Below are 56451 nucleotides of genomic sequence, written 5' to 3' on the forward strand. Positions count from 1 at the left end.
GGCCACCACCGATTCGCTGACCTATTTCTCCGACACGCTGGGCCCGTATCCGTACAGGACGATCACCGCCGTGGTGCCGCCGTACAACGCGGGCGAGGCGGGCGGCATGGAATACCCGACCTTCTTCACCGCCGAGGGTTACGACAAGGTCACGCCCGACACGCTGACCCAGTACGCGATCGACTTCGTCACCATCCACGAGTTCGGCCATGGCTATTTCATGGGCCTGCTCGGCTCGAACGAATTCGAGGAGCCGATGCTCGACGAGGGCATGAACCAGTACTGGGACGATCGCATGCTGGTCGATCGCAAGCAGGACATCTGGGTCACCACGCCGCTGCTGAGCAAGCTGGGTTTTGCACCGCAGCTGACCCCGTTCGAAGCCGAGCGGCTGTCCGGTGTCGTCGGCATCGGCGTGCCGGCCGATTCGCTCGACTCCAACTCGTGGGACCGCATGTCCAGCAACAGCTACGGGTCGGTGTACGCGCGTACCGCGGCGACCATGCGCACGCTGGAAAACCTGCTCGGTCACGAGGTGATGGGCAAGGCAATGAAGCTGTACTACGAGCGCTGGAAGTTCCGCCACCCCGACGCCGCCGACCTGCGCGATGCGCTGGCCGAGGGTTCGGGCCAGCCCGAGCTGGTGCATGCGATCTTCGCCTCGCAGGTCTACGGCACCGACAAGGTCGACGCCAGCGTGGTCTCGATCGACAACGAGGAGCAGGTGCCGCGCACCGGTACCGTGATCCGCGACGGCAAGCGCGTCACCCTCTCCGCGAAGGACGTCGACAAGCAGATCGACGACGCCCGCGCGGCCTGGGACAAGGCCCACAAGGACGCCAGGCATGGCGGGCCGTATCCGTGGCTGTCGACGATCACGGTGCGCCGCACCGGTGCGGCGGTGCCGCGCACGGTGCTGGTGAAGTTCGCCGACGACAGCAGCGAGACGGTGAAGTGGGACGACGCCAGTCGCTGGAAGCGGATCAGCTTCACCAGGCCGGCCAAGGCGGTGTCGGCCACGGTGGACCCCGACCGGAAGATCGTGCTGGATGCCAATTCGCTCAATGACAGTCGGACGATCAAGGCCGATGGCGCAGCCTCGCGCCGCTGGAGTGCGGATGTCGCCTCCTTCTTTCAGACTTTCTACGCCTTGATGGGGACGCTGTGATGAAGACCGGACGCATTTCACGCCGCGTGGATTCGGCTGCGCTGATGCGCGCGCCGTTCGCCGCCATGCAGTGGCGCTTGCTGCTGCTGTGGGTATTGCTGCTGCTGTTGCCGACGGCGGTGGTCAGCCTGCCGATCTGGCGCGCGCTCAGCAGCGTGCTGGATCATTCGATCCATGCGCAGGAGTGGGCGGCGCGCTTCAACGGCAGCATGTTCAGTGATGTCATGACGGCACTCAACATGTCCAACTGGTTCGGCGGCATCGCCTTGCTGGGCATGGTGCTGACAGCCCTGCTGTCGCCATTCCTCACCGGCATGGTGGTGGGTACCGGCCGCGCGGGTCGCACGCTGGGCTTCAGTCATCTGCTCCAGTGCGGCATCGTCGAATACGGTCGCATGTTCCGCCTGATGCTGTGGTCGATCCTGCCCTACGTGGTGATGGGCGCCCTGATCGGCGTGGCGATGCACATGGCCGACGACGTCGGCGACAAGGCCGTCCTGCAGTCGCAGGCTGATCGGGCCTCGCACCTGGCGCTGTTCGTCGCCGGCGTGCTGTTCGTGCTGGCCCAGTCGATTGTCGAGTCCAGCCGCGCCGCGTTCATCGCGGACGCCGGGCTGCGTTCGGCCACCCGCGCCCTGGGTCGCGGCTTCATGCAGTTGCTGCGTCGTCCGCTCAGCACCTTGCTCAGCTATCTGCTGATCAGCGTGATCGGCTACGTGATCGCCATGGCGATCGGGATCGGGCGGGTGAACACCCCCGCAGTGGGCGTGGCCGGACTGGTCATCGCCGTGCTGCTGGCCCAGTTGGTAGTGCTGGTGATCGGCTGGATGCGGGTGGCACGCCTGTTCGCGCTGGCCGAGGTGGCCCGCTCGCTGGTCTCGTCGCGCTCAGCCAGCGGGTTGCCGCCGGCGCTTTGACGAGGGGGCGGAGGGCGCTCACGCCCTCCGCCATCCGATGGCGCGGGTTTTCCGGCGCGCCCGCGAAGAGAAATCGTGGAGCTCAGCCGTAGGCGCGGCGCGGCTCGCGATGCGGCGGGTAGTAGGCAAACACGTGGCTGTGGCTGCCGTAGAAGTCCATGTCTTCGATGTGCTCGCCGCCCAGTCGCTCGGCGACCCGGTCCGAAGCTTCGTTGCCGATGCGCACCAGGCTGATCACCCGCTGCGCGTGCAACTGGTTCCAGGCGAATTCCAGCACCGCCGTACCCGCCTCGGTGGCGTAGCCGTGGTGGCGGTGTTCGGGCTTGAGCATCCAGCCCATTTCCAGGTCGGGCCAACCGTCGGGATACATCAGGCCGGCGCGGCCGATGAACTCGCCGGTGGCTTTCAGTTCCAGCGCCCACATGCCGCAGCCGCGAAGTTGCCAGTGGCCCAGCAGCATGGCCAGCGAGCGCCAGGCATTGGTGCGGTCCAGTGGCTGGCCGTCGCCGATCCAGCGCGTGCTGGCAGGGTCGGCCAGCATCGAGGCGTAGTCGTCGAAATGACGTTCGGTCAGCGCAGTCAGGCGCAAGCGCGCCGTTTCAATGGTTGGAATATCAAACATCACGATCAGCGGTGGGCGGCAACCAGCAGTTCGGCCAGTGCATGAGTGCTGCTGGCGAGACTTTCTTGCCAGGACAATCCGGTGATTGTCTCACCTGTGACCGAATCGACAAAATCCTCGGCCTGGCCCGGCGGCAGCAGGTGCCGGTAATCCACCGTGATCTCGGTCCCCGGCGGGAGCTCGGCCAGGGCAAACACGAAGCCCAGGTGCCACAGCCCGTTGGGTGCGAAGCTGTGGTTGATGTAGCACTCGTCGGGCCAGTCCGGCGACAGCGTGTAGCGATCCTCGAACCAGCGGGCGCTGGCGTGGAACTGCGCACGCAGCTCCGCCGAGGCCATGATGTCGGCGTAGCGGAAGGTCTGCGTGATGGCGTCCGGTGCGGTGATGATGCTGCCCGCGGCCACCGTTTCGTCGAGGAACAGCCCCTTGCCGGCGCCGTGGATGGCCGAGGCGGCGATGTGATAGCGCGGCAGGATCATGACCGGGGTGGCGATGGGCTGGGCGCGCGAGTGTAACGCAAGCGGCGCGGCCCGCCATGGACCGCGCCGCCGCCGCCGATCTGCCCCGGCCGCTTATTTCTCGCTCGCTGCCTTCCTGCCCTTGTGGGCGGGTTTGGCGGGCGCGTCGGCCTGGGCGACCGCCTCGGGCGTGTCTCCCGCCTCCAGCTGGATCGCGCTGCGATTGCGCTCGATCGTGGCCTTGCCGATGCCCTTGACGTGCTTGAGGTCGTCGGCCTTCTTGAACGGGCCGTGCGCCTCGCGCCAGGCCACGATGGCCTCGGCCTTGGCCTGGCCGATGCCGTCCAGCGACTTGGCGATGGTGGCCGCATCCGCCTGGTTGATGTTGACCGGGGTGGCCGCCAGCAGCAGGCCGGGCAGGGCGAGCGTCAGCGCGAGTGCAACAGCGACGAGTTTGTTGAACATGGGCTTTCTCCTTGGGCGGTGGTCACGGCATCCGTGTGCCGTCGGCGAACTATCCCGCCGCCGCCCGCCCTGCACAGTCGGAAGCACGACAGGCCGTGCGTGCGTGATCGTCGTGCCCCCGTGTGGGGCGCAGCCCGTCGGTTGTCGGTGCGACGGAAGCGCGCTGGTACAATGGCGCACTTGTCTGCCTGCTGGAGTGATACCGATGGATACTGCCCGCCTCTCGCGTTTTGTCAGTGGCCTCTGGGACGACGAGATCGTGCCGCAGCTGGTGGAATACATCCGCATTCCCAACAAGTCGCCGATGTTCGACAAGGACTGGGTGGCGCACGGCTACATGGATGCAGCGGTGAAGCTGATGGAAACCTGGGCGCGCTCCAAGCTGAGCCAGCTGCCCGGTGCCACGCTGGAAGTGGTGCGGCTGGAAGGGCGCACGCCGCTGATCTACATCGACGTGCCGGGCCAGGGCGACGACACCGTGATGCTGTACGGCCATCTGGACAAGCAGCCGGAGATGACCGGCTGGGCCGAGGGCCTCGGCCCGTGGACGCCGGTGATCAAGGGCGACAAGCTGTACGGCCGCGGTGGCGCCGACGACGGCTACGCGATCTTCGGCTCGCTGGCCGCCTTGCTGGCGCTGCACGAGCAGGGCATCCCCCACGCGCGCTGCGTGGTGATGATCGAGGCCTGCGAGGAATCGGGCAGCTACGACCTGCCGTTCTACGTCGACCACCTGGCCGAGCGCATCGGCAGCCCGTCGCTGGTGGTCTGCCTGGATTCGGGCTGCGGCAATTACGACCAGCTGTGGCTGACCACCTCGCTGCGCGGCATGACCGGCGGCAACCTCAGCGTGCAGGTGCTGGAAGAAGGCGTGCACTCGGGCGATGCCTCCGGCGTGGTGCCGTCGAGCTTCCGCATCCTGCGCGAGTTGCTGTCGCGGCTGGAGGACCCGGCCACCGGCGCGATCAAGCCGAAGGAGTTGTACGTCGACATCCCGCAGCAGCGCATCGACCAGGCCAAGCTGTCCGCCGAGGTGCTGGGCGACGACATCTACGACAAGTTCCCCTGGGTCGACGGCATGCAGCCGGTCACCAAGGACCTGGCCGAGCTGGTGCTCAACCGCACCTGGCGTCCGCAACTGGCGGTCACCGGCATCGGCGGCATCCCGCCGCTGGAAAGCGCCGGCAACGTGCTGCGTCCGTTCACCTCGGTGAAACTGAGCCTGCGCGTGCCGCCCACGCTGAGCGGCGCCAAGGCCGGCGAGTTCGTCAAGCAGCTGCTGGAGAAGGACCCGCCGTACGGCGCCAAGGTCACCTTCACCCTGGAGAAGGACGGCTCGGGCTGGAACGCGCCGGCGCTGTCGCCGTGGCTGGAACAGGCGGTCAGCGACGCCTCGCAGAACCACTTCGGCGCACCGGCCACCTACATGGGCGAGGGCGGCAGCATCCCGTTCATGGGCATGCTGGGCGAGAAATTCCCCCAGGCGCAGTTCCTGATCACCGGCGTGCTGGGGCCGCATTCCAACGCCCACGGTCCGAACGAGTTCCTGCACATCCCCACCGGCAAGAAGGTCAGCATGGTGGTGGCCGAGGTGGTGGCCAAGCACTTCGCGCAGGGCGCCAGGGGCTGAGCGACGTTCTCCTTCTTCCCTCCAAAGGGGAGAGGGGACGACCGCCACGGGCTTGTCCATGGATCACCCCCACCTCGCCGCCAACTGGTCCGACGTCCGCCGCCGGGTGGATGAGGCCTGCCGAGCCGCCGGGCGCGACCCGGCCGAGGTCGACATCCTGCCGGTCAGCAAGACCTTCGGCCCGGAGCTGATCCGGGCCGGGGTGGCGCTGGGCATGCGCCGCTTCGGCGAGAACAAGGTGCAGGAGATCCGCGACAAGTCGGCGCCGCTGGCCGACTGCGGCATCGACTGGGTGATGATCGGCCACCTGCAGACCAACAAGGCGAAGGACGTGGCGCGGCTGGCCAGCGAAGTGCAATCGCTGGACCGGCTGGATCTGGCCGAGGCGCTGGATCGACGGCTGCAGCACGAGGGCCGCGGCATCGACGTGCTGGTGCAGGTGAAAACCTCCATCGAGCCCAGCAAATACGGTCTCCCGCCTGAACAGCTGGCCGACTTCCTGAACGCCTTGCGCGGCTATCACGGCTTGCGCGTCCGTGGGCTGATGACCCTGGCCATCCACTCCGTCGACGCTGACGAGGTACGGGCCTGCTTCCGGCTGCTGCGCGAGCTGCGCGACCGATCCATGCTGCAAGGCCATGATATCCCACGGTTATCCATGGGGATGAGCGGTGATTTCGGGCTGGCCATCGCCGAAGGGGCGACTGAGGTGCGGATCGGCACGGCGATCTTCGGCCAGCGTTCCTACCCGGACTCACACTACTGGCCCGAGGCTGGCGCCTGAGCCATTATTTCAATAGAAATCATTGGCTTGTATAAAGTGTGCGCGCTATCCCGGTTTTCCGGAACGGCAGAGTTCAGTTAACCTCAATCCAACATCTGCACGCCATCTTCTTGTTAAGTTCACTCCCTCGTCACGTCGTCGGCACCTGCTGCGCGGCCAATCCTGTGAACAACAAGGGATTTTTCCCAGCATGTCCTTCAAGCACCTGACTGCCGCCACCGCGCTCCTTTCCGTGCTGCTGGTTTCCGCTCCGCTTCAAGCGAAGTCCCTTGTTCCCCTCGCCGTTGTTGCCGGCCAGACCGCCACGGCGGCTCCCGTCCTGCTCGATGATGCCGCGATCGCGCGCGTCAGCGCACCGCTGCTGGGGCAGTTGCCGGTCTTCAACCCGGTGGCCGGGCTGGCCCAGGCCGTGGTTCCCGACGCCGGCGCCATGATCGTCGAGAAGGCTTCCGTTGCCGCCGACACCAGCGAGCAGAGCGCCGCCGCTGCCAAGGTCAGCGCCAACATCACCGACCTGCGCAAGTCGTTGCTGGTCGTGGCGATGGGCCTGCGCGACACCCGTTACGTCCGCGGCGGTCGCGACCCGTCCACCGGCTTCGACTGCAGCGGTTTCGTGCGTTATGTGTTCGCTCATGCGGTGGGCATGCAGCTGCCGCGCAACTCGGCCTCTCAGTTCCTGGCCGGCCTCAAGGTCAAGCGGGCCGACATGCAGCCGGGCGACCTGGTGTTTTTCCGTACGCATGGCAAGCGTGCCATTTCGCACGTGGGCATCTACATCTCGAACGGCCGCTTCATCCACTCGCCGGCCACCGGCAAGTCGGTGGAGATCTCCAGCCTGAAGGAAGGCTACTGGGCCAAGCGCTTCGCCGGCGCCAAGCGTCCGGAAGCGATGGCGCAGGTAGCCGACAAGGGCTGAGCGCGGCCGCACACGTTTTCCGTGGAGCCGCCGTGAGGCGGCTTTTTTCTGCCTGCCGTGCTGAACGAAAGCGGCGCGGCGCGGTCATCAAGCGAAGCCACCCACGCCTTGCCAAGGCACTCTCCGGAACCTGTTGATGCCTTTTGACCTGCCGCCCGTGACTCGCAACCTGCTGATCGCCAACGTCGCGGTGTTCCTGCTGCAGCAGGTGATGGGGCAGGTGCTGCTGCTGAACTTCGCGCTGTGGCCGCTGGGCTCGGGCCTGTTCGGGGTGTGGCAGATCGTCACCAGCGCGTTCATGCATGGCAGCCTCACCCACATCGCGTTCAACATGATCGCGCTGTACATGTTCGGCGGCACCATCGAGCGCACCTTCGGCGCACGCAATTTCACCCTCTATTACTTCGTCTGCGCGATCTCCGCCTCGCTGCTGCAGCTGGCCGTGCTGTGGTTCTTTCCGGGCCAGGTCGGCCCCACGCTGGGCGCGTCGGGCGCCATCTTCGGCCTGCTGCTGGCGTTCGGCGTGCTGTATCCGCAGGAGAAGGTGATGCTGATCTTCCTGCCGATCCCGATGCCGGCGTGGCTGTTCGTGAGCCTGTACGCCGCCGCGGAACTGACCATGGGCGTGACTGGCATCGAGCCGGGCGTCGCCCACTTCGCCCACCTCGGCGGCATGCTGGGCGGCATCGTGCTGATTCAATACTGGCGCGGGCGGCTGCCGTGGAAGCCGCGGCGACGCTTGCTGCGCTGAGCGTTGAAGCCGCTGCCTGGGCCGGGCCGGCGTCAGCGCAGGGCGAGGAAGTCCGCGCTGACCACGAAGCGTACGGCGTCCAGGCGCAGCCGTGATTGCGGCAGGGCACCCAGCAGTTCGGAACGCTCGGCGACGACCGCGGCGATCTCCGCTTCGCTGACCGACGGATTGACCGCACGCAGCGCCAGCAGCCGCGACAGCTCGGCATCCAGCATCGTGGTGGCCAGGTCGGTGGCTTCCTCGATTCGCGTCTTCGCCTGTACGCCGGCCAGTGCCTCGGCGCGCTCCAGCATCGGCGGCACCAGCTTGCCCAGGAACTTGCGGTAGCGCACCACCTCGATGTTGCGGTCGCCCGCCTTGCGCAGCGCGATGTCGCTGGGCTCGAAATCGGCGCGTTCGGCGAGTCGGGTATCCACCGTGATCACGATCGGCAGGATCGGCAGGAAGCGCTCGGCGTCGAGCCGGCGATCGGCGACGCACTCGAGCAGGAACACCGCCTGCAGCAACGCGCTGCGCGGCGGCAGCGCGTCGTCGACCATGAACGCGGCGTTGCCCTGCTCGCCGGACAGCGCCAGGTCCATCGCACCGGCCACCAGCGGGTGGTCGAGCCGCAGCAGCGGCAGTTCCTCGCGGGCCAGCGCCACGTCACGCACGAAGGTGACCGATTGCGGACCGTCGGCGAAACCGGGCAGGGCATCGGTGGACAGGTATTGCGGATCGAGCAGCAGGACCTGGCCGCCCAGCTCCTCCGGATGGATGCCGAACGCTTCCAGCAGGCGTTGCACGAAGGCGTTGCGGCCGGGGTCGTGGTCTTCGCGGGCGAACACCTGCTGCAGTTCGTCGGCGTGCAGGTCGCGGGTGGCGGCCAGTTCCAGCAGGTGGTCGCGGCCGCCGCGGATCAGCTCGGCCATCTGCTCATGGCTGGCATGGGTTTCGGCCAGCAAGGCGTCCAGTTCCTGGTCGCGGTTGTCGTCGCCGCGGGCGTGCTCGTCCGCCAGCCGGGTCAGCAGCTCGCCGTAGCGGCGCAGCAGTTCGCGGCCGTCGGCCGGGCTCATGCGGAACGCGTCGACGCCTTCGTCATACCAGCGGGCCAGCACGTGCTGGGCGCTGTCGGCCACGGCCAGGATGTGGATGTTGATGTCGTGTTTCTGGCCGATGCGGTCGAGCCGGCCGATGCGCTGTTCGAGCAGGTCGGGGTCCAGCGGCAGGTCCCACAGGATCAGTCGATGCGCGAACTGGAAGTTGCGCCCCTCCGAACCGATCTCCGAACACAGCAGCAATCGCGCGCCGTCAGGCTGGGCGAAGTAGGCGGCGTTGCGGTCGCGCTGGATGATGCCGAGGCCTTCGTGGAAACGCGCCACGCCGACGCCGCTGCGGGTGCGCAGCACTTCCTCCAGCGCCAGCACCTTGGCCTGGCTGCGGCAGATCAGCAGGAACTTGTCCTGCGGGTGCTGCTCCAGCAGGCCGATCAGCGCATCCACCCGCGGGTCGGCGCTGTAGTCGATCTCGATCAGCGCCGGCGGCTGCAGGATGTCGGCATGGAACTCGGCCAGCAGCGACTGGCGCGTGCTTTCGTCCACCGTGTCCGCGTCCAGCAGGTGCCATTCGGGCAAGCGCCTGGGGAAACCACCCACGCCGGCGCGGTTGTTGCGGAACATCGCGCGGCCGGTGCCGTGGCGGTCGATCAGCGCGGCCAGCAGTTCGCGGGCGTTGGCCGGTTTGGTCGAATCGGCGAGTTGTGCGGTGAGTGCGGCGTCACCGTGGAAGGCGTCGGCGAGGGTGGCGCGCTGCAGTTCGTCCAGCGGCTCGCCGTCGAGCAGCCGGTCGGCGATCTTCGACAGCGCCTGGTAGGTATCGGCCTCGGCCAGATAGCCGTCCAGATCGTGGTAACGCTGGGGGTCGAGCAGGCGCAGGCGGGCGAAGTGGCCGCTGCGGCCGAGCTGTTCGGGGGTGGCGGTGAGCAGGATCACGCCGGGAATCGCCGCAGCCAGCTGCTCCACCATCGTGTAGCGCGGGCTGGCCATGTCCGGTGACCACGCCAGGTGATGGGCTTCGTCCACCACCAGCAGATCCCATGGCGCTTCCAGCAATTGCTTCGCGTATTTCGGCGAGCTTTCCAGGAAGCCGAAGTCGGCGATCACCAGTTGCTCGTCCTCGAACGGATTGCCGGCGTCGCCAGCCTGTTCGAGGGCCTCGCAGCGCTCCTCGTCGTAGATCGCGAAGCTGAGGTTGAAGCGGCGCAGCATCTCGACGAACCACTGGTAGACCAGGGTGTCGGGCAACAGCAGCAGCACCCGCGAGGCGCGGCCGGTGGCGAGCTGGCGCGCGATGATCATGCCCGCCTCGATGGTCTTGCCCAGGCCCACCTCGTCGGCCAGCAGCACGCGGGGCGGGCGGCGGGCCGAGGCGATGCCGGCCACGCGCAGCTGATGCGGCACCAGTCCGATCCGTGCCGCGCCCAGCCCCCACATCGGCGAACGGCGCGCCTCGGCGCGTCGCTTCAGGCCTTCCAGGCGCAGCTCGAAGTGCGCCACGGTGTCGGTGCGACCGCCGATCAGGCGATCGTCGGCCTGGCTCACGCTCTGCTCGTCGTCGAGCTGGCCTTCTTCCAGTTCGCGGCCTTCGCCCCGATAAATCAGCAGTTCATCGCGGATTTCCACCCGTTCGACCAGGAACGCGATGCCCTTGCCGGCCACGCGCTGGCCGGCGCGGAACTCGGCGCGCAGCAGCGGCGCCGAGTCGATCGCGTAGGGGCGCAGTACGCCGGCCTTGGCGAACAGCACCTGCACCCCGCGTCCTTCGACGCGCAACACGGTGCCGAGGCCCAGCTCGGGTTCGGCGGAGGAGATCCAGCGTTGACCAGGGACAAACATGTTTCAGCCGCGTTTTGCAGGGGGTCGACAATTATCCGCTCCGCGGCGCGCGGTGGGAACCGTTGTCTGCCGTCGGCCCGGCTCAGCGCCGGTGAAGAACATCACTTCCTGTGGTTTTCTTCCATCGCATGTCCGGTACATGCCCGGACCTGCTCACGCGAATCAGTCACTTGCGTGACTGCTCCGCGACCGGCCATCGGGCAACTGCTCCTGCGTTGCCTCAATTCGGGCATCGGGCAACTGCTCCCTGCGTTGCCTCAACTCGGGCATCCATGTCCTCGCCATGCCCTCGCCATGGCCGGGCTTCGAGGTTGAAAAACTCACAACCTCTCAGGTCTCTGACCACTGTCGCAGCAGGTTGTGGTAGACGCCGGTCAGTTGCAGCACCGCCGCCGGGTCGGCCGCCGTCTGCGTCAGGCGCTGGATCGAGCTGTCCAGTTCGAACAGCAGGCGACGGCGGCTGTCGTCGCGAACCAGGCTTTGCACCCAGAAGAACGAGGCCACCCGCGCGCCGCGGGTCACCGGGGTGACCCGGTGCAGGCTGCTCGACGGGTAGACGATCAGGTCACCGGCCGGCAGCTTCACTTCGTGCTCGCCGTAGGTGTCGTTGACGATCAGCTCGCCGCCGTCGTACTCGTCCGGCCCGCTGAGGAACAGCGTGCAGGACACGTCGCTGCGCAGCTGCGCGTCGGCGGACAGCGCCATCACCGCGCCGTCGACGTGGTAGCCGTATTCGCCGCCGCCTTCGTAACGGTTGAAGCGCGGCGGCAGGGTGCGCAGCGGCAGGGCTGCCGCGTGATAGAGCGGGTTCTTCGCCAGCGCCGCCAGCACCAGCTGGCCCAGTTGCAGGCGCAGTGGCGAGGCGTCGGGCAGCTGCAGGTTGCGCTTGACCTTCGCTCCCTGCACGCCGACGGTCTCGCGGCCGTCGGTCCACGCGGCCGCATCCAGCTCGGCGCGAATCCGGGCGACCTGCGCGGGATCGAGTACCTCAGGGATGTGCAGCAGCATGAAGCACCTTGGACCTGGGCGGGAGGCCGAGGATCAGAAACGGATGTTGGCAGTGAGCATCGCCGCGCGCGGCGTGCCCGGGGTGTAACGGTAGCCGCTCTTGTTGATCGCCGCGACGTAGTCCTTGTCGAACAGGTTGTACAGGTTCAACTGCAGGTCGAAATGCCGGTTGACCGGATAGCTGGCCATCGCGTCGAACACCCAGTACGCCTCGGTGAAGGCGGGCGTGCCGATCGCGCCGTCGGTGCCGCGCTTCATTTTGCCGGCATAACGGGCACCGCCGCCGATGGTGAGGTTGAACGGCAGGTGCCAGGTGGTCCAGGCGGTGAACGCGCTCTTCGGCGTATAGGCCAGGTCGCTGGAACCGTCGTTGGCGACGGCCGTGCCGCTGATCACCCTGGCGTCCATGGTGGTGTAGCCGGCGCTGACCGCCCAGTTGTCGCTGAGCTTGCCGACCATGCTCAGCTCGATGCCCTGCACGCGTTTCTCGCCGACCTGGTAATACTGCAGGTCGACCGGGTCCTGCACCAAGTCGTTGGTGACGGTGGTGCGGTACAGCGCGCCGGTCAGCAGCAGTCTTTCGTCGAGCAGGTCCCACTTGCTGCCAAGCTCGACGGTGCGGGCCTTCTGCGGATCGAAGTCGGGGTTGTCGGCGCTGTTGGCCGAACCGCTCAGGGTCAGCGTGTTGCCGCCCGGCGGCTCCTGCGACACGGCGAAGTTCGCATAGATGCTGCCATTGGCGGCCGGCTTGTACAGCACGCCGAGCTTGTAGCTGGGCAGGTTGCCGGACTTGTCGGCGTCCACGCCCGGCAGCACGCTGCCGGCGGGCAGGGTGCCGCAGGCCGGGGCGTTGCGCGAGCCGCAGACCACCATGCTGTCAAAGTCGGTCTGGTAGTGATCCAGGCGCAGGCCGGCATTGACCTGCCACTGCTCGTTGAACTTCAGCGTGTCGAACAGGTAGGCCGCTTCGGTGTCGGTCTGGCCATGGGTGTCGGCGCCATTGCCGCCGTAGAGCAGCCCGCTGACGTCGGCCTCCGGGTGGTAGAGATTGGCGGCGGGCCAGGCGCTGCCGGCCAGCGTGGCCATGCCGATGGTGTCGGCCTTTTCGCGGCTCAGCTCGATGCCGGCGCTGAGGTCGTGCGTGACGCTGCCGGTGTCGAAGCTGGCGGTGAGGTTGGTCTGGTTGGTGACGATGCGGTTGGTCTGGTTCTTGTACGTCGGCAGGCTGCGCGCGATGGACCAGGTCGAGGGATCGGCGGCGTCCGGGGTCAGCAGGTTAGCGGCGTCGCCCCGGAACGAGGTCAGCAGGTAATCCTGGTGGGTGCGGCCCCAGCGCGTGGTGTTGTGCAACGCCACGTCGGTCGAGAAGTCGTGCTCGACGATGATGGTGAACATGTCCGCCTTGACGTCGTCATGGTCGGAGGTGGTGCCGTAGAAGTTCGACGGATCGACCATCGGCGCGTCGGCGAGGAACGGCCGGGTGGCATCCGGGCTGCTGTAACCGGGCAGGCCCAGGGTCGGCACGCCGCCGTCGGGCAGGTTGTTCTGCTGCACGTGCAGGAAGTCGATGTAGACGCGGGTCGGCGTCTTCAGGCCGAACGCCAGCGACGGCGCGACGCCCCAGCGGTTCGCTTCGACCTTGTCGCGCCCCGGCGAGCCGCTGTCCTGGCCCATCAGGTTGAGGCGGAACGCGGAGGTGGCGCCCAAGGTCTGGTTCCAGTCGGCGGTGGCACGGCGGTGCTGGCCGCTGCCGTAGCCGATCGATCCGGAAATGCCGTCGCCCAGTTGCGGCTGCTTGCTGGCCAGGTTCACCGAGCCGGTGGGCGCGGTGCGGCCGTAGTCGGTGCCGGCCGGACCCTTGGCCACTTCCACCTGTTCGATGTTGAACACGTCGCGCGAGATCGAGCCGAGGTCGCGTACGCCGTCCACGAAGATGCTGCCCGAGGTGTCGAACCCGCGCATGTAGATGCTGTCGCCGGTGTTCGTGCTGCCGTTCTCGCCGACGTAGAAAGTGCCTACGCCCGGGCTGTTGCGCAGCGCTTCGGTCAGTGTGGTGGCGCCCTGCTGCTGGATCAGCTCCTTGGTGATCACGCTGATGGTCTGCGTGGTGTCCAGCAGCGGCTGGGTGTATTTCGGCGAGGACAGCTTGTCGACGCGGTAGTCGTTGCCGGTGACCGCTTCCACCTGCACGCCTGGCAGGCTCTTGGCCTGCGCCACTTGCGCGCCGGTGAAATCAGCGGGCGTGGCGTCCGTGGCGGCCGCGGGGAAAGCCAGCGCCAGGCCGGTGAACAGGGTTGCCGCCTTCAGCGCGCTCGTCGTCGTGGCCTGGGTGCGCGAGCCGACGGGATGTTTGCGCGATTTGATCGGTGTCATGAGAGCTCCATGGATGAACGGGATTTGCGTGCGGACAGGGCCTGGCGGGTCTGGCGCATGCAAAGGTCTTGCATTGGCTGGATGCAGGGTTCGGGGCGGCCGAACGCGCACCGAAGAAAATCAGCGTGCGTCGTGTCGTTCGACGGGAAACAACCTGGGTTGGCGGAACGTTCCGGCCTGCCGCAAATACCCTGGCGGCCGGAGAAGGTGCCTAAGATAACTTAATGAGAATGATTTGCAATACCTTCGGAGCTGGCATCTGCAAACCGAGGTTGCATCGGCTGGGCGCACACCATGAAAAAGGCCCCGCATTCGCATGCGGGGCCTTCGTTTCAAGCCGCGGTGAACTGCGGTCGGTGTCGATCCGGAATTACCAGATCTTCACCTGCTTGTCGGTCGGAGCCACCATCGCGTCGCCGGCCTTGCACTGGAACGCGCTGGCGAAGGTCGGCATGTTGGACGGCGCGCCCATCGCGCGGAACTTCATCGGCGAGTGCGGATCGGCATTCAGATAGACCATCTGCGCCTTTTCGCGGATGTCGCCACGCCACACGCGGGCCCAGTTCAGGAAGAATCGCTGGTCCTGGGTGTAGCCCTCGATCTTCGAGGCCGCTTCGGTCGGGTTCTTCTTCAGCGCGGTCTGCAGCGCGTCATAGGCGATGTTGAGGCCGCCCAGGTCGGCGATGTTCTCGCCCAGGGTCAGCGTGCCGTTGACGTGCAGCTCCGGATGATCGGCCAGCGGCGCATAGCCGTTGAACTGGTCGACCAGCTTGCCGGTGCGGGCCTCGAACTGCTTCTTGTCCGCGTCGGTCCACCAGTTGAGGTTGTTGCCGTCGCCGTCGAACTGGCTGCCCTGGTCGTCGAAGCCATGGCTGGCCTCGTGGCCGATCACCGCGCCGATGCCGCCGTAGTTGATCGCATCATCCGCCTTGGCATCGAAGAACGGCGGCTGCAGGATCGCGGCCGGGAAGTTGATCGTGTTGTCGGTCGGGTTGTAGTACGCGTTGACCGTTTGCGGGGTCATGCCCCAGTCCTGCCGGTCGGTCGGCTTGCCGATCTTGGCGATGTCGTACTCGTAGTTGAACTTGCTGGCCGCCTGCATGTTGGCGTAGTAGCTGTCCTTGGTGATGGTCAGGCCATCCCAGTTGCGCCAGGTTTTCGGGTAGCCGATCTTCGGCAGGAACTTGGACCACTTGTCCAGCGCCTTGGTCTTGGTCTCCGCGCTCATCCAGTCGAGGTTCTCGATGCGCGTCTTCAGCGCGTCACGCACGTTGGTAACCAGCTCTTCGGCACGCGCCTTGGCTTCCGGGGTGAAGTACTTGGCCACGTACAGCTCGCCCAGCGCCATGCCCATCGCGCCGTTGACCGAACCCAGCGAACGCTTCCACTGCGGCTGCTGCTGCGGCTGGCCGCGCAGGGTCTTGCCGTAGAAATCGAACTGCGCGTCCACGAACGGTTCGGATAGTGCCGGGGCCGCGCTGGAGATCGTGCGGGCCTTCAGGTAGGCCTTCCACTCATCCATCGGCGCGCTGGCGATCAGCTTGTCGAACTCGGCGAAGAACTTCGGCTGCGACAGCGAGAAGCCCTTGTCGATGGTGACACCCTGCGCCTTGAAGAACGCATTCCAGTCGAAGTGCGGGGTGACCTTGTTCGCTTCGGCCACGGTCGCGAAGTGGTACTGGTTCTCCGGCTTGCGCATTTCCACCCGCGGGATGGAGTGCTGCGCCAGGTCGGTCTCGAACTTCATTGCCAGCGCGGCCTGCTTGCCGGCGTCGGCGGCGCTGCTGCCGGTCATCTCGAACAGCTTGGCGAGGTATTTGACGTAGGCGTCGCGCACGTCCTTGTTTTTCGCATCGGTGTAGTAATCCGGCGTGGGCAGGCCGAGGCCGCTCTGCTCGGTGTAGGCGATCTGGATCTTGGCGTCCTTGAAGTCGGCGCCCGAACCGAAGTTGAACACCGCGCCGTCGCCCTTGGCGAAGGACTGATTCAGCCAGGTCGAGAGCTCCTTGTTGGACTTCAGCGCGTCGATGCCGGCCAGATCGGCCTTGATCGGATCGAAGCCGGCCTTGTTGCGCGCGTCCATGTCCATGCTGCTGTGGTACAGCCAACCGAGCTTCTGGTCGATGGAGCCGGCCTTGGCGCCGTCGGCATTTTTCTCCGCGTTTTCCACCAGCTGACGCTGGTCGGCGAGGCTCTTCTCGTGCAGTACGCTGAAGGCGCCCCACACGGTCTGGTCGGCCGGGATCGGATTGGCCTTGACCCACTTGGCGTTGACGAAGCTGTTGAAGTCCTGGCAAGCCTGCGCGCTGTCGCCGAGTTCGCTGATATCGAAGATGCTCTTGCCGAGATCGGCCGCGGCGGTGGTGCTGGCGGGCGCCGGGGCGGTGCTGGTCGGTGCCGGCGCGTTGTCGGCGGCGTCGTGCTTGCCGCAGGCGGCCAGCGCCAGGCTGACGGCGAGCGCCAGTGCCACGGGCTTCAGATACTGCTTGGTCATGGATGTCCCTTGTAAGTGGTGGTGAATGTGCTTGTTCGGCCGCGTCGCTGGTCCCCCCGGACGCGGACGCATGCCCGTCCACGCTAGGCCAAACGTCATGGGCCAGACAGTGTCAAAGGTCAGGGGGCACCGGCCGGGAAGAAAAAGGCCCCGCATCTGCATGCGGGGCCCTGGGGTTGCGTCAGGTCGCGATGCACCGCGACCTGGATGGCCGCCGGATTACCAGATCTTCACCTGCTTGTCGTCGCCGCGCACCATCGCATCGCCGGGCTTGCACTGGAACGCGGTGGCGAACGCCGGCATGTTCGACGGCGCGCCGATCGCGCGCAGCGAGGCCGGTGCGTGCGGATCGGTGTTCAGGCGCAGCAGCGCCTGCTTCTCGCGGATGTTGCCGCGCCACACGCGGGCCCAGTTGAGGAAGAAGCGCTGGTCCTCGGTGTAGCCGTCGATCTTCTTGCCCGCTTCCTCCGGGTGCTGCTTCAGGGCTGCCTGCAGCGCGTCGTAGGCCACGTTGAGGCCGCCCAGGTCGGCGATGTTTTCGCCCAGGGTCAGCTTGCCGTTGACGTGCGCGTCCGGCTGGTCCTTGATCGGCGTGTAGTCGTTGAACTGCCGCACCAGCTTGGCGGTGCGGGCGTCGAACTTGGCACGGTCGGCCTCGCTCCACCAGTTGACGTTGTTGCCGGCACCGTCGAACTGGCTGCCTTCGTCGTCGAAGCCGTGGCTGGCCTCGTGGCCGATCACCGCGCCGATGCCGCCGTAGTTGATCGCGTCGTCGGCCTTGGCGTTGAAGAACGGCGGCTGCAGGATCGCGGCCGGGAAGTTGATCGTGTTGTCGGTCGGGTTGTAGTACGCGTTGACCGTCTGCGGGGTCATGCCCCATTCCTTGCGGTCGGTCGGCTTGCCGATCTTGGCGATGTCGTACTCGTAGTTGAACTTGCCGGCCGCTTCGAGGTTGGCGTAGTAGTTGTCAGGCACGATCGTGAGGCCGGTCCAGTCGCGCCACTTGTCCGGGTAGCCGATCTTGGGCAGGAAGGTGTCCCACTTGGCGATCGCCTTGGCCTTGGTCTCGTCGCTCATCCAGTCGAGGTTCTGGATGCGTGCCTTCAGCGCGTTGCGCACGTTGGTCACCAGCTCCTCGGCGCGGCTCTTCGCTTCGGGGGTGAACTCGGTCTTGACGTACAGCTCGCCCAGCGCCATGCCCATCGAGCCGTTGACCGCGCCCAGCACCTGCTTCCAGCGCGGCTTCTGCTCCGGCTGGCCGGACAGCGTCTTGCCGTAGAAGGCGAACTTGTTGTCGCGGAAATTCTTGCTCAGCGCGTCGGAGGCGTCATCGATGGTGTGGAAGCGCAGGTAGGCCTGCCACTGGCTGATCGGCGCGCTGGCCAGCAGCTTGTCGAACTCGGCGAAGAACTTCGGCTGCGACAGCGAGAAGCCCTTGTCGATGGTCACGCCCTGGGCCTTGAAGAAGTTCTCCCAGCTGAAGTGCGGGGTGACCTTGTCCGCTTCGGCGACGCTGACGAAGTGGTACTGGTTTTCCGGCGTGCGCAGTTCGACCGGCGCCAGCGAGGCGGCGGCCAGCTTGGTCTCGAACGCCATCACTTCATCGGCCTGCTTCTTCGCGTCGGCAGCGGAGACGCCGGTCAGCTGCAGCGTCTTGGCGATGTAGTCGAGGTAGGCCTTGCGCAGGTCGGCCTGCTTCGGGTCGGTGTAGTAATCCTTGGTCGGCAGTCCCAGGCCCGCCTGGAAGGTGTAGCCGATCTGGGTTTCGGCGTGCTTGAAGTCCGCGCCGGAGCCGAACTGGAACACCTGCATGTCGCCGCCGGCGAAGCTCTTGTCGAGGTATCCGGCCACGTCCTTGCCGTTCTTCAGCTGGTCGATCGCGGCCAGTTTCGGCTTGATCGGATCGAAGCCGGCCTTGTCGATGGCGGCCTCGTCCATGCCGGACTTGTACAAGTTGCCGATCTTCTGCTCGATCGAGCCGGCGGCGGCCTGGTCGGCGCCCTTGGCGGCGTCCTCGACGATCTTGTGCTGGGTGTTCAGGCTGTCCTCGGCCAGCTTGTCGAACGCGCCCCAGCGGGTGCGGTCGGCCGGGATCGGGTTGGCGGCCACCCACTGGTTGTTGACGAAGCCGTTGAAGTCGGCGCAGGCGTTGATCTTCGGATCCAGTTCGCTGACGTCGAAGATGCTCTTGCCGAGGTCGGCTGCCGCGGTGGTGGCGGCTGCGGCGGGCGCGCTGGTGCTGGCGGCCGGTGCCGGCGCCGAGTCCTGCTTGCCGCAGGCGGTCAGGGCGAGCGCCACGCTGATCGCCAGCGCGATGGGCTTCAGATACTGCTTGGTCATGGATATCCCTCTGTTTGGATGGACGCCGGCGGTGGCCGGGGAGCTTTCATGATCGTGCCCCCGCGTTCCCCCCGGCGGCCGTCAAGACCGCCGACGCTAGGCCAAACGTCATGGGCGATACAGTGTCATAGGTCAGGGGTGGGCAGGGGAAGCGTGGCCCGGCAGTGCCCCGAGCTGCGCCGGGTCCAGCCGCAGCACCGGGTAGGCGCCCACCTGCTGGTCGGCGTACCAGGGCGAGCGCCGGTAGAACCAGTTCAGGCGGGCGTAGCTGTCGGCGGCGAAGGCGGGGTCGTCGTGCAGCTTCTGCTCGAACGCGGCCTTCAGCGCCGGGTCCTTCGCGGTCATTTCGCGCGCCAGCTTTTCCAGCACGCGCGGTTCGCCGTATTCCTTGGCTTCGAAGACCGCATCGAGCTCACCCCATTGCAGCAGCGAATCGGGTGCCTGCGGCTCGAGCAGGTTGATCGCCACGTTGGCCGCCCGCTGGTTCATCGGCACGATCACCGAACCAGCCGGCAGGGTGGCTTCGCGCGACACCGAATGCAGCTTGAAGTCGCGCAGCATCACGTGCCCTTCGAACGACTTGTTCGCCCACTGCGGATCATCCAGCTGATAACCCGTGGCGCGGATCGTGATCGGCGCGCTGGTGCGCCGGTAGACGATGCCGTGCGCGTCGAGCCGGTCGATGATCCGTGTCCACTGCGCGGGCACCACGTAGGCCGCCGGCGGCGTCACGGAAATGGCGGGCAGCAGGCCATTCCGGTTCGGGATGGTGTAAGTCTCGGGGTGGCTCGGGTCGTAGTGGATCCATTCGCTGTTGGAGATGTCGCTGTGGCTCAGCGTGAACGCGAAACCCTTCAGCGTGTACGGCGTGGATTGCGGATCGGGCCGGAAGGTGAGCGGCACCACGGCTTCGGCGTTGCCCGCGCGGGCGACGGTATCGGCATCGGCCTTCGCGGTGGCGGCCAGCAGGGCGGCGGGATGGCGGTTGACCTGCTCCAGCATCAGCTCGACCAGGTCGTACACCGCGTGCACGCGGTTCGCGTAGGGTTTCAGCATGTGCGTTTCGATCAGCAGCGCCGGCCGGTTCTGCAGCGCCGCGTAGCCGGTGGAAAAGCGCGGTCCCGAACCGAAGTTCACGATGCCCTGGCGTGGATCGGTGCCGTTCTTGAACTCCAGGTAGATCGAGGCGAGGTGGCCGCGCTTCTCGTACGCCGGCAGCGCGTGCCTGACGATCGCGTCCTGCTGCCACTGGCTCACCGCCGGGTCGAGCTTGTGCGGGTCCTCGGTGTACCAGGTGAGGTCGTACTGGTAGTCCGCGCCGTCGGTGGTGTGCACGTCGATCAGGAAATCCGGCAGCCAGCGCTGCCACAGCTTCAGCCACGCGCGCATTTCCGGCGCATCGGCCTTGACGTAGTCGCGGTTGAGGTTGAGGTACTGCGACTGGCCGCGAAAGCCCATGCTGGCCGGGCCGTTCTGGTTGATGCGGTGGTACGGGCTGGAGTTCTCGTGGCCGTCCACGCTGAACACCGGGATGTAGACCAGCACCACATGGTCGAGCAGGTGTGGGTACTTGCCGCTGACCGCGATATCGCGCAGCAGCATCAGCCCCGCATCCTTGCCCTCGATCTCGCCCGGGTGGATGCCCGCCTGCACCAGCACCACCGGCTTGTGCATGGCGCGTGCGGCGGCCGGGTCGAACGTGCCGTCGGCGCTGGCGATCACCACCGTCATTGGCCGGCCCTCCGGCGTGGTACCAAACGTTTCCACGCGGATCATGCCGGGCGCCGCCTGCTGCAGCCGCTGCAGGTAGTCCAGCGTGTCGGCGTAGCTCGGCGTGGTGCGGAACTGCGCGGCTTCGGCTGGTGTGGTCCAGTCGGTGCCGGTGGCGCGGGCGCCGCAAGCTGCTGCGCCGAGCAGGACGAAAGCCAGGACGTGGCGAAGATTCATGCGTGCGGCTCCGGGGTGTCCTGGCGCAACTGGGGCGGCGAGGCCGGCAAGGTGTCGGGTGCCACCGCGCCGCCGGAAATGATGAAGGCCATCGCCTGGTCCATGGTCCAGTCGGTCGGCGTCAGTTCGTCCACCGGCACCAGTTCCAGATAGCCACCGGTGGGATTGGGCGTGGTCGGGATATAGACGGCCGCCATCTCCCGACCGCTGCCTTCCTCGATCATCACCCGGGTGACGAAACCGACCACCTTCATGCCGCGACGGGGAAAGTCGATCAGCACCACCCGCTGCATGCCGCTGGGCTTGTTCTGCAGCACCGCCATCAGCTTCTTGGTGCCGCCGTAGATCGTCTGCACCAGCGGAATGCGCGCCAGCAGTCCATCGAACGCCGTGAGGAAGCGCTGGCCGATCACCCGGTTTGCAATGAAGCCCAGCAGGTACAGCGCCACCAGCGTGATCACCAGCGCAAGAATGAAGTTGAGCCATTCCATGTTCAGTGATTCGGCGGTGCGCGGCGCCACCAGCGCCAGTGTGCCGAGCAACCCCGCCACCAGCGGCGCGCCGATGCCGGCCAGCATCCCGAGGATGAACTTGAACACCAGCCAGGTCACCCACAGCGGGATGAAGGTGAGCAGGCCGGTGAGCAGGTAGCGCTTGACGCGAAACGGTCGCATGGGGTGATGGTCCGGGATGCGGGGGATGCCCGCATTGTAGGCGGGGGCGAGTCGCTGCGTCGCAGGTAGGAGCGCACCCTGTGCGCGATGCTTTTGACCCCGGAAAATCCCACAAGACAAAAAAATGGCCGCAGCGCGCAGCGCCAGACGCCAGCGCGAAATCGCGAGTGCCGCGCATCAACGCCCACCAGCACGAAGGTACGACCAGTGCGTGCGATCCGTTAGGCTAGGCGCCAGCATCACCCAGCCACACTCACCCCGCCAAGGAATGCCCATGTCGAACGCCACTCCCCGAAATCAGTCTGCGTTGGCCATCGTTGCCGTCGCCGTGTTCTTTGCCGCGCTGGTCAGCGGTCAGCCCCTGGCCGTCCTCGTCGGTGTCACGATCGCCCTGGTGGGCATGGCGTGGCGGCGGCAGCCGGCGCATCGCAAGGCCGGCACCGCGCTGGTCTTCGGCGGCTTCATGTTCGCGCTGGTGGCGATGATGTTCAACGTGGGCTACCAGTTGGGCAAGGACATGGCCCATCGCGACCAGATGCGGGAAACGGCCGCGCAGACCCTCCCGCACTGAGCGCGCGTCCGACCGGGGCGACGCCGCTTCATTGAAACAGGCGCTGCTGGCCCGATCAGAGGACCGTGACGACGCGCGGATGGCGAGGTCACGAGGTCGAGGCACCCACCACCGCGCGACGAAGCACTGCCGCGAGCACCCGCAGCAGGCTGACGCAGGCGCCGACGGCCGGGATCGCGCGCAGGCATTCGAGCCTGGCGCCCGCGCCGATCCGTACGTGCCGGCCGCGCACATGCCCGGTGGAAACACGATGTCCCAGTCATCCCCCCTCGCTGCGTGGCGGCAAGCCGCCGTGATTTTTTTCGCGGCCGTGCGAATCATGGGATGAACAAGGGGAAGATCAGCATCCATGACGGCCAGACCACACCAGCAACGCTTCGAATCACTGCTGCACGAACATCGCCGGATCGTGTTCAAGGTCGCCGGCCTGTACAGCCGCAGCGCCGCTGACCGCGATGACCTGGTGCAGGAGATCAGCGCGCAGCTGTGGCGCTCGTTCGGCAGCTATGACGAGGCGCGCGCGAAGTTCTCCACCTGGATGTACCGCATCGCGCTGAACGTGGCGATTTCGCAGGCGCGGCGCGAGCGCTGGTCGGAATCCGACCGTTTCGAGCCGCTGGAAACGCATCACCTGGAGACGGTCGGCGGGGGCGAGGGCATCGCCGAACCGGACGAACGGCTGACCGCGCTGTACGCCTTCATCGGCCAGCTCGATCCGCTCAATCGCGCACTGATCCTGCTGTACCTGGAAGACCGCAACTACACCGAGATGGCCGAGATCCTCGGCATCAGCGAAACCAACGTGGCGACCAAGATCAGCCGCATCAAGCAGAAACTGCGCGGCCAGATGACCGCTGCACAAACCACCGGAGCATGACGATGGAACTGGATGAACTGAAGCAGGCGTGGGCACGCATGGAAATCCGCCAGGAAGGCATGGAGGCCCTGTTGCGCCAGGATTTCCGCGAGCGCCGGATGGAGAAGTCGCGCGCTTCGCTGCGTCGCACGCTGTGCTGGCTGGGGCTGGAAGTGGTCGGCTGGATCGTCTTCGTGGTGTGGGTGGCCTCGTTCTGGGTGGCGCACCGGAACGTGCCGCATTTCCTGGTGATGGGCTTGTTGCTGCACGTGTATGGCGTTGCCGCGATCTGGTCGTGTGCCACGCAACTGTTCCTGCTGGCGCGGATCTACCTGTTCGATGCGCCGGTGCTGGTCTTGCAGCGGTGGCTGGCGCAGCTTCGGCGGTTCCGTGTCTACAGTACGCTGGGACTCGGCCTGCCATGGTGGTGCCTGTGGTTGCTGGTGCCGCTGGTGGCGATCGCGGACTTTGCCGGCGTGGATCTCTACGCGGCGGGCGCGTCCTGGATCTGGGCGAACATGGCTGTGGGACTGCTCGGGATCGCCTTCAGTGTGTGGCTGGCGCGTCGCGTGGCGGGGCGACCGATCCGCTCGCCGTTCCTGCAGCGCATCGTCGATGACATGAGTGGCCGCAACCTGCTCGGTGCGTCGCGCCAGCTGGACGAAATCGCGCGCTTCGAGCAGGCGTGACGGTTCGCACGGTCACCGCGCCTTCGGTTTCAGCCGCACGTAGATCTGCTTGCGCACCACCGCGATGACCTTGCCTGACGCGGTGGTCACCTCGGTCTCGAACCAGCGCAGTACCTTCTCGCCGCCGGCGGCGGCCGCGCGCAGTTCATCGACCACGCCGGGTTCGAGCTTGAAGTGGGCGTAGACGTCCTCGTAGCCCGGCGCCACGAAGTCGATCGTGCCGGCCTTGTCCCACACGTAGTAGTCGCTGCCCAGCTGGTGCATCGCCAGCAGCATCCAGAACGGATCGACCATCGCGAACAGGTTGCCGCCGAACTGGCTCTTCACGTAATTGCGATTCCACGGCCGCAGTCGCAGCACCACCTTCGCCTCGGTGTAGTCGTCGCTGAGCGACTGCAGGCGGATCGCGTTGAACAGGAACGGCGGCCACAGGTTGAGCAGGCGGCGGAAGGTGGAGGCGCGCATGGGGATTCGTCGGATGCCGGGGGAATGACGAATCTTACATGAGCATACGGTGGCGTACGGAATGGCATGCCTTGCCTCGCGCTGCCTTGCTCCTCCCCCTGCTTGCCCGGAGGGCGAGCAGGGGAAGGTCGGGAGGGGGTGCTTCAGTGCTCGGGGATTTGAAAACCAGGAGCGAGAGCGACCCCACCCCAGCCCTCCCCTGCAGGCAGGGGAGGGAGCAGGTGGCCTTGTGGCGGGTGGAATGCTCTGGCGTTCCCCGTTCTCCAACAATCAGAACAACAGCGATGCCATCTTCCGCCGGTAGCGGCTGACCAGTTCGGCGTCGTCGAGGGTGGCGAAGGCCGCCAGCAGGCGCTTCCTGCCCTGGCCGTCGTTCCAGTCGCGCGCCTTCTGCAGGATCAGCAGGAACTGGTCGAGCCCGCCGGCGGCGTCGCCTTCGAGCAGCAGTCGCACGCCGAGTTGATCGTGGGCTTCCCAGTCTTCGGCGTTGGCTTGCAGGCGCTGCAGCAGCGCCACCCGTTCCGGCGCGTCCTGCAGCGAATGGGCCAGCTCCAGTTCGCTGCGCAGGCGCACGGCGCGTGCGTCGGTGGCGAGGTTGGCAGGCAGGGCGGCGAGTTCGGCTTCGGCCGCGTCGATCTGCCCGTTGCGCATCAGCGCCACGGCCAGGTCCAGTTTCAGTTCGGGCTTGTTCGGCTCGGCGGCGATCGCCTGCTGCAGGCGGTTCACGGCCTGGGCGGGTTCCTCGGCGGTGGCGGCGGCTTCATTGCCCGCCGCTGCTTCCAGCGGCTGAACGTGGCGCAGCAGGAATTCGCGCAACTGGCCTTCGGGCAGGGCGCCGGCGAAACCGTCGAGCACCTGGCCATCCTTCACCAGCATCACGGTGGGGATGCTCTTGATGCCGAACATGCCGGCCAGCTCCTGCTGGGTGTCCACGTCGACCTTGCCCAGCCGGAACGCGCCGTTGAATTCGGCGGCGAGCTTTTCCAGCATCGGGCCCAGCGTCTTGCACGGTTCGCACCAGGTGGCCCAGAAGTCGACCAGGATCGGCGTGCTCAGCGAGGCCTGCAGCACGTCGGCTTCGAAGGTCTGCTGGTCCACGTCGAAGACGTGGGAAACGGTGGCAGCATCGGTCACGGGAAACTCCAGCTTGGTGAATGTCGGTTCAGATCAGGGCTCCCGCGCAGCATATCAAGCAGCGCGTTCACGCCAGATTTGCGAGAATCCACGGACTGTCACGCCGAAGCAAGGCACCGGTTGCATGGGCAAGGCCTTTCCAGAAAAGCTGCTGATCTGCGAGCACTGCGACACGGTCTATCGCCGGCGCGTGCTGGAGCGTGGGGAAGTGGCGCGCTGCGCGCTGTGCGCCGCAGAGCTGGAGCGCTACCACCTGCTGAGCGTGAACGCGATGCTGGCGCTGATCCTGACCGCGGCGATCGTGTTCGTGCAGGCCAACCTGTGGCCGATCGTGACCCTGGGTCTGAGCGGCCAGCACAGCAGCACCACCTTGTGGGGCGTGATCCTGGCGATGTGGCGCGAGCATTCGCAGGTCGTCTCGGTGCTGGTGGCCACCACGCTGTTCTTCTTCCCCTTGCTGAAAATGTCCCTGCTGGGCTGGCTGCTGTGGTTTGCCCGCGGCGGTCGCCGCGCGCCGGGTTTCGTGCCGCTGATGGTGATCCTGCACCGGCTGGGCCCGTGGACGATGAGCGAGGTGTTCGTGCTCGGCGCGCTGGTGGCGATCGTCAAGGCGCACACCTATTTCGACGTCACCGCCGATCCGGGTATCTACGCCTACGCGGCGCTGACCCTGCTGATCACCATCTTCGCGGGCGTGGACCTGCGCCAGTTGTGGGACGAGGACCTGGAGCCGGCCGCATGAGCGCCCTGCCGCGCGCCGCCGAGCTGGGGCTGATCGCCTGCACCGTATGCGGGCTGGTGTGCCGCAACGTGCCGGGCGACGCGCAGCTGGACGGCGACGGCGTGGACGACGCGATGGCCTGCCCGCGCTGCGCCAGCACGCTGCGCCGGCGCAAGCCGGACAGCTTCGCGCGGACCTGGGCGCTGCTGATCGCCGCGTTCCTGATGTACATCCCGGCCAACGTGCTGCCGATCATGCGCACCGCCAGCCTCAACGACATCGACGACAACACCATCATCAGCGGCGTGGTGGAGTTGTGGCGGGCCGGCTCGCCGAACCTGGCGGTGATCGTGTTCACCGCCAGCATCGTGGTGCCGGTGCTGAAGTTCCTTGCCCTCAGCGTGTTGCTGGTGAGCAGCCAGCGGGGCAGCGGCTGGGCCCGGCTGCAGCGTGCGAAGCTGTACCGGCTGGTCGAGCTGATCGGCTACTGGTCGATGCTGGACGTGTTCGTGGTGGCGCTGCTGACGGCGCTGGTGCGCTTCAGCGTGCTGAGCCTGGTGGAACCGCTGCCGGGCGTGATCTTTTTCGGGCTGACCGTGGTGCTGACCATGTTTGCCTCGATGAGTTTTGACCCCCGCCTGATCTGGGACGGCAAGGATTCAGATGACTGACGAAAAACAGAGCGAATCGGCGCAAACCGGTCAGGCGGCGTTGCCACGCCCGGTGGTGAAGCGGCGCCGCTTCAATGCCTCGCTGATCTGGCTGATTCCGGCACTGGCCGCCGTGGTCGGCCTGTCGCTGGTGGTCAGCAACTGGCTGCAGGCCGGCCCGCACGTGGTGATCAGTTTCCAGAGCGCCGAAGGGCTGGAAGCGGGCAAGACCCCGGTGAAGTACAAGAACGTGGTGATCGGCCGGGTCAGCAAGATCCACCTCAGCGGCGACCGCAGCCACGTGCTGGTCAACGTGGCGCTGGAGAAGAGCGCCGAGGGTTTCGCCACCGCCGACACCCGTTTCTGGGTGGTGCGCCCGCGCATCGGGCTGGGCGGGGTGTCCGGCATCGACACCTTGCTGTCCGGCGCGTTCATCGGCGCCGACGTGGGCGACTCGACCGAGTACAAGGACGAATTCAAGGGCCTGGAGATCCCGCCGCCGGTGACCCACGGCGCGCCCGGCCGCAGCTTCGTCCTGCACAGCGACGACCTGGGTTCGCTGGACATCGGTTCACCGATCTATTACCGGCGCATCCAGGTGGGTCGGGTGGTGTCCTACCAGCTGGACAAGGACGGCAAGGGCGTCTCGCTGCAGATCTTCATCGACGGTCCGAACGACCGCTTCGTCACCCGTTCCTCGCGCTTCTGGAATGCCAGCGGCGTGGACGTGTCGCTGGGTGCGAACGGACTGACCCTCAACACCCAGTCGCTGGCCACCGTGCTGGCCGGCGGCGTGGCTTTCCAGGACCCGCCCGGCCCGCACGACGGCACGCCGGCGCCGGAAGACAACGCCTTCAAGCTGTTCGGCGACCAGGCCACCGCGATGGCGCCGCCGGATGGCACACCGCACTACATCCGCATGCGCTTCGAGCAGTCGGTGCGTGGCCTGGCGGTCGATGCGCCGGTGGAGTTCCTCGGCATCAACATCGGCAAGGTGGTGTCGGTGCGGCTGGATTACGACGAGCAGAAGCAGCGCTTCCCGGTGGTGGTGGGTGCGGTGATCTATCCGCAACGACTCGGCGCGGCCTACGACAAGCTGGAGGCGCTGGCCCGGGAGCGCGGGGAGAATCCCGACCTCTCGCAGATGATCGGCCGGCTGGTCGATCACGGCCTGCGCGCCCAGGCGCGCACCGGCAACCTGCTCACCGGGCAGTTGTACGTGGCGCTGGACTTCGTGCCGAAGACGCCGAAGGTGGCGTTCGACCCGAGCGCGAAACCGCTGACCCTGCCGACCGTGCCGGGCAGCTTCGACAAGCTGCAGGAGCAGCTGGCCGAGATCGTCGACAAGCTCGACAAGATCCCGTTCGACAGCATCGGCAAGAACCTGGACCAGACCCTGGCCGGGCTCAACACCACGATCGGGAAGGTCAACGGCGAGACCCTGCCGGCGGTGAAGGACACCTTGCACGGCGTGCAGCAGACCATGGGCACGGCCAACGATGCGCTGGCCAGTGATTCGCCGCTGCAGCAGAACCTGGGCGCCACGCTGGAACAGGTGCAGCGCATGGCCCGCTCGCTGCGCGTGCTGACCGATTACCTGGGCGGCCATCCGGAGTCGCTGATCCGCGGCCGGCGTCCGGACCCGGCGCCGTCGGTCCCGAAAACCACCGCCCCGAACACCACCGTCCCGGCGCCGCAGCCGGCAGGGAGCAAGCCATGATCCGTCGCGTCACGCAGGTTTCAGCCACGCTGGCGGCGGCCCTGCTGCTGGCCGCCTGCGCCTCCGCACCGCTGCATTACTACACCCTGGTGGCGCCGGCCGATGCGGGTGCGCCGCCCCCGGCCGCCGGGCCGCTGCCGTTCGAGCTGCTGCCGGTGGGCATCCCCGCCCAGGTCGACCAGCCGCAACTGGTCGTGCGCGAGGGTGCCGAGGGCATGGCCGTGCTTGGCAGCGAACGCTGGATCGCGCCGCTGGGCGACGAAGTGCGCAGTGCGCTGGCCGCTGACCTGGCGCGCGAACTGCACAGCCAGGATGTCAGCGGCATGCCGGCCGGCAGCCAGCCGCTGCTGCGGATCAAGCTGGACCTGCGCCGGTTCGATTCGCAGCCCGGCGGCCAGGCGCTGATCGAAGGCGGGTGGAGCGTGCGCCTGCTGCACGGCGGGCAAGCGGCCACGCTGTCGTGCACCAGTCTGGTCAGCGAGCCGGTGGGGGCGGGCTATCCGGCGCTGGTGCAGGGCCACCAGCGGGCGATCGCCCGCATCGCGGCGCAGATCGCCGCGGCCGGGCGTGCGCTGGGCGCGGGGCAGGCCGCGGCGTGCCCGCAGGAATAGCGTTCCAGCTTGGCGGCCGGCCCGCGCTGGGCTAGTCTGACCAGTTCCCTCGGGCCGGCTTTCGCCGGTCCGCATCAATCGCATATGGCAGCATGATCATGCAGGACACCCAAGCCCCGACCACCCCCGAGCAGGACGAAGCCGGCTACCGCCCGCAGGCCGTGGAGGCCGCTGCCCAGCGCTACTGGACCGCGCAGCGCGCGTACGAAGTGGTCGAGGACGACTCGCGGCCGAAGTTCTACTGCCTGTCGATGCTGCCGTACCCCTCCGGCGCGCTGCACATGGGCCACGTGCGCAACTACACCATCGGCGACGTGATCAGCCGCTACCAGCGCATGCAGGGCAAGAACGTGCTGCAGCCGATGGGCTGGGACGCGTTCGGCCTGCCCGCCGAGAACGCCGCGATCAAGAACAGAACCGCGCCGGCCAAGTGGACCTACGCCAACATCGACCACATGCGCAGCCAGCTTAAGTCGCTGGGCTACGCGATCGACTGGACCCGCGAGTTCGCCACCTGCCGGCCGGACTATTACCGCTGGGAACAGCTGATGTTCACCCGCCTGCTGAAGAAGGGCATGGCGTACCGCAAGAACGCGGTGGTGAACTGGGACCCGATCGACCAGACCGTGCTGGCCAACGAGCAGGTGGTCGACGGCCGCGGCTGGCGCTCGGGCGCGGTGGTGGAGAAGCGCGAGATCCCGCAGTGGTTCCTGAAGATCACCGACTACGCGCCCGAATTGCTGGACGGCCTGGACACGTTGCCGGGCTGGCCCGACGCGGTGAAGACCATGCAGCGCAACTGGCTGGGCCGCAGCGAGGGCCTGGAAATCCGTTTCGACGTCAATGACGACGAGGCGCCGGTCGAGCCGATCACGGTGTTCACCACCCGGCCGGACACGCTGATGGGCGTGACCTTCCTGTCGATCGCGGCCGAGCACCCGCTGGCACAGTACGCGGCGCTGGCGCGTCCGGCGCTGGCCGAGTTCATCGCCGGCCTGCGCCAGGGCGGCGTCTCCGAAGCGGAAATGGAGACCCAGGAAAAGCGCGGCATGGACACCGGCCTGCGTGCCGTCCACCCGATCACCGGCGAGGCGCTGCCGGTGTACGTGGCGAACTTCGTGCTGATGAACTACGGCACCGGCGCGGTGATGGCGGTGCCCGGCCACGACCAGCGCGACTGGGAGTTCGCCAAGCGCTACAGCCTGCCGATCAGGATGGTGGTGGTCGACCGCAGCGTGCTCGACGCGGTGCGCGAAATCGGCCACGACCTGTCCCTTGGCGTCGGCGCCGATCCGATGCGCGCGGCGCTCGGTGGCGGCGATACCGATGCCTACGATACGAAGTCCGCGGTGCAGGTCATCGAGGATTTCGAGCAGCGGGTGATGGAGCAGTGCGCCTTCACCGAGCGCGGCATCCTGGTGAATTCCGGCGAGTACGATGGCCTCGACTTCCAGCAGGCGCTGGACGCGCTGGCCAGGCGCTTCGAGGCCGAGGGCCGCGGCCAGCGCCGGGTCAACTTCCGCCTGCGCGACTGGGGCGTCAGCCGCCAGCGCTACTGGGGCTGCCCGATCCCGGTGATCTATTGTCCCAAGTGCGAAGCGGTGCCGGTGCCGGAAGACCAGCTGCCGGTGGTGCTGCCCGAGGACGTGGCGTTCAGCGGCGTGCAGTCGCCGATCAAGGCCGACCCGGAATGGCGCAAGACCACCTGCCCGCAATGCGGCGGCCCGGCCGAACGCGAGACCGACACGTTCGACACCTTCATGGAGTCGAGCTGGTACTACGCGCGCTACACCAGCCCCGGCGCCAATGCCCAGATCGACGAGCGCGCCAACTACTGGCTGCCGGTCGACCAGTACGTCGGCGGCATCGAACACGCGATCATGCATCTGCTTTACTTCCGCTTCTATCACAAGCTGCTGCGCGACGCGGGCATGGTGCATTCGGACGAGCCGGCGCAGAACCTGCTGTGCCAGGGCATGGTGATCGCCGAGACGTTCTACCGCGACAACGCCGATGGCTCGAAGGACTGGATCAATCCGGCCGATGTCGAGATCCAGCGTGACGACAAGGCGCGCGTGATTGGTGCGGTACTCAAGGCCGATGGCGAGCCGGTGAAGATCGGTGGCACCGAGAAGATGTCGAAGTCGAAGAACAACGGCATCGACCCGCAGACCATGGTGGACAAGTACGGCGCCGACACCGTGCGGCTGTTCTCGATGTTCGCCGCGCCGCCGGAACAGTCGCTGGAATGGAGCGAGGCCGGCGTCGAAGGCATGGCCCGCTTCCTCAAGCGGTTGTGGCGTGAAGTGACCACGCATGCCGGGAACCCGGATCATCCCGAAACGAACCCGGCCACGCTGGACGCCGGCCAGAAAGCCCTGCGCCGCCAGCTGCACGAAACCATCCAGAAGGTCAGTGACGATTTCGGTCGCCGCCACGCGTTCAACACCGCGATCGCGGCGCTGATGGAACTGCTCAATGCGCTGGGCAAGTTCGCCGACCAGAGTGACCAGGGCCGCGCCGTGCGCCACGAGGCGCTGGAGGCGATGGTGCTGCTGCTGAACCCGGTGGTGCCGCACGTCAGTCACGCGCTGTGGCAGGTGCTGGGTCATCCCGAAAGCGTGCTGGAGGACCAGCCGTGGCCGCGGGTCGATCCGGCCGCGCTGGTGCGCGACACGCTGACGCTGGCGGTGCAGGTCAACGGCAAATTGCGCGCTACCATCGAGGTCGCCGCCGGCGCCTCGAAGGAAGACGCCGAGGCCATGGCGCTGGCGCAGCCGCAAGTGGCCCATTTCCTGGAAGGCCTGACCGTGCGCAAGGTGATCGTGGTGCCCGGCAAGATCGTCAACATCGTCGCAGGATGAACTTCATGAAAACCGCTCGCCTGTTCCAGCTCGCGTCGCTGCTGGCCACCACGCTGGCGCTGTCCGCCTGCGGCTTCCACCTGCGCGAAAACGCGAACCTGCCCGCGCAGATGCAGCGCATGCACGTCACCGTCAACGGCGGTGGCGAACTCGAGCGCCGGCTGACCCGTGCGCTGGAAACCTCGGACGTCACGATCGAGGATGCCGCCGGCCCGGGCATCGCCGAGCTGCGCGTGCCGACGGCCCGGTTCAGCACCGAGACGCTGAGCGCCGGCGGTTACGTGCGGATCACCGAGTACGCGGTGCGCTATCACGTCGAGTTCGACGTGACCGATGCGGACGGCCATCCGCTGCTGCCGGTCCAGCGCATCGACATGTCGCGCGAGTACAGCTACGACGCCAGCAATACCGTCGGCAACGAATCGCAGGTGCAGGAGCTGCAGCGCAGCCTCAATGACGACATGGTGCAGGCGATCCTGTTCCGCCTGCAGGCGGCCAGCAAGCACCAGCTGGCCGAGCCGGCCAGCGCCGCCAGCACGCACTGATGCCGCTCAACCCCGGTCAGTGGCAGAAGGCTCTGGCGGGCGACAGCCTGCAGCCGGTCTACCTGCTGGCCGGCGAGCAGTTGCTGGTGCTCGAAGCTGCCGACGCCCTGCGCGCGCAGGCGCGCCGGCTCGGCTATGGCGAGCGCGAGGTGCTCGAGGTTGGCCAGCACTTCGACTGGAACGACCTGGCCCGTTCCGGCGCGGCGATGTCGCTGTTCGCCAATCGGCGGCTGATCGACCTGCGCCTGCCCACCGGCCGCCCCGGCATCGAGGGCGCCAAGGCGATCACCGCGTTCTGCGCCGATCCGCCGCCGGACGTCACCTTGCTGATCACCGCGATGGAGTGGAGCAACAAGCACGACGGCGCCTGGAGCAGGAAGCTCGACGCCAGCGGCACGATGGTGGTGTTCAACGCGCCGCGACCGAACGAATGGGCCAGCTGGATCACCGCACGGCTGGCTGCGCGCAAGCTGTCCGCCACGCCTGACGCGGTGGCCCTGCTGGCGGAGCGCGTCGAGGGCAATCTGCTGGCCGCCGCGCAGGAAATCGACAAGCTCGCGGTGCTGCACGGCGAAGGCCGCATCGACGCCGCCGAGATGGAGAACCTGGTCGCCGACAGCGCCCGCTACGACGTGTTCAAGCTCACCGATGCGGCCTTCCTGGGTGACGGCGCCCGCGCGCTGCGCATCCTGGCCGGGTTGCGCTCGGAAGGCGACGAGCTGCTGGCGCTGATGGGCTGGCTGGTCAATCAGCTGCAGCTCGCCTTGCGCCTGGCCAACGCATCGGATCTGGCTGCCCAGTTCCGCGCCGAACACCTGTGGCAGGCGCGCGAGAACCTGTTCCGCCAGGCGCTGCGCCGCGCGCCCCGCGAACACTGGCTGCAATGCCTGGCGCGCGCCTCGCGCATCGACCGCATGGTCAAGGGCCGCGAGCAGGGCAATCCGTGGCAGGAGGCCGAACGGCTGATCGCCGCACTGGCGGAGCCGCGGGCTGCCAGGGCGCTGGCGTGACCCTCGCGATCTTCGGCGGCACCTTCGATCCGGTGCACCTGGGTCATCTCAGCGTGGCATGGGAAGCGGCCGAACTGCTCGACGCCGAAGTGCGCCTGATGCCGGCCAGCGTGCCGCCGCATCGCGACGCGCCGATGGCCTCGGCGATGCAGCGGGTGGCGATCCTGCGTGCGGCGCTGCATGGCCAGTCGAGGCTCACCCTTGACACGCGCGAGCTGGATCGCGCCGGCCCTTCGTACACCATCGACACCCTGCACGAGTTGCGTGCGGAGCAGGGCGAGCGGCCGCTGGTGCTGCTGGTCGGTGCCGATGCCTTCGCCAACCTGGCCAGCTGGCATCGCTGGCGCGAACTGTTCGCGGTGGCCCATGTCGGCGTGCTGAGCCGGCCCGGCGTATCGGCCAGCTTGCCGGTTGAACTGGAAGACGAGGTGGCGGGCAGGCGCGTCGTCGACGCCGCGGATTTGCGTCGCGCGTCGGCCGGCAAGGTCATCGAACTGGCGGTGACCCCGCTGGAGATCTCCGCCACCCGCATCCGCGAGTTGCTGGCCGCCGGTCGCGATCCGCGTTACCTGCTGCCGGCCGGGCTGTTCGACGAGCCCGCGTTGCTGGCCCCTTACCGGGCCTGATCCGCCCACACGCTGTTGGCGTCACCGTGGCGGCTGCGCCGTGACGCCGCACGTGCCAGCGAGGCGAAGCCCGCCGCCAGCGCCAGCGCGCCCAGGTCGATCGCCAGCAACGCGCCGTGACCGGCCGCGGCGCTGCGCCAGAACCACCCGCCGGTGACGAGGCCGTGGGCCAGCGGAACCAGCGCGGTGACGATCGCGGCGAGCCACAACAATTCCCGGGCAGCGCGCAGGGGCGCGCGCCGCGCTGCCCAGGCCACGCACAGCGCCCAGCTGCCGAAGCAGATCCAGCGTTCGCCGGCATCGACGCGCCAGCCCAGTGCAGGCAGCAGTTGCGCCGCCACGAACGCCGCGGAGATCGCCACGCAGACGCCGATGCACACGCCGACGGTGGCGCGCGCCATGATGATCGAGGAGCGCCCCTGTTCGGCTTGTCGCCGCTTGCGCCGCGACTCGATCCACAACAGGTTGCCGGAATAGAACAGGAAGGCACCGCCCAGGCCCAGCAGGAAATACAGCCATCGCACCACGACATTGCCGTAGTCGCCGAAGTGCAGCGCGTAGACCGCGGACAGCACCGCGTGGTTGGCGTCGCGCGAACCGGGCAGCTGGGTTGCCAGCACGGCGCCGCTGGTGGCATCCAGCGCCACCGCGCCGGCACCGAGTCCGCGCGGCGAAGTGCCGGTGATCTCGACCACGGCATGGGCATCGCCGGCATGGGCGAGCTTCAGATAGCCGGGCACGAAATCGGCGACGCCATGTTCCGCCGCCACCGCGATTGCGCGCGCGTGCCAGCTTGCCAGTGGCGACAGCGGCCGGGAAACATCCGCCTTCTGCATGATCGGCGCGGTGTCCATCGCCGCCGCCGACGCGGCCATCAGCTTGCCGTCGTGGATCAGCGGATTCAGCGCCAGCATCAGCACGAACAGCAGGCACAGCAGCGCGCCGGTGACCGCGAACACGATGTGGAACGGCAGGCTCAGCACGCCGATCACGTTGTGTGCGTCCTGCCAGAAGCGCTTGAGGTTGCGCCCCGGGCGCAGCGCGAACAGATCCTTGAACAGCCGCGGCAGATGGATCACGAAACCCGACACCAGCGCGACGCCGTACAGCAGGCTGACCAATCCCATCAGCCAGGTGCCGACCAGCGGCAGACCCAGCGTGTAATGCAGTTCGTTGACCAGCTCGGGCAGGCTGGCGCCCGGCGGGGTCGGGCTGCCGGCCAGTTTCTGCGGGGTGGCGAATTGCCAGACGCCCTGCGCGTCCTGCCAGTACGCGGTGGGCTCGGCCAGCTCGTAGCCGGGGAAGGTCATGCCCAGGTGTTCGCGTGCTTCCGGGTGGCGCGCCAGCACCTGGTCGAGCAGTTGTTGCGCATCGTCCAGCGAGGCGGTGGCGGCAAGCTGCGGGCTCGCCCATTGCTGCAGCGAGTGATGGAACACGGTGATCGCGCCGGCGTAGAACGCCACGAACAGCGCGAAGCCCGCCAGCATGCCCACCCACGAATGCAAGGTGGTGAAGGTGCGCAAGGTGGCCGGTTTCAATTTCATCGTGACATGCTCAGCCGACCCAACCCGATGCTTGCAGCAACCGCAGCAGGCTTAAGCCCGCCACGGCCGCAATGCCCAGGCAGAGCCACGCGCGCCGTCCGCTGGAGAACCGCAGCGCGGCGCAGACGATACCGATCCACAGCGGGAAGAACGCCAGCAGGCCGACCATGATGGTCGATTCCCACCTGCCGGGCAGCAGCCAGCTGACCAGCCCGAGCAGCGCGGCGGCGAGGAAGAAACCCGGCACAATGCCGGCGCCGAGCCGCGCCCACATCAGCTCGCTTTCCTGCGGTGTTGGCGGATCATGCTTTTTCGTCCGCCGTGGTGTCGGCATCCGGACTGCCGATGAACAGGGCCAGGTATGGCTGCGCGACCAGCACCAGCATCAGGCTGGCGAGCGTGGCGCCGAGGCCGGCGGCGACGCCGAACAGCTGCGCCCAGGCAAGCAGGGACGCCAGCGCGAGCAGCGTGCCGATCAGCCGTGCGCTGCGCGGCCGGCCGCGCAGTACGCGCCACATGCAGTGTGGCGAGCCGGCGTACAACGCGACGGCGGACAGTGCCGCCATCGCGAAGGCCACCACGCCGAGCCAGGCCGTCATGCGCTTACCAGCGGTAACGCGCGCTGGCGGTGACCGTGCGCTCGTAGCCGTAGTAGCACCACGCGGCGCTGTTGCAGGCCGAGACGTAGGTCTTGTCGGTGAGGTTGCTGACGTTCAACTGCAGCCGCCAGCCACCGGTGTCGTAGTGCACGGCCGCGTCGAGCAAGGTGTACGACGGCGTCTTCCAGTCGTTGTAGATGTCGCCGTAGTGCTCGCCCACGTAACGCACGCCGCCGCCGAAACCGAGCCCGGCCAGGGTTCCGCCCACGATGGTGTAGTCGGCGCCCAGCGAGGCCTGCTGTTTCGGCAGCAGGGCGATCTGCCTGCCCAGCGAGGGCAGATCGTTGCTGCGCGTCACTTCCGAATCGCTGTACGTGTAGTCGCCATACACGCTGAGGTTGCGGCCGATGTTCCAGCGGCCTTCCAGCTCCACGCCGCGCAGGCGCGTTTCACCCTGTTGCACCTGGTACAGCGTGTGATTCGGGTCGATCGTCAGCGAGTTCTGCTGGGTGATCTGGTAGACGGATGCGCTGAGCAAGCCATTGCCGCCGGCCGGCTGGTATTTCAGGCCCGCTTCGTACTGGTCGCCGGTGGTCGGGCTGAACGCCTTGCCGGCGAAGTCGGTGCCCACGGTGGGCTGGAACGAATGCGACCAGGACACGTATGGCGCCAGGCCGCTGTCGAACAGGTAGTTGACGCCGACGCGGCCGGAGAATGCGTCGTCGGTCTGGCCTGTGGTGGTGCCGCCGATCAGGTTGTCGGTGTCGGTTTTCACGTGATCCTGGCGACCGCCGAGGGTGATGCCCCAGCGACCCAGCCTGATCTGGTCCTGCAGATAGACGCCCAATTGCGTTTGCGTCTGCAGCGTGTGGCTGGTGTACGCGGGCACCGTCACCGGACTGCCGTAGACCGGGTCGAACACGTCCAGTCCGCCCACGTTGAAGTCGAACGCCGAGGCGTAGTCGTCCTTTGCGCGGCGATAGTCCACGCCGGCCAACACGATGTGCTGCACGCTGCCCGCGTCGAAGGTGTACTGCAGGTTGTTGTCGACGCCGAAGGTCTTCGTGTGGTTCTCGTTCGGGAACAGATAGCGCAGCAGGGTGCGACCGTCGCCGAGCAGGCCGAACGCGCCCACGTTGCCGCCGTTGTTGTCCACGTCGGCCTTGCCGTAGCGCAGGTTCTGGTTGAAGGCCAGGCCGCTGGCGAAGTCGTGGTGGAACTCGTAGCCGATCGAGGCCAGCGTCTTGTCGTAATCGTTCTGACCCGGCTCGCCGGTGAAGCGATGGCGCGGGATCCTGCCGTTGGGGCTGGGCAGCAGGGTGCCTTCGGCGGGCAGGAAGCCACCGCCGGACGCAGTCGCGGATTTCTGGAAATGCGACAGCACGGTCAGCGAAGTGCTGTTGTCGGGCTTCCAGGTCAGCGCCGGCGCCAGGTAATAACGATCGTCCTTGATGTGGTCGACCATGGTGTCGCTGTTGCGGGCCAGGCCCGTGAGCCGATACAGCAGCGTGCCTGAATCATTCAGCGGGCCGCCGAAGTCGAACGTGCCCTGGCGCAGGTCGAAGCTGCCGACTTCCACGCCCACCTCATGCAGCGGCTGTTCGGTCGGTCGCTTGCTGACCATGTTGACCATGCCGCCCGGCGGCATCGCGCCGTAGACCACCGACGAGGGGCCCTTCAGCACTTCCAGCCGCTCCAGCCCGTACGGCTCGATGCGGGTGATGCCGGTGCCCGAGCCTTCGGCCACCGCCAGCCCATCCATGTAGCGCGCCGGGGTGAAGCCGCGCACCAGCAGCCAGTCGCTGCGCGAGTCGGGGCCGTAGCCGCCGCCCTGGGCGCCGGCGGTGTACCACACCGCTTCCTCGATGCCCTGGATGCCGCGAAGGCTCATCTGCTCGTCGGTGATCACCGAGACCGACTGCGGTATCTCGGTGATCGGCGTATCGGTCTTGGTCACCGAATTGCTGTCTTTCGCGATTGGCGCGGTGACCTGTACGCCTTCCAGCGTGGTCGCGGTGTTCTGTTGCGCGTCGCCGCCGGCGCTCGTGGCGGCCGGGATGTCGGCGGCATGGGTGGAGACGCCGAAGCTGACCAGCGTCGCCAGCCATGCCATGCGGATCGCGTGCGGCAGCGCGGAGCGGTGGCGCGGAGCGGCGCTCGCCACGGACGAAGAGGGGATCGATGACATCGGAAGCCTTGTCAGCAGGTTGGCGGGAAGCGGCTGCACGCGTCGAGGCGAATCGGGATGGCGACCCGGCCGCCATCGCGCGATGGCTGTGTTCCTGCACCGGATGGCGACAGGCGCGCGTCGACCGCCACGCCATGCCAGGGAGCCATCAGGTGAGAATGATTCTTATTGTAGGAGTGGCCGGCTTGCCCGGCAACCGGTGTCGCGCCGTTGCCCCGCGGCGCAATGCCGCGGGGCAACGTGGCTCGTCAGCCGGACAACTGTGCGCTCACGTCGTTGATCGAATCGCGGATGCGCTTGCTGAAGACCGAGTCGTCGTGGTGGATCAGCAGCAGGTGTTCGGTGGCGCGGGTCATCGCCACGTAGAGCAGGCGGGCTTCGTCGGCTTCGCTCTGGCCTTCCTTTGGCAGGCCGCCGATGCCGGGGATGATCACGAACGGGAACTCCAGCCCCTTGCTGGAGTGCATGGTGACCAGCTTCACGCTGTCCTCGACCACGAACAGGGTCTGCTTGCCGGCGTTGTCGGCGAGCCGGCTGGGAATGTCCAGGCGCTTGAGCACTTCGTGCAATTTCTCGCCTTCCCACTGGTTGCGATAGATCACCGCCATCTCCGAATACGGACGGCCGTGCGCGTGCTCGTCGCGCAGCCGGGCGATCAGCACGTCCATCTGCGCGCGGGCGGTGTCGGTGCGCACCAGCTCGGGCACGGCGCCGCGGCGCCCGGCGCTTTCCGGGGCGATCAGCGGCACGCCGTCGCCGTCGGCATCGTCGAGGCGCGCGGCCAGCAGGTCCTGCGCGAAGGCGCGCGCCACCGAGAGGATTTCCAGCGTGTTGCGGTAGTTGAGCTTGAGGATGGTGGTGCGGCCCTGGGCCTGCACGCCGAGGCTTTTCCAGCTGATCTTGCGGCGATTCGGGTTGCCGTAGATGTTCTGCGCGTCGTCGTACAGCACCAGCAGCGAATTGGTGGCCGGGTCGATCATCTGCACGATCAGCTTGTACCAGTCCGGCTCGAAGTCGTGGCCTTCGTCGACCAGCACCGCGCCGTACTGGGCGCGCGGAATCTGGCCGCGGTCGACGCCGGCGATCACCGCTGGCGGCAGCGCCTCGATGAAGGCCCTGCCGCTGCCCGCCGGCAGCGGCTCGTTGTATGCCACCAGCATCTTGCGGCACCACTTGTGGAAGTTGTAGACCTGCACCTTCTCGCCCAGGCCGCGCTCGCCGATCAGCTGCTCCAGTCGCGCGGCGAGCGTCTTGTTGTAGCAGAGCACCAGGATCGGCTTGGTCATCTCACGCGCCAGCTGCATGGCGCGGAAGCCCAGGATCATCGTCTTGCCCGAGCCGGCCACGCCGTGGATCACGCGGTGCTCGCCGCCCAGCGAACGCGCCAGTTGCTCCTGCTGCCCGTCCATCACCTTGATCAGGTCGGGAATCTCCAGCGGACGCACCGCGGCATCGGTGGGGCCGAACAGGCCGAACTGGCCGCTGCCGGCCTCCACCCGCAGTTCGGGGAACAGGTGCCAGCGCACGCGATCGATCTGGGGCAGGGTCATGGTCACCGGAAACACCTGGGGGAACATCGCCCACAGCCGCTCCTGGAACGCTTCGGCGTCGACCGTCTCGTACAGCTCGTCGCGACAGAGCACCAGATGTTCGGGCAGCACCTCGCCCAGCGCACCTTCGTCGAATTGCTTGCGGGTGATGTTGGCCAGCACCACGCCCCAGCCCCACGGCATGATCAACTTGCCCGCGTAGCGCGAGCCTTCCGGGTAACGCAGCGCCGGATCGCGTTCCAGCACCACGCCGATCTCCAGCGCATATGCGCGCGCCTGCAGCAGCGGGCTGGTTTCCTTGATCAGGCCGCGCTCGGTGACCAGGGTGAACTGGGTGCTGTCGGCATGGCGGATGGTGTCGGCCTTCCAGTCCTTCACCTCCAGCACCAGCAGGCCTCGGCGCGGATGGAAAATCACGAAGTCCGGATGGCGCTGTTTCAGTCCGACCGGTACGTCGTACCACAGCAGGTAGTCGTCCTCGAGTTTCTGCTCGAGCCGTTCGGAGACGCGCTTCTCGCCGCCGGTCATCCGCGGCAGGCAGCTGTTGCGGGTGGGGATGAGTGATGCCACGGGCGCACCTGACTGACGTATCCAGGTGACGTTAGCCGATAGCGTGGAAGTGTCAATCCTGCATCGTCGGCGGGGCCGCTCGACGTTCGCGCCATCGCCGGGGACGCTTCCCGGTGGCCGTGGCGGAGCTGGCAAGTCAGCGAGCTTGCAATGAGGCGGCGCAGCACGCCCGCCAGCAGGCAGTCGGGGATATCCGGATCATTCCGCGCGTACGGCGGGGTCACGATGTCGCGCGCCGGCAAGCGGCATATCGAGCCATCCACTCATGTCCGGATTCGCCCGCTTCGATCGAGTCCTTGTCCGCCCGTGAATGCCTGTCGTGCCTTGGGCATTCCCGTTCGACGGCGAGGCTTGGTCAGCGACGGGCGATGCGTGCGGCAGCGGACATCCCCAGGGCTGCGGTGTTTCGGGCGCTCAATCATGCGAGGGCGACGTCGGCGGTTGCCAGTCGTGCCTCGGCGTCAGACATCGATTGCCAGCAGCGATCGCCGGCATACCGCCAGGCCATCCGGCCCCGCTCATCCAGTGCAAAGAGATGCATCCAGCGGTGCTCAAACAGCGAGCGCAGGTTGCCGTGACGTTCGAGGATGGCGCTGATGGCCTCGCGCGGCGCATCCACCAGTACCGACAGGCGCCGTGGCTGGTGCATCAGCCGTTCGCCGTCGTGCACCGATTGCCACGGTAGTCCCGCACGCAGCAGGCCGCCGTTGCCTTCCACCACGCCGATGCCGCCGGTGACGTTGTGCAGCAGTTTGTTGCCGGCACCGAACAAGGTCGGTGCCACGCTGGAACCGTAGTATTGCAAGCTGATCCAGCTGGCGACGACGACCGGTGCAGTGAGGATCATTTCCAGTACGCCGAAGCCTTCGTCCTGCTGCCATTCGTACTCCTGCAGGAACGCGCGCCCGCCAAGGTCACGCGTGGCTGTGCGCCGGCGCGGAGCGACGATGAAGGACTGGCATCCAGCCAGCGCCCACTCGGGGCGTACCTCGGACCAGTCGCTGGCGCGTCGAAAGACATCTTCGCCCCTGGCGGCACCGGGCAGGCGCAGCATGCGCTCGCTGCGCGCGAACCGGCCTGCGGCGGCCATCCAGCAGTTCGCCTGGGCGAGATCGGCGGCATGCGCACTGGATGGATGATCCGTGTCGTACAGGACCACGGTGTCCGTGGTGCTGACATGCAACGCGCCCACGAACAGCGTATCCGCTGGAATCGCGATGCCGCGCGAGGCCAGCCCCGCACGGACGTCCGGATCGTTGAGCAGGCCGGCCATCAAGCGCGCGTTGACGTCTCCGGCATGGCCGCCGCAGGCGCCACAGTCGAGCCCGCTGCCATGTGGATTGTTGACCACCTCGGCGCCATGCCCGGCGAGCACGACCAGCCGCGCAAAGTTTCGGGTCAGCGACATCGCGCGCAGCGCCCCGGCCGCTGCGGCAACACGTGCTTCGAGGTCTGGCGCGGACTCGATCCGTGGCATCGGTTCGCCAGGTTTCCTGGCATGCCCGAAGCCGAGCCCGTCGCGCAGCAGCTTGCCGATGTAGAGCGGGCCGGTGGCTTCGACGAAGGCAAACGACGAGATCGCCGCCAGCTTGAAACGCCCCCAGGCGCGGGTGGCCCGATGGTCGATGCGTCGATCCCGATCGCGCTGTGCGGTGTGGTCGTCCGCGGCGCCCGCGCAGCTTCTCCATTGAGGGTGCAGCAATGCCGGCAGGCGCGCTTCCGCCACGTCGGAAGCAAACCGCCGGTGGGCTACGCCGATGCCGAAGAAACCTGCCATTCCCAGCGTCTGGATCCGCGGATCGACGCGTTCCAGCGCGCGCCGGAATACCTCGGATCGCACGTCGATGCAGAACGCCATCTGCAGCGGTGCGCGACCTGGCGAGGACACGGCGATGTCGCGCGACAGCTCGACCGCCAACTGGCGTTGTCCCGCGCGCTCGAAGGCTTCCTGCAGGACGGCGTCGATCAGGTCGTCGCGCGTCGGGGCGAGTGGCTCGGCGTACGCCGAGATCGCCGCGTGCCAGTCCGGCTCGATGGCGGCGGCATGTTGTCGCCACAGCGCCACTTCCCATGCCAGCCGGATCGCCAGCAGGTCGGTCACGGTACGGTCGCTGCCACCGGCCAGTTCGGCCTGCCATTGTCGGTAACGCGCCATCTGCGACCAGCCGCCAAGACTGGCCAGCAAGCGGTGGAAATAGCTCTCCAGCGCGGCGTCGCCGAGGCCCAGATCGGCGACGCCCGCGGCGATGGCCTTTTCGGCGGTCTCCGGAAGCCGCGAAACCTGACTGGCGAAACCTTTCAGTCCGGCGATCTCGGGTGTCAGGTCCAGGCTGGCGAAGGCACGCCAGGCTTCATAGGCATTGCGTCCCCGGGGTGCTGACCACAAGGCCTGGCCCTGGTCGAAATAGCCGGCTGCCCAGTGGCTGATGCGTGCGGCGACGATTCCGGGCCAGTCGCTGCCGCTGGCGGCGCTGGCCAAGGCTGCGACCGTGGGATGCGCGCCGAGGGTCCGCGAGTCCATCGATGCGCTCGCTTTCAGTTGCGCCAGGGTTTCGATGGCGGGGATTGTCGGAGCCGCTTTCCACGCGGCGGCAAGGTCGGCATCGCTGATCTCGCCGGCGCGCATGCGTTCGGCATACCAGCGACGCGGCATGGTGCTGCGCACGCCGGCCGCGCGCCTGAGGCGCACGGAGGTCATCGCCAGTGTTTCATCGACATGACCCAGATACGGGTTCACCGCGACGCTGGTGGCCAGTGGCCATAACGGTGGAATCAATCGGGCCGCACGTTGCGCCGCGTCGTGAACGGACGCGGCGGCGGTCGACTGATCGGGGCAGACGGACATCAGCATGGCGGAGTTCCTGGCGCAGGGATTCACGGGGCTTTGCGGGTGGACCAGCCGCCAAGCAGCCGCTCGAAGGCTGCATTGACGTAGAGGCCGTTCGACAGGTGCACGCGCAAGCCGCGGGCAGCGGGATGCCCGGCCCACAGCGGCAGCAGTGCCTGTGCCACCGCGACTGCACCGAAACTGAGGATCGCCAGCATCATCAAGGTCCAGGCGAGCCGATCGGGCGCAGGTGTGGCGGGCAGGGTGCCGGCAGCAAGCCAGCCGGCCGTGACTTGCAGGCTGAAGTAGCCGATGGCGGCGGCCGTGGACCAGAGCACGGTCTTGCGGGTGAGCGAGCGGGGCGCGGCGTCGGCCAGGCCCTGGGCCAGCAGGTAGGCCACCCCGAAGATCAGGATCGCGCCCAGTGCCAGCGCCTGTGGCGACTCGTGCTGCATGCCGAACAGCCGTCCAGACGCCGTGCCGATCAGCGCGTAGATGGTGATGGCCAGCACGAAGGCGCGGCCCACGGCAGCACCATCGGGTACAGCGACCGGCCCGGGTCGGCGGGTGGCGGCGACCTGCTCGACGGCGCCGCCGGAGGAGAGGAACGAGTGTGCCTTGTACAGCGAATGCGCGACGATGTGCAGCAAGGCCAGCGGGAACAGCGCCAGCCCGCATTGCAGCGTCATGAAGCCCATTTGCGCCACCGTCGACCAGGCCAGCGAAGTCTTCACCGCCGGCTGGGTCAGCATCACCAGTGCGCCAAAGATCGCGGTGAAGCCGCCCACCATCGCCAGCACGGCCAGCACGCCCGGGGCCAGCAACATCACGTCGGCGAAACGGATCAGCAGAAAGCCGCCGGCATTGATGACGCCTGCGTGCAGCAAGGCGGAGACCGGGGTGGGCGCCTCCATCACCTCGGTCAGCCATCCATGGGTGGGAAATTGTGCCGATTTGAGCAGGGCGGCCACGGCCAGCGCCGCCGCGGCCAGCGTCACGAGTACGGGCCTGTCGCCGGTGCGGGCCGCGGCGTTGATGACGGCGATGTCGGTGCTGCCATAGCCATGGGCAAGCAGGCCGGCGGCGAGCAGCAGCGCCCCCGCGCCGATGCTGGAAAACAGCAGCTTCTTCCGCGCGGCGCGCCGGGCGGCATCACGCTCGGCGTAGAACAGCAGCAGTTGGCGCAGCGCGACACTGACGGCGATCCAGGCGAGCACCAGCTGGATCAGGTTGCCGGCGCCGACCAGCAGCAGGACCGCCGCCAACGCCGCGCATAGCCAGCCGGTGAAGGCACCCTGGCGCGCTTCGCCATCGAGGTAGTTGCGGGTGTAGCGCGCCACGATCCAGCCGACGAAGCCGACCAGCAGCAGCATGCTGGCGCTCACCACGTCGAGGCGTGCCGACAGGCCGATGCCGTGGCTGCCGATGAGCATGCTGTCGCCCGGCCCCTTCATGACCAGCAGCACCACTGAGGCCAGTGCGATCAGCAGTGCCAGCAGGGCGCCAAGCTCGGCGACTCGCGGCACGAGAAGCGGACGTCGTCCCGGTCGCACGGCCGAGAAAACCGCGGCGAGCAACAACGGCAGCGGTGCAGCCAGCGGGAGCAGATAGAGCGACAAGGCAGATCTCCGGTCAGGGTTTCGCTGGCGACACGGTAACGGTCGAATCGGCAGGATGAAAATTCATTGTTTGACGGATTTGATTCGATATAAACGAACGATGATGCAGCGTCGAGGCAGGCCGATGCAGCCCGGGTTGCTCAGTGCCATCCGGGAGGGCGAACGTCAGGACGCCAGCACTAGTCCGTGCCACCCTCGAATACGCGGCCGTCGCCGAGGCCTGCCGCGCGCAGCAGACGATCGCGCAACGCAATGCCGAGCCCTTCGTCCGGCGGCGTCACCACCACCAGCACGTCCAGCGCCAGCGCATCGGCCTCGCGCAGCCGTGCGTACAGTCGCCGGGCCTGTTCCTCACTTGCCGACCCCAGCGACAGCCAGGTGACGTCGGCAGGCAGGCGGGTTGGCGGTTGTGCCGAGAGCACGCCCGCACGGGCGCCGCGCCGGCGCCATGCTTCCACCACACCGGCGAGCTCCGTCGGCGTGGTCAGCACCACTTTGGCGCGGGGTGCGTAGTGCGAGGTCATCGCGCCGGGACGTCGGACCTCGGGCGCCAGCCTGGCTACGGGCGCCAGGCCGGTGGCCCGCTGCAAATCATCGGCGGTAATCCGACCGGGTCGCAGGATGCGCGGGCCTGCCTCCGGGAAGTCGACGATGGTCGACTCGATGCCAACCTGGCATGGACCGCCGTCGAGCACGACATCGACCGCGTCGCCCAGTTCCGCCAGGACGTGCTGCGCCGTGGTGGGGCTGACTCGCCCGTGGCGATTGGCCGAAGGTGCGGCGACACCATCGCCGAACTTTTCGAGGACGGCGAGCGCCAGCGGGTGGGCCGGAACGCGCAGCGCCACCGTATCCAGTCCGCCGGTGACCTGGTCAGGCACGCCGGGCAGGCGTGGCAGCACCAGGGTCAATGGTCCGGGCCAGAACGCTTCGGCGAGGCGCCATGCTGCTGACGGCACCTCGCGCGACCATTGCGCAATCTGGTCGCGGTGACGGATATGCACGATCAGCGGATGATCGACGGGGCGGCGCTTGGCCGAAAAGATTTCCGCCAGCGCGTCGGCATTGCGTGCATCGGCGCCCAGGCCATAGACGGTTTCCGTGGGCAGGCCGATCAGGCCGCCCGCGCGCAGAACGCGGGCGGCGCGTTCGACGTCGGTAGTCAGCCGGGCCTCGTGCCGGTTCAAGAACGGGCCACCGGCAGGTGGCCGGTCCATCGGGCGGCCGCGCGGGAAGCACGCTTTCCCATGGCAGCGGATGAGGAGCGGTTGGGCGAGGGGCTCGGTGGCAAGGCAGTTCTCCGGGACGCGGCGTTGCTGGCAGCAGCTTAGCCACTTCCAGGTCCTGAAAAAAATTCATTGTCTGCTTGATCATGTTCGTTAAAATCGAACGTCATGAGTGCACTGAACTACAGCCATCTGCGCTACTTCTGGGCGGTCGCCCACGACGGCAATCTGACCCGTACGGCGGCGCGCCTCAACGTGACGCAGTCGGTGCTGTCCGTGCAGATCCGCAAGCTGGAAGAGCGGCTGGGGCATGCGCTGTTCGAGCGGCGGGGTCGGCAACTGCATCTCACTGAGGTGGGCCGCATCACGCTCGATCATGCCGATGCCATCTTCGCCACCGGCGAGGAACTGCTGGGCACCTTGCGCGATGCCGGTGCCAGTCGGCGCGCGCTGCGTGTAGGTGCCCAGGCCACGTTGTCGCGCAACTTCCAGATGGAGTTCCTGCAGCCCGTGCTGGGCCGGCCGGACATCGAGCTGATCGTCCGCTCGGGGCAGCCGGGCGAACTGCTCGCCTCATTGCAGTCGTTGAGTCTGGACATCGTGCTGATCAACCAGCCGCCGGCGCGCGATGCGCTCACGCCGTTTGTCTCCCATCGGCTGGCCGAACGGGCGGTCAGCCTGATCGGCACGCCCAAACGATTCCGCAAGCCATGCAGTCTGGCCGAGCGCTTGCAAAAGCATCCGGTGATTTTGCCGACCCGCGAGACCAGCATACGAACCGGCTTCGATGCGCTGGTGGATCGCCTCGGCGTGCGGCCCCACATTGTTGCCGAGGTGGACGACATGGCGATGATGCGCCTGCTGGCGCGCGAGGACATCGGTCTTGCCGTGTTGCCGGCGATCGTGGTGAAAGACGAAATCGGCGCCGGCACGCTGGTGGAGGGCGATCCGCTCAAGGGCATCACGGAAGCCTTCTATGCGGTGACCATGGACCGGCGATACCCCAATCCGCTGTTGCGCGAGTTGATCCAGCACGAGCGGACGCTGTCCCGGCAGAACGAGCGGGCTCCGCAGGGCGCCGGCCAGGAGCGTGGGCGCTAGAAACCGAGCGAGCGAGGCAAAACCACGCAGCCGCAGCCGCTCGCGTTCTTACTGCCCACGCTCCTGGGGCCAGTGCTGCAACCATTCCGGGGCGACGCCCATGCGTCGACAGGCGTGGCTGGCGATGCCGTCACGCAGTGCGGCACGGAACACGGGCGCCACGGACCACAAGGCGCCTGCCGCCAGACGGGCGCGGCGCTGCTGACGCAAGGAGCGCCCCAGCATCGCGATCGCCCAGTCCGGCAGCAGGGCGCTGCCGGCAAGCAGGAACAGGTCGCGCGACAGTCCGGCGGCCGGCACCGGCAGGCGCACTTCGCCAAGCAGGCCGAGCACCACGCGCGAGCGCCCGGTATAGGCCAGTTCCGGCTGGATACGCCTGAAATAGCCGGCAACCTCGTGTTCGCTGGCCGGTACCTCGCGCGCCCCCAGCGCCTCGGCGATACGGCGTACCTCGTCGTAATAGCGATCCGCTGCGCCGGCCGGCATCGTGATGTGGCTGTAGCGACGATAGCCCTGCAGGAAGCAATACGCTTCGCTGACGTGCACCCAGGTCAGCAGGTCGGGGTCGTTGGCGCTGTATGGACGTCCATCCTCGCCGTGGCCGGTGATGTGGCCGTGGATCATCCGCACGTGTTCGATCAGCGCCTCGGCCTGCGCGCGCGGCGCGTAGGTGGTGCCGCCGACGAAGGCGGTGGTGCGGCGCAGCCGGCCGACCAGGTCGTCGCGGAAGTTGGAGTGATCCCAGACCCCGGCCAGGGCCCTCTGATGCAGGGTCTGCAGGGTCAGCGCCGCAAGGCCGCCCGCCAGCATGCCGGGGAAGTCCGAATGCACGCGCCAGGTGGCGCTGTCCGGCCCGAACAGGCCCGGATCGCCGTGCGGATGGTCGTAGTCGAGGCTGCCGGTGTCGGCGCGCGGAAAGGCGCGCAGCACCCAGTGGCGGATCGGTTGGCGGAGCACGTCGATGGGCGATGGCATGCGCCCAGTCTATCGTCTGGATGACGGGAAGTTTGATTTGGACGTCCATTGTGTTATCAATGACGCCATGCATTCCGCCACCGCCCGCCTGTTCTTCTGGTTTTACGGCTATCCGAAGCCAACGGCGGCGGCGCGGGCGCGATCGTTTTGAACTGATCGACACAACCTCACCGAACCGCCAGCCTCCCTGGCGGTTTTTTTTCGGCCGCCTCCGGGGAACCCACCAGGAGCACCGCCGCCATGCACACCACCGACGACCTGCGCATCCGCGCACTCACCCGCCTCAGCACGCCGGCCGAGGTCATGCGCGACTGCGCCGCCACGGCGCCGGCGATCGCCACGGTGGAAGCGGCGCGACAGGCGCTGCACGGCATCATCGGCGGCAGTGACGACCGCCTGGCCGTGGTGATCGGGCCGTGTTCGATCCATGACCCGAAGGCAGCGCTGGAGTACGCCGGCCGACTCGCGCCGTTGCGCCGTGAACTCGGCGACGCGCTGGAAATCGTGATGCGGGTGTACTTCGAGAAGCCACGCACCACGGTGGGCTGGAAGGGCCTGATCAACGACCCCGACCTGGACGGCAGCTTCCGCATCGACAAGGGCCTGCGCATCGCTCGCGTCCTGCTGCGCGACATCAACGCGCTGGGCGTGCCGGCCGGCTGCGAATTCCTGGACATGATCACGCCGCAGTACATCGCCGACCTGGTGGCCTGGGGCGCGGTCGGCGCGCGCACCACGGAAAGCCAGGTGCACCGCGAACTGGCGTCGGGACTGTCCTGCCCGGTGGGTTTCAAGAACGGCACCGACGGCAATGTGCGGATCGCGGTGGATGCGGTGCAAGCGGCGGCCCAGCCCCACCACTTCATGGCCGTCACCAAGGACGGCCAGGCCGCGATCGCCAGCACCAGCGGCAACACCGACTGCCACGTCATCCTGCGCGGCGGCAGGCAGCCGAACTACGACGAGGCGAGCGTGGAGGCCGCCTGCGCCTCCATCGGCAAGGCCGGCTTGCCCGCCCGCGTGATGATCGACGTCAGCCATGCCAACAGCGGCAAGCTGCCGGAGAACCAGCCGAAGGTGATCGATGACCTCGCCCAGCGCATGGCCACCGGCGAACGGCGCATCCTCGGCGTGATGGTGGAAAGCCACCTGGTCGGTGGTCGCCAGGAACTGCTTGTCGGGCAGCCGCTGCGTTACGGCCAGAGCATCACCGACGGCTGCATCGACTGGGACACCTCGGTCGGCGTGCTGACGACGCTGGCACAGGCCGTGCGCCAGCGTCGCCAGCACGAAGTGTCCGCTGCCACGGCGGAGGCCATGGCGGCGGCCTGAGTCGCGCGTCAGAGCAGGCGCGCCTCCAGCGTGATCTTTGCATTGAGCACCTTGGATACCGGGCAACCCTGTTTGGTCTCCTCGGTGATGCGCTTGAACGAGCCCGCTTCCGCGCCGGGCACGCGAGCCTCGCAGTCGAGGTGGACGGCGGTGATCGAAAAGCCGTCGCCATCCTTGTCCAGCGTCACCACGGCTCGGGTGTCGATGCTGTCGGCGGTCAGTCCGGCGTTGCCCAGGCCCAGCGACAGCGCCATCGAATAGCAGGCGGCATGCGCCGCGGCGATCAGCTCCTCCGGATTGGTGCCGGGGCCGCTCTCGAAGCGGGACTTGAATCCGTATGGCGCTTCGCGCAAGGCGGCGGTCTCGGTCGAGATCGTGCCCTGGCCATCCTTGATGCCACCGGACCAGTGGGCGGATGCGGATTTCTTCATGGCATGCTCCTGTGCGGCTGTGGGGTGAAGGTCGACTGTGCGCCCTCGGCCATGCAACTGGCGCGAACGAAGTCGGTGCGGCGCTTCACGCGAGGTTGCCGTGGGCGCCGTACCATCGCCGTTTGCGCCCCATCAGGAACCGCCATGTCCTGCGTCATCCGCCACGACCGTGCCGCCCACCGTTTCCAGACCGACGTGGAGGGTGTGCCCTGCGTGCTCGACTACCTGCTCGCCGGCGGCGTGATGACCATCACCCATACCGGCGTGCCGGCCGAAGTGGGTGGCCGCGGAATTGCGGCGGCGCTGGTCCAGACCGCGATGGACACGGCGCGCAGCGAGGGCTGGAAAGTCGTCCCGGCCTGCTCCTATGCTGCCGCATGGATGCAACGCCACCCCGACTACGCCGACCTGCTGGCCTGATCCCGCGCTGGCGGCCCGCGTCATGAGCGGGCGTTCCGTGCCGGACAAGGTGGAAAAGTCGCGTGGGCGCGCATCGCGCGGCTGGCGCCCATGGGGATTCGCCCGGGGCCGCCCGCGAACGATCGGTTCGATGCTGGTTTTCGTGGTGACGGTTGCCGTGTTGCTGGTCAGTGGCATGCCGCTGACCAACGCCGTATTGCTGGCCTTCGATCTCGCCGCGATGATCTTCCTGGGCGTGATGCTCCATCTGTTCAACCAGTCGACGCCGGACACGATGCGCAGCCAGGCGCAGGCGATCGACACCGGTCGCTGGGGCGTGCTGCTGGGTGGGGTGCTGCTGTCGGGTGTGGTGCTGGGTGCACTGGGCATGGAGCTGCATGCGGCACGCAGCGGTGGCGTGCTGGCGCTGGGGGTGGGCGTGCTCAGCGTGATCCTCAGCTGGCTGTTCCTCAACGTGATGTTCGCGATCCACTATGCGCATGGCTACTACGGCGATGTCGGCACGCAGCATGCCGGCCTGGAGTTTCCCCACACGCCCGACCCGGACTACTGGGATTTCGCCTATTTCTCGATCGTGATCGGCATGACCTTCCAGGTCTCCGACGTGCAGATCACCAGCAACTACCTGCGCCGCGTGGTGCTGATGCACAGCGTGATCGCATTCTTCTTCAACGTGTTCATCATCGCGATCACGGTCAACATCGTGGCCGGGCAGGGCGGCTGAGCAGGCCAAGTAACCCGGGCGCAAGTCATGGCGAATGAAGGGACGGGGCGGCCCGACCGTTCCATCCCTTTTCGAGGAATGACCGATGAATGCACGCCTTGCCCTTGTTCTCGCCGCCGCCATGACCTGCGGCCTCGCCACCAGTGCCGCGTTCGCCCAGGACGCGATGGCTGCCAGCTCCAGCACCGCGATGTCGCACGACGCCATGTCGAAAGATGCGATGAAGCAGGATTCGATGAAGATGGGCGCCATGAAGCACGATGCGATGAAGCGCGGTTCGATGAAGCATGACTCGATGAAGCACGACTCGATGAAGCACGGTTCGATGAAAGGGGAGGCGATGAAGGAGGACGCGATGAGCTCCGGCGGCTGACCGGGCACCGCCGACGGGGCATCGCTCGGCGACGTTCCGTCGGCGGCTTCAGTTGCCGTGGATGGCGGTGGATACTTGGCCATCCTTCCCGCAGGCCATCCCCCATGAGCGCGTCGTTCGCCAGCCGGCTCGGCATCGAGCATCCGCTGATCCAGGCGCCCATGGCCGGATCGACGTCACCTGCGCTGGTCGCGGCGGTGTCGAATGCCGGCGCGCTGGGCTCGCTGGGCGCCGGCTACCTGGAACCGCAGGCGATCCTCGATCAGGCCGCGGAGATCCGCGCGCTGGGCGACCGGCCGCATGCGATCGGCCTGTTCGTGTTGCCGGATGAATTCGAGGCCGACATGGCGGCGGTGACGCGAGCGCGCGAACAGCTCGACGCGCTGATGATCCGCGAAGGGCTCGATGTCCGCACCTCCGTGCCCGCGCGCTGGGCGCCGCGATTCTCCGACCAGTTCGCCGCCCTGTGCGAGGCGCGTCCAGCGGTGGCCAGTTTCGCCTTCGGGGTGGTTGGCCCCGCGCAGATGCGCGAGCTGCGGCAGCGCGACATCTACGTGATCGGCACTGCCACCACGGTGGCCGAGGCGCGCGCCTGGGTTGAGGCGGGCGCGAACGCGGTTTCGATGCAGGGAGCCGAGGCGGGTGGTCATCGCGGCAGCTTCCTGCATGACGCGGAGGACGCGATGATCGGCCTGTTCGCATTGTTGCCGCTCACCGTGCGCGCGCTGGCGGCCAGCGGCCGGGAGGTGCCGGTGATCGCCGCCGGCGGCATCATGGATGGTCGCGGCATGCTGGCGGCCGAGGCGCTGGGCGCGGCCGCCAGCCAGCTGGGCACCGCCTTCCTGACCTGCCCGGAATGCCCGGCGGCTACGGCGTGGAAGCAGGATCTGCCAGGGGTCGAAGAACACCGGGTCACCACCATCCGCGGCTTCTCCGGCCGCGCCGCCCGCGGCCTGCGCAACCGTTTCGTCGAGGCGATGCCGGCGGCGGCCCAGGGCCTGCCATACCCGATCCTCAACGCGCTCACCGCGCCGCTGCGTCGCGCCGCCGCTGCGGCGGGTCGTGGCGACCTGTTGTCCGAATGGTGCGGCCAGGCCGCCGCCCTGGTCCGTCCGCAACCCGCCGCCGAACTGGTCGCGCGACTGATGCACGAGTACCGGCTGGCCCGCCGTTCCCTGGCGCATTGATCCACATGCGACAAGACGGCAGGGTGCGCCTCGCTCGCCGTGGCGGCAAGCTGGCCGTCCGGTCCGGGTTTGGCTAGCCTAGTCATCACTTTGTCATGATGGTGACCGGGGCATTGACCATTCCTCGAAGCAAGGTCCGGCGCGGCAGTTTGCGCCCACCGTGGATTTACGTGGCGCTGCTGTTCATGGCGTACATCGTGATCCTGACAGTCTATTTCGCCCGCCTGCCCGCGCTTCCCGGGGCGAGGCTGATATCGAGCGTGCTGCTGGCCGGCATGCTCGAAGCCCTGGCGTTCGGCTGCGCGTGCACGCTGCTGCTTGGCATGGGACCGCTGCGCGGAAGCCTGTCGCGCACCGCGCTTTACGCCGCCATCGTCATGGTGTTCACCATGACCGCAGTGGTGCAGGGCTATGCCCTGTTGATCTCCAACAGTTTTGTCAGCGTGCTGGCGCTGGAAAACACTGAAGAGGCTTTCCTCACCGCCAGCTTGGCAAGAAACGCACTGCTGGTGGCAGCGGGAGTGGCCTGCGTCGTGATGCTCGTGTACTCGTGGCGCAGGGCCGGGAGGCAGCTGCCACGACGACCGCTGCTCGGTTTGCTGCTTGCCGCGCTGCTCTGTTGCGCAGGCGTAGCCGCGCTCAATGCCGGTAACTCATCGGCTGGCAGCGAAGCTCATCTTGCATCCGGCCAGTCGCCGCTCGCCGCCATGCTTCGCGCCGGCCTCGACTTGTACGACCCCGATGACGCGCCGGATGGATCGACTGTGCTGTCCGCAGGGGAATCCGTTTGCGGCGTGACTTTGGGTTCAGGCCATTATCCATTTCTCCGGGACGGCCTGGGTGCTCCGCCGTCGCTGCCGTTTCCAGCGACGCAGGCGGTGCAGCAGCCAAACGTGATCGTGCTGTTCATCGAAGGGGAATCGGCCCGCCTGTTTGAAAGCTATGGGGGACGCTATCCCGGTCTCACGCCGAACGTGTCGCGGATGGCCGGCCAGGCGATGGTGGTCGACAACTACTTCAACCACACCGCTGCCACGTTTCGCGGCCTGCAAGGGACGCTGACTTCCGGCTATCCGTTCCACGGCGGGGCGGACGGCGGGGCCGGCTGGCGCGAGGGGAATGCGTCGTCCTACGCAAGGCGTTCTTACGCCTCGTTGCCGAAACTGTTGCAACGGCGCGGCTATGAAACGGTGTTCTTCTCCCCGCACCCGCGATCTGATGCGTTGACCTCGCTGGTGGGCATGCTGGGCTTCGACAATATCTACACGGCGACTCGAAGCCGCAGCGAGCTGCTGCATGTGCCCGAACCCCTGTTTCGCCAATCGCTGACCGATCGGGAGGCGTATGGTTCGCTGGTTCGGTTCCTGCGACAACGAAATGACGCGACGCCGTTTTTTGCCAGCCTGTACTCGGTCGGTACGCATGCCTTCCTGGACATTCCCGCCGACGGCATTCCGTATCGGGACGGGGGTGAGCCCAGTCTGAATACGCTGCACACAACCGATGCGGAATTCGGCGCGTTCTACGACTACTTCATGTCGTCGCCGTATGCCGCCAACACGATTCTGGTGCTGACGGTCGATCATGCGCACTATGCCGAGCCGCCGTACGTTCGCGTGGCGGGCGACCATTACAAGCCGTATTTCGTCGATCAGATACCGTTGCTTATCCACGCGCCATGGCTGCAATTGCCGGCGCGGCTGGACGCCCACGGGCGCACGTCGGTGGATCTCGCTCCGACCCTCCTGCAGTTGCTCGGGATCGACAAGATCCGCAACAGCTTCCTGGGGTACTCGCTTTTCGACCGCCGCCACGATCGGGATTTTTCCGTGGCGGCGATCGGCCGCGCGGTCTATGCGATCTACCACGGACAAGTCTACGCCCCGGGTGAGATACCGGATCAGATCGCGCCTGGTTATGCGCAATGCAGGGCGCTGGTGAAAGCCTATTACACGCACGAGGTAGCCAACACGGTCTTTCCGGCGGGGGCTGGCCACGGCGAAACGGCGGCGCCTGCGCCTGCCGATGCCGTGCTGGATGGCTATGCCCTTCGCCTGCCGGCGCCCGTGCTGGCCGCAGCCAGGCCAGCCGGCCACTGCGCGCTCGATCGCGTGGATGGCAAGACCCTGACACGGGGAGTGGCTACGACGATCCGGCCGGGACAACCGTTTACTACCGGCGGCTGGGTAGTGGATGGCGACGGCACCGCGCCGGCACAGTTCAAGCTGCTGTTGCGGGGCGACAGCGAGGCATATGGCTTTCAGGCCCGCACCGGGGTGTCGCGCCCCGATGTGGCCCGGGTGCTGCGGGCCAGCGCGGCAGTGCGTTCCGGGTTCAACATCACCGTTTACCCCGACGACGTGCCGGCGGGGACGTACCGGATGATGAGCCTGGTGGATCGCGGGATGGCTGGCATGGAAATCTGCGACATGCAGCGGCAACTGCTCGTCGGCCCCGGGCATGCGCCCTGATCTGCGGGCGCGCCGGAAGGGCGGTTATACTGCGCCCGCGCCATCCTGCGCTGCGACTCCGCACCGAGGCCCATCCTCTTGAGCACTGCCCGTACCAACAAGTCCGTCACCACGGCCACCCTGCGCAAGTCGGTCATCGACGCGCTGGAAGAACTGAAAGCCAAGGACGTGCGCGAGATCGACGTCCGCGGCAAGACCTCCATCGCCGACCTGCTGGTCATCGCATCGGGCACCTCCGCCCGCCACGTCAAGTCGATTGCCGACGAAGTCACCAAGTTCGCCAAGAAGGCCGGCGTGATGCCGCTGGGCGTGGAAGGCGAGACCGAGGGCGAGTGGGTGCTGGTCGACCTGGGCGACGTGATCGTCCACGTGATGCTGCCGCGCATCCGCGAGTTCTACGGCCTGGAACGGCTGTGGACGGTGGGCGACCACGGCCACGAAGGCGAGGCGGGCGGCGAAGCCGCACAGGCAGGCTGAGTCGCTGCGCCGATGCGTGCCCGCCTGATCGCCGTCGGGGAGCGCATGCCCGGTTGGGTGGCGGAAGGTTTCGCCGAATACCGCAAGCGGCTTTCCCATGACCTGCCGCTGGATCTGGTTGAGCTGAAACCCGGCACCCGCGGCAAGGGCCGCGACGATGCGCGGGCGATCCAGGACGAAGGCGCGGCGATCCTCGCCGCCCTGCCGCACGACATCCATGTGGTCGCGCTGGACGGCCGCGGCAAGACCTGGTCCAGCGAAGAGCTGGCTGCGCAACTGGAGAAGTGGCGCATGACCGGGCGCGACCTGGCCTTCCTGATCGGGGGACCCGACGGTCACGCGCCCGAGGTACTGCAACGCGCCGACCAGCGCTGGTCGCTCGGGCCGCTCACCCTGCCGCACATGCTGGTGCGGCTGGTGCTGGCCGAGCAGCTGTATCGCGCGACCACGATCATGAGCGGCCACCCCTATCATCGGGCTTGATGCTTCCAGGGAGCGCGTATGTCCTTTTCCGTCCGTTCGGCAACCCGTTCCGATCTCGATGCGCTGGTGCCGCTGTTCGATGGCTACCGGCAGTTCTACGGCCAGCCGTCCGATCCGGCGGGTGCCCGCGAGTTCCTGGCGGCACGGCTTGCCCGCCATGAATCGCTGATCCTGCTGGCCTGCGACGAACGCGGCGAAGGGCTTGGTTTCACCCAGTTGTATCCACTGTTTTCCTCGGTGCGCATGGTGCGCACCTGGCTGCTCAACGACCTGTTCGTGAGCGCGTCGGCGCGCCGACGCGGCGTGGCGGCGGCATTGCTGCGCGCGGCGGCGGACCAGGCGCGCGCGCTGGGGGCAGCCAGTCTGTCGCTGTCCACCGCGCTGGACAATGCCCCGGCGCAAGCGCTCTACGAATCACTGGGCTGGCGGCGTGACTCGCAGTTCTGCGAGTACGGGCTGACCCTCTGACTTT

At 67.3% G+C, this 56451-nt stretch carries 50 protein-coding genes (1 of these 50 cut by a window edge); 28 read left to right on the plus strand and 22 right to left on the minus strand.

The genetic code is table 11. From position 1 onward, the window contains the following. Together UU7_RS01230 and UU7_RS01235 are read left to right on the plus strand one after the other, a co-directional pair. On the plus strand, positions 1-1168 hold the 3' portion of the coding sequence (locus UU7_RS01230) for a M1 family metallopeptidase (RefSeq protein WP_007804608.1). It extends 1013 nt beyond the left edge of the window; the window shows 1168 of its 2181 coding nt (coding positions 1014-2181); the start codon falls outside the window, past its left edge; its stop codon occupies positions 1166-1168. Next, positions 1168-2085, plus strand: a complete 918-nt coding sequence (locus tag UU7_RS01235; RefSeq protein WP_007804611.1) for a hypothetical protein — start codon at positions 1168-1170, stop codon at positions 2083-2085. Before UU7_RS01230 ends, UU7_RS01235 begins: the two co-directional genes overlap by 1 nt. Before the next feature lie 82 nt (positions 2086-2167). Here the strand turns inward: UU7_RS01235 and UU7_RS01240 are convergent, their stop codons facing one another. From UU7_RS01240 to UU7_RS01250, 3 genes are all read right to left on the minus strand, one after another. Continuing rightward, the gene (locus UU7_RS01240) at positions 2168-2707 is read right to left on the minus strand and encodes a GNAT family N-acetyltransferase (RefSeq protein ID WP_040672654.1); all 540 of its coding nucleotides are present in this window, start codon (positions 2705-2707) and stop codon (positions 2168-2170) included. A gap of 5 nt (positions 2708-2712) precedes the next feature. Beyond that, a complete protein-coding gene (locus UU7_RS01245; protein ID WP_007804613.1) occupies positions 2713-3186 on the minus strand; it encodes an SET domain-containing protein-lysine N-methyltransferase in 474 nt (157 codons plus the stop codon). Positions 3187-3279: 93 nt separating this feature from the next. After that, the gene (locus tag UU7_RS01250; protein WP_007804614.1) at positions 3280-3630 is read right to left on the minus strand and encodes a ComEA family DNA-binding protein; all 351 of its coding nucleotides are present in this window, start codon (positions 3628-3630) and stop codon (positions 3280-3282) included. A gap of 205 nt (positions 3631-3835) precedes the next feature. Here UU7_RS01250 and UU7_RS01255 point away from each other — a divergent pair, with 205 nt between their 5' ends. The 4 genes from UU7_RS01255 to UU7_RS01270 all read left to right on the plus strand — a co-directional run bounded on the left by UU7_RS01255 (position 3836) and on the right by UU7_RS01270 (position 7711). Further along, complete coding sequence (locus UU7_RS01255) at positions 3836-5260, plus strand: M20 family metallopeptidase (RefSeq protein WP_007804615.1); 1425 nt, start codon at positions 3836-3838, stop codon at positions 5258-5260. A gap of 58 nt (positions 5261-5318) precedes the next feature. Then, a complete protein-coding gene (locus tag UU7_RS01260) occupies positions 5319-6044 on the plus strand; it encodes a YggS family pyridoxal phosphate-dependent enzyme (protein WP_007804616.1) in 726 nt (241 codons plus the stop codon). A gap of 190 nt (positions 6045-6234) precedes the next feature. Then, on the plus strand, positions 6235-6960 hold the full coding sequence (locus UU7_RS01265; RefSeq protein WP_007804617.1) for a C40 family peptidase: 726 nt from the start codon (positions 6235-6237) through the stop codon (positions 6958-6960). Positions 6961-7096: 136 nt separating this feature from the next. Next, positions 7097-7711 (plus strand): rhomboid family intramembrane serine protease, encoded by a 615-nt coding sequence (locus UU7_RS01270; RefSeq protein WP_007804618.1) that lies wholly within the window; start codon positions 7097-7099, stop codon positions 7709-7711. A 32-nt stretch (positions 7712-7743) separates the two neighbouring features. Here the strand turns inward: UU7_RS01270 and rapA are convergent, their stop codons facing one another. The 7 genes from rapA to UU7_RS01305 all read right to left on the minus strand — a co-directional run bounded on the left by rapA (position 7744) and on the right by UU7_RS01305 (position 21420). After that, on the minus strand, positions 7744-10584 hold the full coding sequence (gene rapA / locus UU7_RS01275; RefSeq protein ID WP_007804619.1) for an RNA polymerase-associated protein RapA: 2841 nt from the start codon (positions 10582-10584) through the stop codon (positions 7744-7746). 330 nt (positions 10585-10914) lie between these two features. Beyond that, entirely contained in the window at positions 10915-11592 is a 678-nt protein-coding gene (locus UU7_RS01280) for a Fe2+-dependent dioxygenase (protein ID WP_007804620.1), read from the minus strand. Positions 11593-11625: 33 nt separating this feature from the next. Then, positions 11626-13965: a catecholate siderophore receptor Fiu gene (locus UU7_RS01285; protein ID WP_007804621.1), complete on the minus strand. Its 2340-nt coding sequence runs from the start codon at positions 13963-13965 to the stop codon at positions 11626-11628. A gap of 370 nt (positions 13966-14335) precedes the next feature. After that, positions 14336-16459 carry a M13 family metallopeptidase gene (locus UU7_RS01290; RefSeq protein WP_007804622.1) on the minus strand — a complete coding sequence of 708 codons (2124 nt, stop codon included), beginning with the start codon at positions 16457-16459 and terminating at the stop codon, positions 14336-14338. 219 nt (positions 16460-16678) lie between these two features. After that, positions 16679-18799, minus strand: a complete 2121-nt coding sequence (locus UU7_RS01295) for a M13 family metallopeptidase (protein ID WP_007804623.1) — start codon at positions 18797-18799, stop codon at positions 16679-16681. Between the two features lie 132 nt (positions 18800-18931). Continuing rightward, positions 18932-20746, minus strand: a complete 1815-nt coding sequence (locus UU7_RS01300; RefSeq protein WP_007804624.1) for a M14 family metallopeptidase — start codon at positions 20744-20746, stop codon at positions 18932-18934. Next, positions 20743-21420 (minus strand): DUF502 domain-containing protein, encoded by a 678-nt coding sequence (locus UU7_RS01305; protein ID WP_007804625.1) that lies wholly within the window; start codon positions 21418-21420, stop codon positions 20743-20745. Before UU7_RS01305 ends, UU7_RS01300 begins: the two co-directional genes overlap by 4 nt. Positions 21421-21694: 274 nt before the next feature. Between UU7_RS01305 and UU7_RS01310 the strand changes: the two genes are divergently transcribed. The 3 genes from UU7_RS01310 to UU7_RS01320 all read left to right on the plus strand — a co-directional run bounded on the left by UU7_RS01310 (position 21695) and on the right by UU7_RS01320 (position 23536). Beyond that, positions 21695-21991: a hypothetical protein gene (locus UU7_RS01310; RefSeq protein WP_157581796.1), complete on the plus strand. Its 297-nt coding sequence runs from the start codon at positions 21695-21697 to the stop codon at positions 21989-21991. 349 nt (positions 21992-22340) lie between these two features. Next, on the plus strand, positions 22341-22868 hold the full coding sequence (locus tag UU7_RS01315; protein ID WP_007804628.1) for an RNA polymerase sigma factor: 528 nt from the start codon (positions 22341-22343) through the stop codon (positions 22866-22868). A gap of 2 nt (positions 22869-22870) precedes the next feature. Then, a complete protein-coding gene (locus UU7_RS01320; protein WP_007804630.1) occupies positions 22871-23536 on the plus strand; it encodes a hypothetical protein in 666 nt (221 codons plus the stop codon). A gap of 12 nt (positions 23537-23548) precedes the next feature. Here UU7_RS01320 and UU7_RS01325 read toward each other — a convergent pair whose 3' ends face one another. Both UU7_RS01325 and trxA read right to left on the minus strand, forming a co-directional pair. Further along, on the minus strand, positions 23549-24001 hold the full coding sequence (locus tag UU7_RS01325) for a DUF4442 domain-containing protein (protein ID WP_007804632.1): 453 nt from the start codon (positions 23999-24001) through the stop codon (positions 23549-23551). Between the two features lie 270 nt (positions 24002-24271). Next, positions 24272-25135 carry a thioredoxin gene (gene trxA / locus UU7_RS01330; protein ID WP_007804634.1) on the minus strand — a complete coding sequence of 288 codons (864 nt, stop codon included), beginning with the start codon at positions 25133-25135 and terminating at the stop codon, positions 24272-24274. 124 nt (positions 25136-25259) lie between these two features. On the opposite strand from trxA, the gene UU7_RS01335 reads away from it, so the two are divergent. The 8 genes from UU7_RS01335 (at position 25260) to nadD (ending at position 33882) form a co-directional block, all read left to right on the plus strand. Next, positions 25260-25877 (plus strand): paraquat-inducible protein A, encoded by a 618-nt coding sequence (locus UU7_RS01335; RefSeq protein ID WP_007804636.1) that lies wholly within the window; start codon positions 25260-25262, stop codon positions 25875-25877. Continuing rightward, positions 25874-26527 carry a paraquat-inducible protein A gene (locus tag UU7_RS01340; RefSeq protein WP_007804638.1) on the plus strand — a complete coding sequence of 218 codons (654 nt, stop codon included), beginning with the start codon at positions 25874-25876 and terminating at the stop codon, positions 26525-26527. The genes UU7_RS01335 and UU7_RS01340 overlap by 4 nt, the downstream gene beginning before the upstream one ends. Further along, positions 26520-28226 carry a PqiB family protein gene (locus UU7_RS01345; protein ID WP_007804640.1) on the plus strand — a complete coding sequence of 569 codons (1707 nt, stop codon included), beginning with the start codon at positions 26520-26522 and terminating at the stop codon, positions 28224-28226. The genes UU7_RS01340 and UU7_RS01345 overlap by 8 nt, the downstream gene beginning before the upstream one ends. Then, positions 28223-28837 carry a PqiC family protein gene (locus UU7_RS01350; RefSeq protein WP_007804642.1) on the plus strand — a complete coding sequence of 205 codons (615 nt, stop codon included), beginning with the start codon at positions 28223-28225 and terminating at the stop codon, positions 28835-28837. The genes UU7_RS01345 and UU7_RS01350 overlap by 4 nt, the downstream gene beginning before the upstream one ends. Positions 28838-28935: 98 nt before the next feature. Further along, complete coding sequence (gene leuS, locus UU7_RS01355; protein WP_083845919.1) at positions 28936-31701, plus strand: leucine--tRNA ligase; 2766 nt, start codon at positions 28936-28938, stop codon at positions 31699-31701. Further along, complete coding sequence (locus tag UU7_RS01360) at positions 31698-32246, plus strand: LPS-assembly lipoprotein LptE (protein ID WP_040672656.1); 549 nt, start codon at positions 31698-31700, stop codon at positions 32244-32246. The genes leuS and UU7_RS01360 overlap by 4 nt, the downstream gene beginning before the upstream one ends. Next, a complete protein-coding gene (holA, locus tag UU7_RS01365) occupies positions 32246-33256 on the plus strand; it encodes a DNA polymerase III subunit delta (protein WP_007804648.1) in 1011 nt (336 codons plus the stop codon). Before UU7_RS01360 ends, holA begins: the two co-directional genes overlap by 1 nt. Further along, positions 33253-33882 carry a nicotinate-nucleotide adenylyltransferase gene (gene nadD, locus UU7_RS01370; protein WP_007804649.1) on the plus strand — a complete coding sequence of 210 codons (630 nt, stop codon included), beginning with the start codon at positions 33253-33255 and terminating at the stop codon, positions 33880-33882. Before holA ends, nadD begins: the two co-directional genes overlap by 4 nt. Here nadD and UU7_RS01375 read toward each other — a convergent pair. The 8 genes from UU7_RS01375 to UU7_RS01410 all read right to left on the minus strand — a co-directional run bounded on the left by UU7_RS01375 (position 33870) and on the right by UU7_RS01410 (position 45966). Next, positions 33870-35426, minus strand: coding sequence for a PepSY-associated TM helix domain-containing protein (locus UU7_RS01375; protein ID WP_007804651.1), 1557 nt, complete (start codon positions 35424-35426; stop codon positions 33870-33872). The genes nadD and UU7_RS01375 overlap by 13 nt on opposite strands. Before the next feature lie 10 nt (positions 35427-35436). Further along, positions 35437-35700: a hypothetical protein gene (locus tag UU7_RS01380; RefSeq protein ID WP_007804653.1), complete on the minus strand. Its 264-nt coding sequence runs from the start codon at positions 35698-35700 to the stop codon at positions 35437-35439. Between the two features lie 28 nt (positions 35701-35728). After that, complete coding sequence (locus tag UU7_RS01385; protein WP_007804655.1) at positions 35729-36025, minus strand: hypothetical protein; 297 nt, start codon at positions 36023-36025, stop codon at positions 35729-35731. A 4-nt stretch (positions 36026-36029) separates the two neighbouring features. Continuing rightward, positions 36030-38213 carry a TonB-dependent siderophore receptor gene (locus tag UU7_RS01390; RefSeq protein WP_050981399.1) on the minus strand — a complete coding sequence of 728 codons (2184 nt, stop codon included), beginning with the start codon at positions 38211-38213 and terminating at the stop codon, positions 36030-36032. A gap of 248 nt (positions 38214-38461) precedes the next feature. Continuing rightward, positions 38462-40291 (minus strand): 3'-5' exonuclease, encoded by a 1830-nt coding sequence (locus UU7_RS01395; protein ID WP_007804659.1) that lies wholly within the window; start codon positions 40289-40291, stop codon positions 38462-38464. Positions 40292-40751: 460 nt separating this feature from the next. Next, entirely contained in the window at positions 40752-43184 is a 2433-nt protein-coding gene (locus UU7_RS01400; RefSeq protein WP_007804661.1) for a YbcC family protein, read from the minus strand. 23 nt (positions 43185-43207) lie between these two features. Then, on the minus strand, positions 43208-44779 hold the full coding sequence (locus UU7_RS01405; protein WP_007804663.1) for a proton-conducting transporter transmembrane domain-containing protein: 1572 nt from the start codon (positions 44777-44779) through the stop codon (positions 43208-43210). Between the two features lie 179 nt (positions 44780-44958). After that, complete coding sequence (locus UU7_RS01410) at positions 44959-45966, minus strand: L-threonylcarbamoyladenylate synthase (RefSeq protein ID WP_007804665.1); 1008 nt, start codon at positions 45964-45966, stop codon at positions 44959-44961. Between the two features lie 207 nt (positions 45967-46173). Between UU7_RS01410 and UU7_RS01415 the strand changes: the two genes are divergently transcribed. Beyond that, a complete protein-coding gene (locus UU7_RS01415; RefSeq protein ID WP_007804666.1) occupies positions 46174-47106 on the plus strand; it encodes a LysR family transcriptional regulator in 933 nt (310 codons plus the stop codon). Positions 47107-47154: 48 nt separating this feature from the next. Here UU7_RS01415 and UU7_RS01420 read toward each other — a convergent pair whose 3' ends face one another. Then, positions 47155-48081, minus strand: a complete 927-nt coding sequence (locus UU7_RS01420) for an oxygenase MpaB family protein (RefSeq protein WP_007804669.1) — start codon at positions 48079-48081, stop codon at positions 47155-47157. On the opposite strand from UU7_RS01420, the gene UU7_RS18180 reads away from it, so the two are divergent. Both UU7_RS18180 and UU7_RS01425 read left to right on the plus strand, forming a co-directional pair. Continuing rightward, a complete protein-coding gene (locus tag UU7_RS18180) occupies positions 48068-48232 on the plus strand; it encodes a hypothetical protein (protein WP_157581798.1) in 165 nt (54 codons plus the stop codon). The two genes, UU7_RS01420 and UU7_RS18180, sit on opposite strands and share 14 nt — an antisense overlap. 89 nt (positions 48233-48321) lie before the next feature. After that, entirely contained in the window at positions 48322-49413 is a 1092-nt protein-coding gene (locus UU7_RS01425) for a 3-deoxy-7-phosphoheptulonate synthase (RefSeq protein WP_007804670.1), read from the plus strand. An 8-nt stretch (positions 49414-49421) separates the two neighbouring features. Here the strand turns inward: UU7_RS01425 and UU7_RS01430 are convergent, their stop codons facing one another. Continuing rightward, positions 49422-49844 (minus strand): OsmC family protein, encoded by a 423-nt coding sequence (locus UU7_RS01430; RefSeq protein ID WP_007804672.1) that lies wholly within the window; start codon positions 49842-49844, stop codon positions 49422-49424. A 144-nt stretch (positions 49845-49988) separates the two neighbouring features. Between UU7_RS01430 and UU7_RS01435 the strand changes: the two genes are divergently transcribed. The 8 genes from UU7_RS01435 to UU7_RS01470 all read left to right on the plus strand — a co-directional run bounded on the left by UU7_RS01435 (position 49989) and on the right by UU7_RS01470 (position 56447). Further along, a complete protein-coding gene (locus UU7_RS01435; RefSeq protein WP_007804674.1) occupies positions 49989-50264 on the plus strand; it encodes a GNAT family N-acetyltransferase in 276 nt (91 codons plus the stop codon). Positions 50265-50286: 22 nt separating this feature from the next. After that, a complete protein-coding gene (locus UU7_RS01440; RefSeq protein ID WP_157581800.1) occupies positions 50287-50988 on the plus strand; it encodes a DUF1345 domain-containing protein in 702 nt (233 codons plus the stop codon). A gap of 85 nt (positions 50989-51073) precedes the next feature. Further along, positions 51074-51361 carry a pentapeptide MXKDX repeat protein gene (locus UU7_RS01445; protein ID WP_007804678.1) on the plus strand — a complete coding sequence of 96 codons (288 nt, stop codon included), beginning with the start codon at positions 51074-51076 and terminating at the stop codon, positions 51359-51361. A gap of 104 nt (positions 51362-51465) precedes the next feature. After that, positions 51466-52548 carry an NAD(P)H-dependent flavin oxidoreductase gene (locus UU7_RS01450; RefSeq protein ID WP_007804679.1) on the plus strand — a complete coding sequence of 361 codons (1083 nt, stop codon included), beginning with the start codon at positions 51466-51468 and terminating at the stop codon, positions 52546-52548. Positions 52549-52718: 170 nt separating this feature from the next. Then, positions 52719-55019 (plus strand): LTA synthase family protein, encoded by a 2301-nt coding sequence (locus UU7_RS01455; protein WP_007804681.1) that lies wholly within the window; start codon positions 52719-52721, stop codon positions 55017-55019. A gap of 78 nt (positions 55020-55097) precedes the next feature. After that, positions 55098-55496 carry a ribosome silencing factor gene (gene rsfS, locus UU7_RS01460; protein WP_007804683.1) on the plus strand — a complete coding sequence of 133 codons (399 nt, stop codon included), beginning with the start codon at positions 55098-55100 and terminating at the stop codon, positions 55494-55496. Between the two features lie 12 nt (positions 55497-55508). After that, positions 55509-55979: a 23S rRNA (pseudouridine(1915)-N(3))-methyltransferase RlmH gene (gene rlmH / locus UU7_RS01465; RefSeq protein ID WP_007804685.1), complete on the plus strand. Its 471-nt coding sequence runs from the start codon at positions 55509-55511 to the stop codon at positions 55977-55979. Between the two features lie 18 nt (positions 55980-55997). Beyond that, positions 55998-56447, plus strand: a complete 450-nt coding sequence (locus UU7_RS01470) for a GNAT family N-acetyltransferase (protein ID WP_007804687.1) — start codon at positions 55998-56000, stop codon at positions 56445-56447. The last annotated feature ends 4 nt before the right edge of the window (positions 56448-56451 follow it).

This window comes from Rhodanobacter spathiphylli B39, assembly GCF_000264295.1.
Classification (GTDB): Bacteria; Pseudomonadota; Gammaproteobacteria; order Xanthomonadales; family Rhodanobacteraceae; genus Rhodanobacter; species Rhodanobacter spathiphylli.

What these genes read in the sequence shown, in the direction of transcription:
- UU7_RS01335 (WP_007804636.1), top strand. Translation starts at nt 25,260, where the DNA reads ATGGGCAAGGCCTTTCCAGAAAAGCTGCTGATCTGCGAGCACTGCGAC.
- UU7_RS01350 (WP_007804642.1), top strand. Translation starts at nt 28,223, where the DNA reads ATGATCCGTCGCGTCACGCAGGTTTCAGCCACGCTGGCGGCGGCCCTG.
- UU7_RS01300 (WP_007804624.1), bottom strand. Translation starts at nt 20,746, where the DNA reads ATGAATCTTCGCCACGTCCTGGCTTTCGTCCTGCTCGGCGCAGCAGCT.
- UU7_RS01420 (WP_007804669.1), bottom strand. Translation starts at nt 48,081, where the DNA reads ATGCCATCGCCCATCGACGTGCTCCGCCAACCGATCCGCCACTGGGTG.
- UU7_RS01375 (WP_007804651.1), bottom strand. Translation starts at nt 35,426, where the DNA reads ATGAAATTGAAACCGGCCACCTTGCGCACCTTCACCACCTTGCATTCG.
- UU7_RS01260 (WP_007804616.1), top strand. Translation starts at nt 5,319, where the DNA reads ATGGATCACCCCCACCTCGCCGCCAACTGGTCCGACGTCCGCCGCCGG.
- UU7_RS01310 (WP_157581796.1), top strand. Translation starts at nt 21,695, where the DNA reads ATGTCGAACGCCACTCCCCGAAATCAGTCTGCGTTGGCCATCGTTGCC.
- UU7_RS01425 (WP_007804670.1), top strand. Translation starts at nt 48,322, where the DNA reads ATGCACACCACCGACGACCTGCGCATCCGCGCACTCACCCGCCTCAGC.
- rlmH (WP_007804685.1), top strand. Translation starts at nt 55,509, where the DNA reads ATGCGTGCCCGCCTGATCGCCGTCGGGGAGCGCATGCCCGGTTGGGTG.
- UU7_RS01390 (WP_050981399.1), bottom strand. Translation starts at nt 38,213, where the DNA reads ATGTCATCGATCCCCTCTTCGTCCGTGGCGAGCGCCGCTCCGCGCCAC.
- UU7_RS01450 (WP_007804679.1), top strand. Translation starts at nt 51,466, where the DNA reads ATGAGCGCGTCGTTCGCCAGCCGGCTCGGCATCGAGCATCCGCTGATC.
- UU7_RS01385 (WP_007804655.1), bottom strand. Translation starts at nt 36,025, where the DNA reads ATGACGGCCTGGCTCGGCGTGGTGGCCTTCGCGATGGCGGCACTGTCC.
- UU7_RS01290 (WP_007804622.1), bottom strand. Translation starts at nt 16,459, where the DNA reads ATGACCAAGCAGTATCTGAAGCCCGTGGCACTGGCGCTCGCCGTCAGC.
- UU7_RS01305 (WP_007804625.1), bottom strand. Translation starts at nt 21,420, where the DNA reads ATGCGACCGTTTCGCGTCAAGCGCTACCTGCTCACCGGCCTGCTCACC.
- UU7_RS01245 (WP_007804613.1), bottom strand. Translation starts at nt 3,186, where the DNA reads ATGATCCTGCCGCGCTATCACATCGCCGCCTCGGCCATCCACGGCGCC.
- UU7_RS01270 (WP_007804618.1), top strand. Translation starts at nt 7,097, where the DNA reads ATGCCTTTTGACCTGCCGCCCGTGACTCGCAACCTGCTGATCGCCAAC.
- UU7_RS01340 (WP_007804638.1), top strand. Translation starts at nt 25,874, where the DNA reads ATGAGCGCCCTGCCGCGCGCCGCCGAGCTGGGGCTGATCGCCTGCACC.
- UU7_RS01430 (WP_007804672.1), bottom strand. Translation starts at nt 49,844, where the DNA reads ATGAAGAAATCCGCATCCGCCCACTGGTCCGGTGGCATCAAGGATGGC.
- rapA (WP_007804619.1), bottom strand. Translation starts at nt 10,584, where the DNA reads ATGTTTGTCCCTGGTCAACGCTGGATCTCCTCCGCCGAACCCGAGCTG.
- UU7_RS01415 (WP_007804666.1), top strand. Translation starts at nt 46,174, where the DNA reads ATGAGTGCACTGAACTACAGCCATCTGCGCTACTTCTGGGCGGTCGCC.
- UU7_RS01395 (WP_007804659.1), bottom strand. Translation starts at nt 40,291, where the DNA reads ATGACCGGCGGCGAGAAGCGCGTCTCCGAACGGCTCGAGCAGAAACTC.
- UU7_RS01315 (WP_007804628.1), top strand. Translation starts at nt 22,341, where the DNA reads ATGACGGCCAGACCACACCAGCAACGCTTCGAATCACTGCTGCACGAA.
- UU7_RS01255 (WP_007804615.1), top strand. Translation starts at nt 3,836, where the DNA reads ATGGATACTGCCCGCCTCTCGCGTTTTGTCAGTGGCCTCTGGGACGAC.
- UU7_RS18180 (WP_157581798.1), top strand. Translation starts at nt 48,068, where the DNA reads ATGGGCGATGGCATGCGCCCAGTCTATCGTCTGGATGACGGGAAGTTT.
- UU7_RS01280 (WP_007804620.1), bottom strand. Translation starts at nt 11,592, where the DNA reads ATGCTGCTGCACATCCCTGAGGTACTCGATCCCGCGCAGGTCGCCCGG.
- UU7_RS01470 (WP_007804687.1), top strand. Translation starts at nt 55,998, where the DNA reads ATGTCCTTTTCCGTCCGTTCGGCAACCCGTTCCGATCTCGATGCGCTG.
- UU7_RS01445 (WP_007804678.1), top strand. Translation starts at nt 51,074, where the DNA reads ATGAATGCACGCCTTGCCCTTGTTCTCGCCGCCGCCATGACCTGCGGC.
- UU7_RS01240 (WP_040672654.1), bottom strand. Translation starts at nt 2,707, where the DNA reads ATGTTTGATATTCCAACCATTGAAACGGCGCGCTTGCGCCTGACTGCG.
- leuS (WP_083845919.1), top strand. Translation starts at nt 28,936, where the DNA reads ATGCAGGACACCCAAGCCCCGACCACCCCCGAGCAGGACGAAGCCGGC.
- UU7_RS01380 (WP_007804653.1), bottom strand. Translation starts at nt 35,700, where the DNA reads ATGTGGGCGCGGCTCGGCGCCGGCATTGTGCCGGGTTTCTTCCTCGCC.
- holA (WP_007804648.1), top strand. Translation starts at nt 32,246, where the DNA reads ATGCCGCTCAACCCCGGTCAGTGGCAGAAGGCTCTGGCGGGCGACAGC.
- UU7_RS01325 (WP_007804632.1), bottom strand. Translation starts at nt 24,001, where the DNA reads ATGCGCGCCTCCACCTTCCGCCGCCTGCTCAACCTGTGGCCGCCGTTC.
- UU7_RS01320 (WP_007804630.1), top strand. Translation starts at nt 22,871, where the DNA reads ATGGAACTGGATGAACTGAAGCAGGCGTGGGCACGCATGGAAATCCGC.
- UU7_RS01265 (WP_007804617.1), top strand. Translation starts at nt 6,235, where the DNA reads ATGTCCTTCAAGCACCTGACTGCCGCCACCGCGCTCCTTTCCGTGCTG.
- UU7_RS01400 (WP_007804661.1), bottom strand. Translation starts at nt 43,184, where the DNA reads ATGCTGATGTCCGTCTGCCCCGATCAGTCGACCGCCGCCGCGTCCGTT.
- UU7_RS01235 (WP_007804611.1), top strand. Translation starts at nt 1,168, where the DNA reads ATGAAGACCGGACGCATTTCACGCCGCGTGGATTCGGCTGCGCTGATG.
- UU7_RS01435 (WP_007804674.1), top strand. Translation starts at nt 49,989, where the DNA reads ATGTCCTGCGTCATCCGCCACGACCGTGCCGCCCACCGTTTCCAGACC.
- UU7_RS01360 (WP_040672656.1), top strand. Translation starts at nt 31,698, where the DNA reads ATGAACTTCATGAAAACCGCTCGCCTGTTCCAGCTCGCGTCGCTGCTG.
- UU7_RS01440 (WP_157581800.1), top strand. Translation starts at nt 50,287, where the DNA reads ATGAGCGGGCGTTCCGTGCCGGACAAGGTGGAAAAGTCGCGTGGGCGC.
- UU7_RS01250 (WP_007804614.1), bottom strand. Translation starts at nt 3,630, where the DNA reads ATGTTCAACAAACTCGTCGCTGTTGCACTCGCGCTGACGCTCGCCCTG.
- UU7_RS01285 (WP_007804621.1), bottom strand. Translation starts at nt 13,965, where the DNA reads ATGACACCGATCAAATCGCGCAAACATCCCGTCGGCTCGCGCACCCAG.
- UU7_RS01295 (WP_007804623.1), bottom strand. Translation starts at nt 18,799, where the DNA reads ATGACCAAGCAGTATCTGAAGCCCATCGCGCTGGCGATCAGCGTGGCG.
- UU7_RS01345 (WP_007804640.1), top strand. Translation starts at nt 26,520, where the DNA reads ATGACTGACGAAAAACAGAGCGAATCGGCGCAAACCGGTCAGGCGGCG.